Annotated in this window: 52 protein-coding genes (2 of these 52 running past the window's edge); 34 read left to right on the plus strand and 18 right to left on the minus strand. The window is 45.2% G+C overall.

The genetic code is table 11. From position 1 onward, the window contains the following. Window positions 1–92, plus strand: the final stretch of a protein-coding gene (locus M1J35_RS10160; RefSeq protein ID WP_224520513.1) for a YeeE/YedE family protein. The gene continues 1,159 nt to the left of window position 1, outside the view; 92 of the gene's 1,251 nt are visible here — the last part of the coding sequence; its start codon lies off the left edge, out of view; the stop codon is at window positions 90–92. Window positions 93–134: 42 nt separating this feature from the next. Here M1J35_RS10160 and M1J35_RS10165 read toward each other — a convergent pair whose 3' ends face one another. Both M1J35_RS10165 and M1J35_RS10170 read right to left on the minus strand, forming a co-directional pair. After that, window positions 135–1,199 carry a CotH kinase family protein gene (locus M1J35_RS10165; RefSeq protein WP_254653558.1) on the minus strand — a complete coding sequence of 355 codons (1,065 nt, stop codon included), beginning with the start codon at window positions 1,197–1,199 and terminating at the stop codon, window positions 135–137. Between the two features lie 116 nt (window positions 1,200–1,315). Then, the gene (locus M1J35_RS10170; protein WP_224520511.1) at window positions 1,316–1,873 is read right to left on the minus strand and encodes a helix-turn-helix domain-containing protein; all 558 of its coding nucleotides are present in this window, start codon (window positions 1,871–1,873) and stop codon (window positions 1,316–1,318) included. A gap of 102 nt (window positions 1,874–1,975) precedes the next feature. Between M1J35_RS10170 and M1J35_RS10175 the strand changes: the two genes are divergently transcribed. From M1J35_RS10175 to M1J35_RS10190, 4 genes are all read left to right on the plus strand, one after another. Beyond that, complete coding sequence (locus M1J35_RS10175; RefSeq protein ID WP_254653559.1) at window positions 1,976–2,695, plus strand: AzlC family ABC transporter permease; 720 nt, start codon at window positions 1,976–1,978, stop codon at window positions 2,693–2,695. Then, window positions 2,692–3,003 (plus strand): AzlD domain-containing protein, encoded by a 312-nt coding sequence (locus M1J35_RS10180; protein WP_061811201.1) that lies wholly within the window; start codon window positions 2,692–2,694, stop codon window positions 3,001–3,003. The genes M1J35_RS10175 and M1J35_RS10180 overlap by 4 nt, the downstream gene beginning before the upstream one ends. Window positions 3,004–3,258: 255 nt before the next feature. Continuing rightward, window positions 3,259–4,530 (plus strand): M48 family metallopeptidase, encoded by a 1,272-nt coding sequence (locus M1J35_RS10185; RefSeq protein WP_224520508.1) that lies wholly within the window; start codon window positions 3,259–3,261, stop codon window positions 4,528–4,530. Between the two features lie 193 nt (window positions 4,531–4,723). Continuing rightward, on the plus strand, window positions 4,724–5,047 hold the full coding sequence (locus M1J35_RS10190) for a hypothetical protein (protein ID WP_254653560.1): 324 nt from the start codon (window positions 4,724–4,726) through the stop codon (window positions 5,045–5,047). A gap of 37 nt (window positions 5,048–5,084) precedes the next feature. Here M1J35_RS10190 and M1J35_RS10195 read toward each other — a convergent pair whose 3' ends face one another. Further along, the gene (locus tag M1J35_RS10195) at window positions 5,085–5,750 is read right to left on the minus strand and encodes a DUF421 domain-containing protein (RefSeq protein WP_061811527.1); all 666 of its coding nucleotides are present in this window, start codon (window positions 5,748–5,750) and stop codon (window positions 5,085–5,087) included. 136 nt (window positions 5,751–5,886) lie between these two features. After that, entirely contained in the window at window positions 5,887–6,123 is a 237-nt protein-coding gene (locus tag M1J35_RS10200; RefSeq protein WP_034763355.1) for an IDEAL domain-containing protein, read from the minus strand. A gap of 196 nt (window positions 6,124–6,319) precedes the next feature. Here M1J35_RS10200 and M1J35_RS10205 point away from each other — a divergent pair, with 196 nt between their 5' ends. Continuing rightward, on the plus strand, window positions 6,320–6,889 hold the full coding sequence (locus tag M1J35_RS10205; RefSeq protein ID WP_079533760.1) for a competence protein ComK: 570 nt from the start codon (window positions 6,320–6,322) through the stop codon (window positions 6,887–6,889). Window positions 6,890–6,896: 7 nt separating this feature from the next. Here the strand turns inward: M1J35_RS10205 and M1J35_RS10210 are convergent, their stop codons facing one another. Further along, window positions 6,897–7,286, minus strand: coding sequence for a YhjD family protein (locus tag M1J35_RS10210; protein WP_034763359.1), 390 nt, complete (start codon window positions 7,284–7,286; stop codon window positions 6,897–6,899). Window positions 7,287–7,493: 207 nt separating this feature from the next. On the opposite strand from M1J35_RS10210, the gene M1J35_RS10215 reads away from it, so the two are divergent. The 4 genes from M1J35_RS10215 (at window position 7,494) to M1J35_RS10230 (ending at window position 14,299) form a co-directional block, all read left to right on the plus strand. Next, window positions 7,494–9,464, plus strand: a complete 1,971-nt coding sequence (locus tag M1J35_RS10215) for a S9 family peptidase (RefSeq protein WP_224520505.1) — start codon at window positions 7,494–7,496, stop codon at window positions 9,462–9,464. Window positions 9,465–9,749: 285 nt separating this feature from the next. Then, on the plus strand, window positions 9,750–10,391 hold the full coding sequence (locus M1J35_RS10220; protein WP_224520504.1) for a TVP38/TMEM64 family protein: 642 nt from the start codon (window positions 9,750–9,752) through the stop codon (window positions 10,389–10,391). Next, the gene (gene lepB, locus M1J35_RS10225; RefSeq protein ID WP_034763363.1) at window positions 10,388–10,948 is read left to right on the plus strand and encodes a signal peptidase I; all 561 of its coding nucleotides are present in this window, start codon (window positions 10,388–10,390) and stop codon (window positions 10,946–10,948) included. Before M1J35_RS10220 ends, lepB begins: the two co-directional genes overlap by 4 nt. A gap of 210 nt (window positions 10,949–11,158) precedes the next feature. Next, window positions 11,159–14,299: an AfsR/SARP family transcriptional regulator gene (locus M1J35_RS10230; RefSeq protein WP_224520503.1), complete on the plus strand. Its 3,141-nt coding sequence runs from the start codon at window positions 11,159–11,161 to the stop codon at window positions 14,297–14,299. A gap of 60 nt (window positions 14,300–14,359) precedes the next feature. Here M1J35_RS10230 and M1J35_RS10235 read toward each other — a convergent pair whose 3' ends face one another. Continuing rightward, on the minus strand, window positions 14,360–15,874 hold the full coding sequence (locus M1J35_RS10235; RefSeq protein WP_224520502.1) for an HD-GYP domain-containing protein: 1,515 nt from the start codon (window positions 15,872–15,874) through the stop codon (window positions 14,360–14,362). Window positions 15,875–16,091: 217 nt separating this feature from the next. Here M1J35_RS10235 and M1J35_RS10240 point away from each other — a divergent pair, with 217 nt between their 5' ends. From M1J35_RS10240 to M1J35_RS10295, 12 genes are all read left to right on the plus strand, one after another. Further along, window positions 16,092–17,312, plus strand: coding sequence for a substrate-binding domain-containing protein (locus tag M1J35_RS10240; protein WP_224520501.1), 1,221 nt, complete (start codon window positions 16,092–16,094; stop codon window positions 17,310–17,312). Between the two features lie 51 nt (window positions 17,313–17,363). After that, window positions 17,364–18,176 carry an ABC transporter ATP-binding protein gene (locus tag M1J35_RS10245; RefSeq protein WP_224520500.1) on the plus strand — a complete coding sequence of 271 codons (813 nt, stop codon included), beginning with the start codon at window positions 17,364–17,366 and terminating at the stop codon, window positions 18,174–18,176. After that, complete coding sequence (locus M1J35_RS10250; protein ID WP_224521120.1) at window positions 18,160–18,867, plus strand: ABC transporter ATP-binding protein; 708 nt, start codon at window positions 18,160–18,162, stop codon at window positions 18,865–18,867. The genes M1J35_RS10245 and M1J35_RS10250 overlap by 17 nt, the downstream gene beginning before the upstream one ends. Window positions 18,868–18,879: 12 nt before the next feature. Then, a complete protein-coding gene (locus M1J35_RS10255; RefSeq protein WP_224520499.1) occupies window positions 18,880–19,740 on the plus strand; it encodes a branched-chain amino acid ABC transporter permease in 861 nt (286 codons plus the stop codon). A gap of 43 nt (window positions 19,741–19,783) precedes the next feature. Continuing rightward, window positions 19,784–20,740, plus strand: a complete 957-nt coding sequence (locus M1J35_RS10260; protein WP_224521119.1) for a branched-chain amino acid ABC transporter permease — start codon at window positions 19,784–19,786, stop codon at window positions 20,738–20,740. A gap of 14 nt (window positions 20,741–20,754) precedes the next feature. Beyond that, entirely contained in the window at window positions 20,755–21,759 is a 1,005-nt protein-coding gene (locus M1J35_RS10265; RefSeq protein WP_224520498.1) for a 3-oxoacyl-ACP synthase, read from the plus strand. A gap of 16 nt (window positions 21,760–21,775) precedes the next feature. After that, window positions 21,776–22,687, plus strand: a complete 912-nt coding sequence (locus M1J35_RS10270) for an intracellular short-chain-length polyhydroxyalkanoate depolymerase (protein ID WP_224520497.1) — start codon at window positions 21,776–21,778, stop codon at window positions 22,685–22,687. Continuing rightward, a complete protein-coding gene (gene fabG, locus M1J35_RS10275; RefSeq protein ID WP_254653561.1) occupies window positions 22,684–23,427 on the plus strand; it encodes a 3-oxoacyl-ACP reductase FabG in 744 nt (247 codons plus the stop codon). The genes M1J35_RS10270 and fabG overlap by 4 nt, the downstream gene beginning before the upstream one ends. Before the next feature lie 25 nt (window positions 23,428–23,452). Then, a complete protein-coding gene (locus M1J35_RS10280; protein WP_254653562.1) occupies window positions 23,453–24,631 on the plus strand; it encodes a thiolase family protein in 1,179 nt (392 codons plus the stop codon). 267 nt (window positions 24,632–24,898) lie between these two features. Beyond that, complete coding sequence (locus M1J35_RS10285; RefSeq protein ID WP_254653733.1) at window positions 24,899–25,993, plus strand: endonuclease; 1,095 nt, start codon at window positions 24,899–24,901, stop codon at window positions 25,991–25,993. A gap of 120 nt (window positions 25,994–26,113) precedes the next feature. Then, window positions 26,114–27,601, plus strand: a complete 1,488-nt coding sequence (locus tag M1J35_RS10290; protein ID WP_224520495.1) for a class I adenylate-forming enzyme family protein — start codon at window positions 26,114–26,116, stop codon at window positions 27,599–27,601. A 45-nt stretch (window positions 27,602–27,646) separates the two neighbouring features. Beyond that, on the plus strand, window positions 27,647–28,186 hold the full coding sequence (locus M1J35_RS10295; RefSeq protein ID WP_371928724.1) for a GNAT family N-acetyltransferase: 540 nt from the start codon (window positions 27,647–27,649) through the stop codon (window positions 28,184–28,186). A 249-nt stretch (window positions 28,187–28,435) separates the two neighbouring features. Here the strand turns inward: M1J35_RS10295 and M1J35_RS10300 are convergent, their stop codons facing one another. Beyond that, window positions 28,436–29,593 (minus strand): MFS transporter, encoded by a 1,158-nt coding sequence (locus tag M1J35_RS10300; protein ID WP_254653563.1) that lies wholly within the window; start codon window positions 29,591–29,593, stop codon window positions 28,436–28,438. A 163-nt stretch (window positions 29,594–29,756) separates the two neighbouring features. Between M1J35_RS10300 and addB the strand changes: the two genes are divergently transcribed. From addB to M1J35_RS10320, 3 genes are all read left to right on the plus strand, one after another. Beyond that, window positions 29,757–33,239 carry a helicase-exonuclease AddAB subunit AddB gene (gene addB / locus M1J35_RS10305; RefSeq protein WP_254653564.1) on the plus strand — a complete coding sequence of 1,161 codons (3,483 nt, stop codon included), beginning with the start codon at window positions 29,757–29,759 and terminating at the stop codon, window positions 33,237–33,239. Then, on the plus strand, window positions 33,232–36,999 hold the full coding sequence (addA, locus tag M1J35_RS10310; protein ID WP_254653565.1) for a helicase-exonuclease AddAB subunit AddA: 3,768 nt from the start codon (window positions 33,232–33,234) through the stop codon (window positions 36,997–36,999). The genes addB and addA overlap by 8 nt, the downstream gene beginning before the upstream one ends. A gap of 876 nt (window positions 37,000–37,875) precedes the next feature. Next, the gene (locus tag M1J35_RS10320; protein ID WP_034763372.1) at window positions 37,876–38,178 is read left to right on the plus strand and encodes a hypothetical protein; all 303 of its coding nucleotides are present in this window, start codon (window positions 37,876–37,878) and stop codon (window positions 38,176–38,178) included. Window positions 38,179–38,224: 46 nt separating this feature from the next. On the opposite strand, the gene M1J35_RS10325 is transcribed toward M1J35_RS10320, so the two are convergent. The 6 genes from M1J35_RS10325 to M1J35_RS10350 form a co-directional block, all read right to left on the minus strand. Further along, window positions 38,225–38,443 (minus strand): spore germination protein, encoded by a 219-nt coding sequence (locus tag M1J35_RS10325; protein WP_034763373.1) that lies wholly within the window; start codon window positions 38,441–38,443, stop codon window positions 38,225–38,227. Between the two features lie 86 nt (window positions 38,444–38,529). Beyond that, complete coding sequence (locus M1J35_RS10330) at window positions 38,530–38,937, minus strand: spore germination protein GerPE (protein WP_224520490.1); 408 nt, start codon at window positions 38,935–38,937, stop codon at window positions 38,530–38,532. Between the two features lie 3 nt (window positions 38,938–38,940). Next, window positions 38,941–39,120, minus strand: a complete 180-nt coding sequence (locus tag M1J35_RS10335) for a spore gernimation protein GerPD (RefSeq protein WP_224520489.1) — start codon at window positions 39,118–39,120, stop codon at window positions 38,941–38,943. Further along, complete coding sequence (gerPC, locus tag M1J35_RS10340) at window positions 39,095–39,724, minus strand: spore germination protein GerPC (RefSeq protein ID WP_229595796.1); 630 nt, start codon at window positions 39,722–39,724, stop codon at window positions 39,095–39,097. Before gerPC ends, M1J35_RS10335 begins: the two co-directional genes overlap by 26 nt. 32 nt (window positions 39,725–39,756) lie before the next feature. Then, a complete protein-coding gene (locus M1J35_RS10345) occupies window positions 39,757–39,981 on the minus strand; it encodes a spore germination protein GerPB (protein WP_224520487.1) in 225 nt (74 codons plus the stop codon). Window positions 39,982–39,994: 13 nt separating this feature from the next. Beyond that, window positions 39,995–40,216, minus strand: coding sequence for a spore germination protein (locus tag M1J35_RS10350; protein ID WP_224520486.1), 222 nt, complete (start codon window positions 40,214–40,216; stop codon window positions 39,995–39,997). 130 nt (window positions 40,217–40,346) lie between these two features. Here M1J35_RS10350 and M1J35_RS10355 point away from each other — a divergent pair, with 130 nt between their 5' ends. The 3 genes from M1J35_RS10355 (at window position 40,347) to M1J35_RS10365 (ending at window position 42,872) form a co-directional block, all read left to right on the plus strand. Continuing rightward, on the plus strand, window positions 40,347–41,534 hold the full coding sequence (locus M1J35_RS10355; RefSeq protein ID WP_224520485.1) for a DUF418 domain-containing protein: 1,188 nt from the start codon (window positions 40,347–40,349) through the stop codon (window positions 41,532–41,534). Between the two features lie 24 nt (window positions 41,535–41,558). Continuing rightward, entirely contained in the window at window positions 41,559–42,428 is an 870-nt protein-coding gene (locus M1J35_RS10360; protein WP_229595800.1) for a fumarylacetoacetate hydrolase family protein, read from the plus strand. Window positions 42,429–42,500: 72 nt separating this feature from the next. Continuing rightward, a complete protein-coding gene (locus M1J35_RS10365; protein WP_060670344.1) occupies window positions 42,501–42,872 on the plus strand; it encodes a YisL family protein in 372 nt (123 codons plus the stop codon). A gap of 145 nt (window positions 42,873–43,017) precedes the next feature. On the opposite strand, the gene M1J35_RS10370 is transcribed toward M1J35_RS10365, so the two are convergent. Continuing rightward, the gene (locus tag M1J35_RS10370) at window positions 43,018–43,581 is read right to left on the minus strand and encodes a DUF2777 family protein (protein ID WP_060670340.1); all 564 of its coding nucleotides are present in this window, start codon (window positions 43,579–43,581) and stop codon (window positions 43,018–43,020) included. Between the two features lie 158 nt (window positions 43,582–43,739). Between M1J35_RS10370 and asnB the strand changes: the two genes are divergently transcribed. The 4 genes from asnB (at window position 43,740) to M1J35_RS10390 (ending at window position 49,745) form a co-directional block, all read left to right on the plus strand. Beyond that, window positions 43,740–45,587 carry an asparagine synthase (glutamine-hydrolyzing) gene (gene asnB / locus M1J35_RS10375; protein ID WP_254653566.1) on the plus strand — a complete coding sequence of 616 codons (1,848 nt, stop codon included), beginning with the start codon at window positions 43,740–43,742 and terminating at the stop codon, window positions 45,585–45,587. 333 nt (window positions 45,588–45,920) lie between these two features. Next, window positions 45,921–47,444 carry a phytoene desaturase family protein gene (locus M1J35_RS10380; RefSeq protein ID WP_254653735.1) on the plus strand — a complete coding sequence of 508 codons (1,524 nt, stop codon included), beginning with the start codon at window positions 45,921–45,923 and terminating at the stop codon, window positions 47,442–47,444. Then, window positions 47,441–48,943 (plus strand): phytoene desaturase family protein, encoded by a 1,503-nt coding sequence (locus M1J35_RS10385; RefSeq protein WP_254653567.1) that lies wholly within the window; start codon window positions 47,441–47,443, stop codon window positions 48,941–48,943. The genes M1J35_RS10380 and M1J35_RS10385 overlap by 4 nt, the downstream gene beginning before the upstream one ends. Next, window positions 48,909–49,745 (plus strand): phytoene/squalene synthase family protein, encoded by an 837-nt coding sequence (locus M1J35_RS10390; protein WP_254653568.1) that lies wholly within the window; start codon window positions 48,909–48,911, stop codon window positions 49,743–49,745. The genes M1J35_RS10385 and M1J35_RS10390 overlap by 35 nt, the downstream gene beginning before the upstream one ends. 108 nt (window positions 49,746–49,853) lie before the next feature. Here M1J35_RS10390 and M1J35_RS10395 read toward each other — a convergent pair whose 3' ends face one another. The 4 genes from M1J35_RS10395 to M1J35_RS10410 all read right to left on the minus strand — a co-directional run bounded on the left by M1J35_RS10395 (window position 49,854) and on the right by M1J35_RS10410 (window position 55,139). Next, entirely contained in the window at window positions 49,854–51,239 is a 1,386-nt protein-coding gene (locus M1J35_RS10395) for an ammonium transporter (RefSeq protein WP_254653569.1), read from the minus strand. Between the two features lie 62 nt (window positions 51,240–51,301). Further along, a complete protein-coding gene (locus M1J35_RS10400; protein ID WP_224520477.1) occupies window positions 51,302–51,643 on the minus strand; it encodes a P-II family nitrogen regulator in 342 nt (113 codons plus the stop codon). Between the two features lie 267 nt (window positions 51,644–51,910). Beyond that, complete coding sequence (locus tag M1J35_RS10405) at window positions 51,911–53,266, minus strand: MATE family efflux transporter (protein ID WP_224520476.1); 1,356 nt, start codon at window positions 53,264–53,266, stop codon at window positions 51,911–51,913. Between the two features lie 112 nt (window positions 53,267–53,378). Next, window positions 53,379–55,139, minus strand: coding sequence for an alpha-glycosidase (locus tag M1J35_RS10410; RefSeq protein ID WP_224520475.1), 1,761 nt, complete (start codon window positions 55,137–55,139; stop codon window positions 53,379–53,381). Between the two features lie 292 nt (window positions 55,140–55,431). Here M1J35_RS10410 and M1J35_RS10415 point away from each other — a divergent pair, with 292 nt between their 5' ends. Further along, window positions 55,432–56,706, plus strand: a complete 1,275-nt coding sequence (locus tag M1J35_RS10415) for an extracellular solute-binding protein (RefSeq protein WP_254653570.1) — start codon at window positions 55,432–55,434, stop codon at window positions 56,704–56,706. Window positions 56,707–56,855: 149 nt separating this feature from the next. After that, window positions 56,856–57,671, plus strand: partial view of a carbohydrate ABC transporter permease gene (locus M1J35_RS10420; protein ID WP_224520473.1) — the 5' portion only. It continues 471 nt past the right edge of the window; 816 of the gene's 1,287 nt are visible here — the first part of the coding sequence; its start codon is at window positions 56,856–56,858; its stop codon lies off the right edge, out of view.

Here is a 57,671-nt window from a genome sequence, read left to right on the forward strand (position 1 = left end):
GAGTTCTGGCCCTTGCCGGCACATTCCTTGCACTCTATCTTCGTCCTCTGTTCGGCTTGTCCGTTCCAAAACCGAAGGATACGTTCTGTTAATGGAAAGCGTGGGAATTTCTTGTTCCCACGCTTTATTTTTTATTAGAGATACCTTAATTCCTGTCTCAGGTAAGCACCGCGATCTTTAATGAACTGAAGGATGAAGGAAGGTTCCCGGTCATACACATCAATATCCCTCTGAAAATGGGGGTCCATCAGGATATAGGGTCTCAGGGAAGAGTGTAAGCTCATCACTTTGTCTTCAAGGTGTGTCACATTGAACGTCGTTTCAAGAATTTCCTCCAATATATCCTTATATCGTTTTCGGTAGCCCGATCGTTTCATTAGCTGTGTGGTCAGTTTGTTTTTCGTTTTCCCCGTAATCGGTACATAATCCCATTCCATGACCTCCCCGTTTACCCGTCTTCCAAATGTAGCGTCGTAATCCCACGGTATGATGGAAAATTGTTGATCCCTCCGGTTCAGATACAAAGCGTAGTTATGGGTGAATCCATCATTATTCATTGTACAGACAGCCCCGGCAAGCCACCTCAAGTAGTTTTCAATGTGTAAGAGCCGGGGGATTTCATGTTGGAAGGTTGAAGGTGAATTGATTCTCTTGATGAAGTGGATGAGGGTATGATCATCTTCCATATGTCCGAGTTTTCGCTGGTATCCTGATGTCAGGCCGCGTTTTCCCTTTTGTGAGAAGTCAGCTTTGTCGCTGACCGCATAATAGATCGTCCCCGGGGGAAGGTTTCTCTTTTTCAGGTAGATCTCATCCACCGATTCCAGCTGAAGGTATAAACCAAGGGGTTCCCCCTCCAGGGTAATGAATACATGCTGACTCTCCGGTGTGTGGATGCCCAGTTCCCTCATGAAATCGAGGGAGAGTTTATTCCGGAAATGGGAGGGATCAAGGGACTCTGCGTTCAGGTGCAGTTCTGAGGATTCATCCGGGTCTTGTTGTTTGCCAAATTCTATGTGATACGACTTTTTTTCCAGTTCCCGTGTATAGGATCCCCTGTACCGGATATGGATGTCATGTACGGCATCTTCTATTTTCAATTGAGCCGGAACAGAAGTGTTGCTCCATACATCACGTTCCAGCTCCCGTAAATCAGCATGATCGAATTGGAGGTCAAATGAGGGTAGGGAAGAAGTCATGTTCATTATTCTCCTCTCAACTTAAAGATGTAATAGTATATTGGTGGGTTCCAAAGTTTGACACGACGTGAGAAAAAAAAGCAGTCATGAAATGGAGGTTCCATTTCATGACTGCTTTACTCTTCCCCGTAATAAATGACCATTTGGCAGACAGCTTCCTGATTCGCTTCATTGGAGTATTGATGACCGGAGTCAGCGGCAAACCGAATCGAACTTCCTGCCGTCAACTCATACTTTTCCTCTGCAATCTTCAGGGTGATCTCTCCTGATAGAACTGTGATGTATTCTTCTACACCCTTCGTATGTCCTTCATTCCGATAGGTACAACCCGGTTTCATTTCCACCCGATAGCTTTCCCATTTCTTTAAGGGATCGAAAGGGAAGATGGGATACACAATGTAGTTGCCGTCATCTTCAAGCACAGGCTGCACGTCTTCATAATGAATGATGGACACCTGGCTGCTCGGCTTCTCAATGAGGGAAGAAAAGGATACCTTCAAGCCATTGGCAATCTTCCACAGAATGGCGACGGTAGGGTTCGAATCCCCACGTTCGATTTGACCGATCATTGCCTTGCTGACCCCTGTCCGCTCAGCCATTTGTTCAAGGCTGAATCCCCGTTCTCTCCGGATCTTTCTGATATTCTCACCAATTTGTATCGGGAAATTTTCCATGATAAAACTCCTCTTGTTTATTATAACGTCTATATGTATAATATAATAAATTATCAAAAAATTAAAATAGTGAATAACACTTATTATAAAGGATGTGAAGGGATGGAAGCACTTCTTTCTACGAAAAAAGTGAGTGACTTTCGCTATGGCCTGCAGGGTGGCATCAGCATTGCCATTGGATATATGCCTGTGGCCCTGACGTTTGGCTTGTTGGCACGCACAACCGGGCTTACAGTGACGGAGACGATCTTGATGAGCATGCTCGTGTTCGCAGGGGCTGCTCAATACATATCCTTGAGCCTGATTGCGGTGGGTACCGGAATGATTGAAATCATTCTAACAACGTTCATTGTAAACATCCGTCACTTTCTGATGTCTGCTTCGTTAAGTGAGAAACTTGAAGAAGACCGTTTGTTTAAAAAGCTTTTTTATGCGTTTGGCATCACGGATGAAACCTTCACGGTCATCAGTGTCAAAGAGGGGAAAGTGCGGACGGGGTTTGCCGTTGGGGTTATGCTCATTTCATACGGCAGTTGGGTCGTGAATTCCGGTGTGGGATATTTTATCGGAGAAATCCTCCCCGGTTTCCTCCAGGCCAGTATGACCATTGCTTTGTATGCCATGTTTGTCGGACTTCTCGTCCCTTCTTTGAAAAAGAGCGTCAAGGTCACATTTTTAGCCGTTGTCGCAGGGGCTCTGAATAGCACCCTCCTATTTACGACAAACCTTTCAAACGGCTGGTCGATTGTGGCCGCCACGATTGCATCTGCCGTGATCGTTGAGGCAGTCATCATGCTGAAAGAAAGGGGGAAAACCATATGAATCCTGCCATTGTGTGGATGATCATTGGAATGGCCGTAGTGACATACATACCCAGAATGCTCCCTTTCCTCGTATTTAAGGGAAAGGAACTTCCACCTTTTTTTCAAGGAGTGCTGAAGAATGTCCCTTTTGCTGTCTTGGGAGCGTTGATTTTCCCGAGTATTCTTCTGATACAGGAAGGGAACCTCCTGTTTGGGGCAGTGGGGACGGTGGCTGCCTTTGCCATCGCGTTTTTGGGTGCCAACGTGATCCTTGTGGTGATCGGGGCGATCTCCGTTTTGTCTTTGTATTCGGTCTTTTTAATGTAGAGGGCTACGATTTAAATCGTGGCTTTTTTTTATGGAACCTGGACGTACTATATAAATTTGAAAAATGACAGATAAAAATTTATCCTGGCAGATATAATGAAGATATGGCGGATATGTGGTACGTAAATCACCAGAACGTCAGATAAACGATTTTCCCTTCCCGGACGGGACCATTTCATTCACCGTCCGTGTTTAGGTTCTAAAACTTTGGACAGGGTATTACATATAGTAGTGAAGACGAAGGGAGGAAGTATGTTGGCTAGAAAATGGGCGCTCAGGTCAATATTGGCTTACTTGCTATTAGGCTTATTTTTATATGTGTACTTATTTTTCCTGGCGGATTCCACTTTACCTGAAACGTATAAGGGAAGCAGTGCGGACCCGGCCACTTTTATGAATAATAAAGAAATTCTGTTGAGTGAGGACTTTTCCAAAATCAAGAATCTATTATTTTTCTTATCCACTCCGTATGAATGGTTATTCTATTTCCTGATCCTGATTTTCGGAGTATCCCGTGTGTTTGAAAAATGGGCGAGGGGGACCGTGAAGAATGGGTTCCTTCAAACGGCCATTTTCTTATTCTGGTTATCGATCTCTTCATTTGTGGCTATTTTCCCTTTGCAGTATATTTCATATAAGATTTCAAAAAGCTACCACATTTCCACTCAGACGTTTTCCATGTGGATGAAGGACGAAATCACGGATTTCTGGGTGAATTATCTGCTTATGTTCATCATCGTCTCAGTCCTGTATGCCTTGATGAAACGCTTTAAACAGCGCTGGTGGCTTGCCGCCTGGGCTTTGTCTGTGCCATTCACGATTTTCATGATGTTTGTTCAGCCTGTACTGATAGATCCCCTCTACAATGATTTCTATCCATTGAAGGATAAAGCATTGGAAGAGCAGATCCTCTCACTTGCAGACAGGGCCGATATCCCTGCTGATCACGTGTTTGAAGTCGATATGTCAGAGAAGACCAATTCCCTTAACGCATATGTCACCGGGGTAGGGTCCAATTCAAGGATCGTCTTATGGGATACGACCCTTGAAAAGCTGACAGACAAGGAAATCCTCTTCGTCATGGCCCACGAAATGGCCCATTACGTGGAAAAGCATATCTATATCGGAATCGGGATCTATCTCGTTCTGTCCTTCTTCGGACTATTCCTGACGGCTAAGCTGATGAGGGGCATCGTGGCCAATCACAGTGATGATTTGAAAGTTTCGAAAGTCTCGAACTTGAGCTCACTTCCATTGTTTTTAATGATCACATCCATGCTGTTGTTTACGATCAGTCCACTCAGCAATTGGATTTCCAGGTACCAGGAAACGAGGGCGGACCGCTACGCCATCGAAATGACCGGTGATAAGGAGTCGGCCATCTCGTCCTTCCAGAAGTTATCGAAGGTGGGATTATCCCAAGTGAATCCGCCTCTGTTGGTGAAGATCTTCCGTTACGGACATCCTACAATGCTTGAACGCCTGTCGATGCTTGAGGAATACGAAGCGGAGAAGAAAAAAGAGTAAAGAGAAAAAAAACGAGTCAAAGCTATATTGACTCGTTTTTTTTTATTTTTGAATGAACGGGGAAAGGATCAACCAGCTATGATAACAGAAAGATTAAGTAAAAAATGTTTTCTCTAAATTATAACTTTTATGGTAAAATAAGTAATATATCTAAAGGCTGGATCATGAAAATTGGATGGAGAGGTGGTAGGGGATGGAAGGAATCATACACCAAAAACTGTTGTTGTACTTTAGCAAGATTGCTTTTACTATGTTGGTGTTAGTGGGATTGCCATTTTGGAGTTATCTTGAAACTGGCCGCCCAATGATGGAATGGTCATTGATCATTGGGATATTGATCACTTTGATCATCATTTATGCTTACGGTGGTGGTTATCGGTATCAGAGGATCCACAACTTGTTAAAAGGGAAAAAGAAGAAGAGATTCTATCACTCGATATCATTTTGGACAGCCTTGATTTACACTGTAGTCGTATTCTATTTAACAATAAAAGCTTATGGGGACATTTTCCATTGAAATCTTGAAGGCATAAAGAATAAGGCCTGGTCATCCACTAGGCCTTTTCTCTTTTGCTGATAACCAGGTTTTTCGCTTTTTCCGTCATATAGGCGAAGATCACATCTTTATGGTGCAGGTTGGAGTTGGTTAGTTGTGTTTCCAGCCATTCCTTCGATTTTCCCAGGAGCTTCAAGTTCCTGGTTTGGATTTTTCCGTCCACTATGACCGAAATCGGCAGGCCTTCATCGTCGATCTTCAATTTGAGATGTTCCACTGTCACCGGCGTATTTTCTACCTTGGGGATAATGCTCACTTCACCGATGGGCTCGAGCATCGCATAGTCCACATCTGAAATCTTCGGGTATCCTTGAGATCTGAGGATGGATGTTAATTGAATGAGTGAGATCTTTGACTTTTCCAGGTTATCTTCCAATATTTCCCCGTCTTTTATTAACAATGTAGGCTCTCCCAGGAAGAACCGGTTTCCCCATTGACTTAACGTAAGGAATGAAAACAGCACATGGAGTCCGACAAGAAAGACGAGGGCTGTGATGGTCGGCCAGAATTTTGTTGAAATCAATGGTTCAGAGGCAATGGTCCCGACGATGATGATGGCCACCAGGTCATAAGGGGTCATCTGGACGATTGTAGACTTACCCATCAGCCTCATAGCCGCTATGGTGATCAGGTAGAGGACCAGAACTTTTATCAATAGGATCATGATGATTCGCTCCATCGTGTATAGATTCCCCATTAGGATTAGCCAATGGGGAGGAAGTCATGCACGTGAAGGTACCAAAGGCCCGTCCGATAAAAAGGGAATGGCTGACTCGGGAGGTGGAGTCAGCCATTTATGATTATCCGTAACTTACGTTCAATTCATTTAATTCCTTTGATAATTTCATGAACAGTGCTTTATCCTTTGTATCCAGGGCGGCATCAATGTCAATTAAGAGCTTGGATTTCTGTGTCATTAAAATGCTTTCATGCAGGACCATATCGATATAGATTTCCATTACGCTTCTTTCAGCGGCTTTCTTCCGGGTCATGGCAGCGGCTTTCATCATTTCTGTATAGGACTTTTTGCTTTCCATATACGTCACCCCTGAATTCTTTTTATTAGTATATGGGGTAAGTAGTAAAAATTCAACCAAAAAATTAAATATTCTGATAATTTTTTATTCATAAAACAGTAGAAGGGGATAAATATCAGAATTTTTAAAAATATGAGAGACAACCCTCGAAATTTGTGGTATTATTTTGGTGAAAAATGTAAATGGAGGCGATGAAATGAGAGAAAAATCTCGAATTATAGAAGAATATGAAGTGAATCCCCATACGATGATCCTTCAGCCTATGGAATATGGCGCCAGGACATTTACGAAAATAATAGAGGTGGATGACGTATTGATTTCTCCGTTTAAACCCTTTGATATCCTCAAGAAAAGTTGTGAATTCTTTGGCTGTTCTTATGAAGGCAGGAAAGAAGGTACGAAGAAACTTACGGGTATCATCTACAAAGCCCCCATCATGGTCAACCCTGATATGTCCATTTATCTATTCCCGACATCCTCTCCAGTAAAGCAGGAATGTGCATGGATTTCCCACTCCCATGTCCGGGGATATGAACGGTTGACAAATGGATCAACACGAATCTTCCTGCAAAACAATGAATCCTGTACGGTTCCCATTTCTTACAGTTCTTTTGAAAACCAAATGCTCCGCACCTCGGATCTACGCATTGCCTATACACAGCGGATCGCTGAAATGGAAAGTAAATATAATACGAAGGTCCAGAGTGAAATGAATAATGTAAAAACGTTCTATTTGAATCGACATATACACAAAACCGATGCGTGAGCCACTGTCACGCTTCTTTTGTTGTATCTGTCTTTGTTTCCGTGAAACGGCGGAACAGATAATGTCTCATTAAATCCTCCACCCGGTTCCGGAGGCGTGGATTGAAGTAATTATGGTGCTCTTCATATCCCTTATACAAAAACATGTACATCGTGAAAGCATCATCCGATTGAATCCGTTCCACCTTCATCTTATTCGTCCTCATATACTTTTTAACGTGGGCCAGTTCTCCCTGAATGACCTTCATCGTCTCCTCGATCATCTCTAAATACGGTCTCTTTAATTTAAATGGGCTGCTGTCGACGACTTGCAGGTCGCGATTCAATATCGTCAGCACCATGGGCAGATAGATTGCCTGCTCCAAAATATTCCGATCGGTCTCCGGTATCCTTGTCATATGAAAAGACTCCTTTTCACTTTGGTATAGAACGTGTGTTCGTATTTCATATTTTACGTTGATTTCAATTTACTTTCAATAGGGAAAATTGTAGAATTTGAATTTGTTTCTATTATGAAGGGGATCGCAGGTTTTTATCCGTGAAGGGATTCGCATTTTCAATGTCGAAAATATATAGGGTACAGAATGAAAGGAAGGTGCCGTAGCATGAAGAAAAGCATGGCCATAAAAGACCTTTATGAAATAAAGGCTGTATCGGATCCAAGGCTCTCACCGGGTGGAGATGAAGCTGTATTCGTTCAAACGGTGATGTGTAAAGAAAAAGATGAATATTTCTCAACCTTACATAGTATCGACCTAAAAGAAAAATCCATTCGTCAATGGACGTTTGGGGAACAGAGGATTTCGTCACCAAGATGGTCACCTGATGGAAGGAGGATTGCTTTCATCTCCAACCGGTCCGGTGTCAATCAGCTCTATCTCATCCGACGGGATGGAGGGGAAGCAGAGCGGGTCACGGACTGTCCGGTTGCGGTCTCGAATCCTGTGTGGTCCCCATGCGGTGAAAAGATTGCCTTAACCATTCGCTTAGAGAAAGGCGGAACGTTTGATCACAAAGACGAAAAAGAGGAAAAGCCAAAGCCTTTTGTAACAACAAGCATGAAATATAAAAGTGATGATCGCGGCTTCCATGATGATTCATATTCACAGATAGCATATGTGAATGTAGAAACGAAGGAAATGAAAAGGCTCACGGATGATGAACATGACTACACGCTTCATTCATGGTCCCCGGATGGAAAGTACCTTGCCGTATCGACAGACAGGAAAGAAGACAGGGACTTTTCATTCCAGTCCGATTTATATCTTTTTCACCTTGACACTGGAGAGATGAAACAAGTGAACGGGGAGCCGGGATACTACGGGGAAGCAAGCTGGTCTCCGGATGGCACGCACCTTGCCTATATTGGCCATAATCGTGAATTTGAAAACGCAACTCATAATAAGATATATATTCACGGACTTGAGACCGGATACTCCGTTTGCCTGACTGAAGGGATGGATGTGCCGGTAGGGGATTACCTTAACAGCGACAGCATCCAGGGCTCGTCACGGACGGGGATACAATGGTCTAAGGACAATGAAAGTTTTTACTTTCTGGCATCGGACTCGGGGAACACGGTCCTCTATTATGCTCACATCGAGGGGGCCATTTATCCTGCACTTTTACAGGAAGAGCAGCATGTCTACGGATTCGACCTGGATTCGGACCGCCAAACCATCCTGTTGGCAATGAGCAGACCGACAGAACCAGGGGAATTGTATACACTGCATGTCCCGACCGGAGAACTCACCACCATCACCCGTTTAAACGGGGATCTGCTTGCCGCGAGGGAACTGTCCTGTCCGGAATCGTTCATGTACAACGGGGCGAAAGATATGCCGGTCCAAGGCTGGATCATGAAACCTGCGGGATTTGAGGAAGGAAAGAAGTATCCCCTTATCGTGGAAATTCATGGGGGTCCTCATACGATGTACGGTAACACATTCTTTCATGAGTTCCAGGTCATCACAAACTCCGGCTATGCTGTCTTATACGTCAATCCCCGAGGAAGTCACGGCTACGGTCAGGAGTTCGTCGATGCCGTACGGGGTGATTATGGCGGAGGGGATTACGAAGATATCATGAAGGCAGTGGATTACGCACTGAAGAAATTTCCTTTCATCGATGAATCCCGCCTTGGTGTGACCGGTGGAAGCTATGGAGGCTTCATGACCAACTGGATCATCGGCCACAGCGACAGGTTCAAAGCAGCTGTGACCCAGCGATCGATCAGTAACTGGATCAGCTTTTATGGAGTGAGTGATATCGGCTACTATTTCTCCGAGTGGCAGATTCAAAGCGACCTTGGGGACGTTGAAACTTTGTGGAAGCACTCTCCCCTCGCCTATGTGAAGGATATGGACACTCCGTTATTGATCCTTCACAGTGAAAAGGATTACCGCTGTCCGATCGAGCAGGCAGAACAGTTATTCATCGCATTAAAACGGGAGAATAAAGAGACGAAGTTCGTCCGCTTCCCGGAATCCAACCATAACCTCTCCCGTACAGGAAAGCCATCCATGCGGGAAGCCCGTTTGCAGGAAATACTCGACTGGTTCGGGGAGCATTTATAGAGGATTGGGAGAACTGTCATTCCGGTGGGGATGGCAGTTTTTTTGAGGGAAACGGAATAGGGAGAGGGGGAACGGCCATCCTTAGACGTTCGACAGGTGGGCAAGGACCCGTCATGAAAAAAATTACCCTGCCGGATGAGGTTTACAATCCCCCGCTTTAGGAAAACGTGTATTAATAAAAACGACACGTCAAATTGCAATATGGAAATCCTGTTCCGGTGTGATATGATGAGAGAGTAAGAAGTGAAGGCGAAGTTCATGGTCGTTTAAGGGGAAACATATAATATGAATATCAATACGATAAAAAATTGGTTTACGCTTGAAAATATGATGGAATTGATTCAGCAATATCGTTCATTTGGACCGATTCCCGGAATCCTCCTCCCATTGCTGGAGGCATTTCTTCCGTTCCTGCCCCTGGTGGTGTTTGTGACGGCCAATGCGAATGCATTCGGTTTATGGTGGGGCTTTTTGTTCTCATGGATCGGTGCGACGCTTGGTGCCCTGATCGTCTTTCTTTTGGTAAGAAGATACGGGGAGACAAGGGTCTTTCGCTTCTTGAGGAAGAATAAGCAAGTGAATCGATTGACAAAATGGGTAGACAGGCATGGGTTTGGACCGCTGTTCATCCTTTTGTGTTTCCCGTTTACTCCGTCTGCGGTTGTAAATGTGGTGGCAGGATTATCCTCCATCAGCATTGCTCAATATATGCTGGCAGTGGTAACGGGGAAAATGGTGATGATATTCACCATTAGTTTTATAGGATATGATATTATATCATTAGTTAAACAACCAATTCGTACTGTAATCGTTGTGGCTATTATTTTTGTGTTATGGTTTATCGGAAAAAGAATTGAGATACATCTGAATAAGAAAATGGAATTAGACCAACGAATCGAACGGAAAAAGCAGGAGGAATCAAATTGAGAGAAGAGGTAAAAAGAGAAGGACTTGAATGGATCAAAGCCTTGGGAATTGGATTAATCATATTCATCATCATTCGGACCTTTCTCTTCTCCAACTATGTGGTGGAAGGCGAATCGATGATGCCGACACTGCAGGATGGAAATAAACTGGTTGTCAATAAAATCGGCTATCATATAGGAGAACTGGACCGCTTTGATGTAGTGGTGTTCCATGCAAATGAAAAAGAAGATTATGTGAAGAGGATCATTGGTTTGCCTGGTGATAAAATCGTGTACAAAGATGACAAACTTTATGTGAATGGGAAGTACTATCCAGAACCCTATTTAGAGAAATTCAAGCAGGAGTACATCGGCAGTAAGCTGACGGGTGATTTTACCCTGCAGGAAATCACAGGAGAAAAAACAGTCCCTAAAGGTAAGATCTTCGTTCTCGGGGATAATCGCAGGGGAAGTATGGATAGCCGCTATTTCGGATTTGTGGATCGTGAGCAGATTGTCGGGAAAGTGGACCTTCGCTATTGGCCGATCAATGAATGGGATGTACAGTTTAGAAAATAGAACGAAAAAGAAGGCGTCTCATGATGGGGACGCCTTCTTTTTTTGCCGATTATGTACTAGTTATCCACCTTTGACCAATATAAATATGATAGAATAGTAAGAAAATTCGTTCGTTTTGAGGGTGGTTATGTGACAGCGGAAATTCCAATCATTGAAACCAAATTTGTGCCGCCTGTTGTCAAGGATTCCTACATTAGGCGTCCAAGCTTAATGAAAAAGATGAGAACGGTTACAGATTACAAATTAGTGATCGTCCATTCGGGAGCAGGCTATGGGAAAAGTACGGCCATCAGCCAATTTTTACAGGATGTACAACCAGAATATTGCTGGTACTCCATCACTCAGACCGATGATGGACTGATCCCTTTTGTCACCAATATCGTCTATGGAATCCAAAAGCAGATGCCACATTTTGGAGAAGAACTAAGAGAGATGCTCCGGTCTATGGGACAATATATGAAGGAAGATGATATCCATCGGTTAAGTGCCCTGTTTATTAATGAATGTATGAAAATCCCCCACTCCTTCACCATCATTGTAGATGACTATCATCTTGTGGATCATTCCTTTCTCATCAATCAATGGATGGAGAAAGTCATCGAACATTTACCCGGTAATATTCATTTCTTTCTTTCTACACGCACCAAACCTGCCTGGTCCTCATTTATACAGCTTAAGATATCCGGTCAACTGATGGAGATATCAGAAAGTGATTTGTGCCTCAAGAAAGAAGAGGTGGAGTTGCTTTTAACGGGGTTTCATGAAACCCTCATCCCTGTATCCCAGCTCGATGCCATTTATGATTTGACCGAAGGCTGGGTCATCGCAGTCAGTATGATCCACTCGCAGCTTAAGGAGAATCCGGATATCCTTACGGTGGAAAAACAGCATTCCTCCCTGGAAGAACTCTTTCATTACCTGGCCCAGGAAGTGCTCTCCAAACAAACACCCATCGTGCAACAGTTCCTTAAGCAGATTTCGATCCTGGATGAAATCAACGGAAGTACGTGCGAAGTGATCTTTGAACTGCCGGGATCCGAACAGATGCTGAAGCAGCTATCCGAAAAGAATGCTCTCCTACAGGAAATGAAAGGCTCTCATCATTTTCGTCTGCATGCCTTGTTCCAAACATTTTTAGAACGAAGATTAAAAGAAGAAAGCCCAGCGCTCTATCAGGAACTTCATTTGAAGTGCGCCCGATTCTTCGAAGGGAACGGGAATTGGGAGAAAGCCATATTCCATTATTTGAAAATGGGGAATATCGAGGCAGTGTCCACGATCCTCGTCAAAGAAGCTGAAGGGATGATGAAGGGCGGGCAGCTCGAGACATTGGGGGATTACTTAAGAGGGATACCTGATCATGTAAAGGATCACCATCATTCCCTATGGTTTTATCAAGGAGAATTTTTTCGCTATCGTTCATTTTATGAAAAAGCAGAAAAAGCCTATACGAGGGGAGTGCAGCTGACAGAAAATGACCCGATTATGTTGAGTAAAGCATATGAAGGAATTGGACGGATTTATTTAGATACGATTCAGCCGGGAAAAGCACAGCGGTTTTTACTTAAGGCCATTGAATGCCTTGAAGCCGGGGAGCAAGAATATGTGGAAGAAAAGAATCACCTGTACGTGTTAACAGCCGAGAACCTTGTAAACTCAGGAAAGGCGATACAGGCAAAACTTTGGTATGACAAAGGAAAAAGGAACGGATTCATGAAAGAAGAAGGCAACCTCGAAGCAAGGATGCTGCTCAGGACAGGCAAGCTTCAAGAAGCCAAGCAGGTCCTGCTATACAAAGAAGGGGAAAATCAGCTTCCTCAATCACACCGTGAGAAAGAATTGCTACTGTCTCTCATTCAATCGTTCATGGGGAACGGGAAGGAAGCCAAATCATTGGCACAGCATGGAATCAGTCAGGGGATAAAAGGGAAATCTCCATTTGTGGAAGCCTGCGGGTGGATCAGGATGGGACATGCGGTCCAGCTGATCAGCGACTATGATACATCCCTGGCAAAAAACTGTTATGAAACCTCGCTAGAATTAATGAGTCAAATCAATGTCTCCAGGGGAAAAGCAGAACCGTATATGGGATTGAGCATTCTTTTTGCCCGGATGGGTGAGTTTCAAAGGGCGAAGGAACTGGCCGAAGAAGCGCTGCATGAAACGGAAAAGGTGGAGGACATGTGGCTCTATTCCCTTATCCTGCTCAGTATGGGAATGACGGATTTCTACCGTGAAGAATGGGAAGAGGCAAGAACATGCTTTGACCGGGCGGAGAGGCAATTTGATTCCTGCGGTGACCGATACGGCAAAACGATGACAAAGCTGTGGAAAAGCGCAGTCGCTTATAAAACCGGTGATACTGCCTTGTTTATGGAGAGCATGATCTCCTGTTTGAATGAAGTACAGACAGGGGAATATGAATTTATCTTTTTTAAGCCGACGACATTCGGGCCAAAAGACCTGCAAAGCCTGGTTCCGTTAATCGTGAAAGCTTATCAGGAAGGAATCCATGCTCCATACTGTCATCAACTGCTAACAAGGTTGGGGTATGATTCGATCCCCTCTCACCCGGGTTATTCCATAAAGGTTCAAACCCTTGGCCGATTTGAAATCCAGTTAGGGGATCAAAGGGTCATTGAGAAGCAGTGGCAAAGGGAGAAGGCAAAGGAATTATTTCAATATCTGCTGATCCATGGAAAGCAATTAAAGAGGAAGGAAGAAATCATCGAAGAGCTGTGGCCAGAAGGGAGTGGTTCCGACCGTGATTTCAAAGTGGCACTCAATGCCTTGAACAATGTATTGGAGCCGAATCGACAAGCAAGGGGAAAAGCTTTCTTTATCGGGAGGCACCAGGAAGGCTACGGATTGAATTCATCAGCAAATATTGAATACGATGCCGAACAATTTACGGATTGGATTATGGAAGGGTTAAAGGAGAATGATATGGAAAAGTCCATACAATATCTTGAAAGGGGCTTTCACTACTATAAAGGTGAGTTCCTGCCCGACCGAAAAGGCATGTGGTGGACCGGAAAGGAAAGGGAAAGATTACAGCTGCTGTACTTGAGGGGATTGGAAAAACGGGCACAGCTTGCTGTCAGAGAGGAAAAGGTAGACGAAGCTCTCGATTACTGCTTCACCATCATCGACCATGATCCCCTCTGGGAGGAAGCTTACAGAATCCTTATGTACGGCTATTATCAAAAAAATAACCGCCCACAGGCCGTTAAATGGTTCAGGCGGTGCAAATCCCTCCTTCAGTCTGAACTTGGTGTAGAACCGATGACGGCGACCATTCAAATGTATGAAATGGTGATGGGAATAGAGAGTGGCGGAAAAGCACTTTAGATAGGAAAAGGATCCGGGCGGTTTGCGATTGGATCCTTTTTTGGCGTGGAGAGGCATGTATCACCCTGTCTGCCTTTTATTCCCGGCATCAAATTCCATCCTCTTCAGGAAAGCATCCACAAATTCCTTGTCCCACTGTGTCCCCCTTCCTTCTTTCAAGATGGAAAATGCCTTCTCATAAGGCATCCCTTTACGGTAAGGGCGATCAGACGTCATGGCGTCAAAGGCATCGGCGACAGCGATCAATCGTCCGAATACGGGTATTTCGTCCCCTTTTAACCGGTCCGGATAACCGAAGCCATCGATCCTCTCGTGGTGATGCTTAATCCCGGGTAAGATGGGCTGGAGTTCTTCCGTCAACTGGACCCCTTTGACGATTTCTTCACCGATTGCAGGGTGACGTTTGATCTGATCAAATTCTTCATCGGTCAATCGACCTTCTTTTAAAAGCACGTCATCCCTGATCCCGATCTTTCCGATGTCATGAAGCAGTGCCGACTTATTGAGTAAATCGATTTCCTCCAGGGACCATTTACACTGTCTGGCAATCAGAACGGAATATTCCGCCACACGTTTACTATGACCTGCGGTATAAGGATCTCGTGCGTCCAATGTGCCTGCCACCACTGCGAAAAATTGGTCGAGAAGCTGCTGGTTCTTCTGGTCCCGGAGATTGATGGCTTCCACCATATGGTTAAATCCCGAAAAGAGGTGAGAGAACTCGTCCGTATACGTATTGAGAGAGGGTGCAACATGCCCCTGTTCCACCTTTTCAAAACGGTTGACCAATTCCATTACGGGTCCTTCAATATTTTTAAAAATAAGGATCGCCCCGTAGAAGGCAAGAATCGTAATGATGAGGACAAGGATGCCAGCCCATTTCCAGTAGTCCACTAAAAGAGCAGAGTCCGCGATGGATAAGCGGATCTGTGACGCGAGTGAAAACAGCAGGATCGGGAACAGGGCAAGGAATAGCGATGCGGCCAGGATCTTTTGTTTTAAACTGATAAATAAAGTGGACTCATTGGAAGGATCCACTCCATACCGTACCCTCGCCTTCCGGATCAGATCTACTTGCAGATGGTGACAAGCTTTGAATGTTAAGAAAAATTCAATCAGCGCATGAAGGATCGCCACTAGAAAAGCCCCACACCATGCGTAAAGGATATACGAGTACGGAATGGAAAGAGTGCCTTCATGGATGAACACGACTGTCAGCAAAGTCGAAGGCACTGAAAGCCCCAGGAAGTGGGGCAACAGGATCCGTTTAACGGTTAATAGCGGAAATCTTTCTGCTTGTTTATAAGCGGTAACGAGGAATTCCAAATCGATGGAATGGTCTTTCCCGATATAAACGTCTTTCATTGGACGAATATGCTTCCTGTAGACGAGAAATTCAAATCCGAACATGGTGACAATCGAAAGGAAGATGATGCTGCCCATTGCAATGAACTCATCCTCCTTAAGAGAAAGGGTTTGAAAAATGAACACAGAGCCGACACCGAACACGGCTATGAAACTGCCTAAAAGATAATTTTTGATGATGGTACGCTGAAATCGCTGAAATATCTCCAAGGATGAATCCTCCAATTTCACTAACATTTAGTAGATTCATTATATAGGAAAAAGGGAGGGGGGAACATGGTTTTTATCATCCCAACATAAACAACCACAACCATCACGCACTACTAGACAGCCTCCCTGTCTACCCTGTAACTCATTTGTAACTCCCCTCCACTAAGATGAAATCAAAGCTATTATCGCTTTAGTTCAATCTTAAGGGGGAAAAAGAATGAAACGATCATTTAGATGGACGGCTTTCATCCTGATGTTGTCCTGCCTGTTGGTAACGGCAAGTGCCTGCAGTTCGGAAAGCAGCAGTGGATCAGGGGACGGGGATGGGAAGGAACAGGAGACGGTGAAAATCGGGGTGCTTGCTTCCTTGACAGGGGCGCTGGAGTCATACGGTAAGCAGACGAAGCAGGGATTTGAATTGGGTCTTGAGTATGCGACGGATGGAAAGATGGAGGTGGCTGGAAAGAAGATAGAAGTAGTCTATGAAGATACAGAAACAAAGCCGGAGGTAGCGGTTCAGAAAGCAACGAAACTATTAGAAGAGGATGAAGTCGATTTCCTGGTGGGATCTTCAAGCTCAGGTGACACCCTGGCCGTGCTCCCTCTTGCAGAGGAATATGAAAAAATCATGATTGTCGAACCTGCCGTTGCGGACAGCATCACAGGATCGGAGTTTAATCCATATATCTTCCGGACCGCACGTAACTCTTCACAGGATGCTGTTGCAGGTGCTGCGGCGATCGCGAAGGATGGGGTGAAGATTGCCACTCTGGCACCGGATTACTCTTTTGGACGCGACGGGGTGGCCGCCTTTAAGGAAGCAGCCGAAAAACTCGGAGCGGACATCGTCCTGGAAGAATATGCCGACCCGGCAGCGACAGATTTCACCTCCAACATCCAGAAGGTCATCGATAGTAAACCGGACTATCTTTTTGTCATCTGGGCGGGAGCCAATTCTCCATGGAATCAGATAGCGGATATGAAGCTTCAGGAAAAAGGGATCAAAATATCAACGGGAGCACCCGATATTGCCGCCCTTTCCGCTATGGAACCCCTTGTCGGGATGGAAGGCTTCAGTGTTTATTACCATGAACTGCCTGACAATAAGATCAATGACTGGCTAGTGGAAGAGCATCAGAAGAAATATGATGAAGTACCGGATCTCTTCACTCCTGGAGGGATGAGCTCGGCAATTTCCATTGTCGAGGCGATCAAGAAAACGGAAGGGGATCTGGATGCCGATACACTTATCGACACGATGGAAGGCATGAGCTTTGAGACGCCGAAAGGGACGATGACGTTCCGTGAAGAAGATCATCAGGCCCTTCAAACACTGTACGCCATTAAGCTTGAAAAGAAGGAAGGAGTTCCATATCCTGTACCGGTATTGATCAGGGAACTTTCTCCTGAAGAAACAGCGCCGCCAATCCGAAACTAAATTGAACGTAAACGAATGAATGGGGGGTGACTGACATGGTGTTATGGCACTTTGTTTACAGTCAGCCCCTTTCATGAAAATCCAAGCGGGGTGAAAGAGTTGAGTATTTTAGAAACCAAGAACTTAAGTATCACATTCGGTGGCCATACAGCCGTGGACAATGTGACATTTTCTGTACCGGAAAAGGAATTCAAATCCATCATAGGGCCGAATGGTGCCGGTAAAACGACACTTTTCAATCTATTAAGCGGACAATTAAAGCCGTCGAGTGGTGATGTGTATCTGAAAGGGCAGAAAATCACCAGGCTGTCCCCGACAAAACGTGCCCGTCTCGGCATCGGCCGTTCCTTTCAAATGACGAATGTGTTTCCAAACTTAACGGTGCTGGAGAATGTGAGATTGGCCGTACAGTCCAAACAAGGAATCCGGTATGTGATGCACAGAAATATAGCCTCATTCAGGGACGTGATGAGCGAATCCCATGAATTACTGAAACTCGTCATGCTTTCAAATAAAGCCGACTCCCTTGCCGTAAATCTTGCTCATGGGGAAAAAAGAAAGCTTGAAATTGCCATGCTCCTTGCACTGGATACGGAAATCTTATTATTGGATGAACCGACGGCAGGGATGTCACTGGAGGAGGTACCACAGATTCTGGAAGTGATTCGTGCCATCAAATCCCAGGGAACAAAAACGATTGTCCTCATCGAGCACAAAATGGATATGATCATGGATTTATCAGACAGCATCATGGTGTTATTCAATGGGAGGTTGCTTGCTGATGATCATCCGAAGGAAATCATGAAAAATGAGCAGGTGCAATCAGCCTATTTAGGGGGCTTATATGATGAGCACACTGCTTAAAGTAGATCATATTGAAACGTATATCGGGCAGTACCATATCCTCCAGGGAGTGTCTTTTGAAGTGAAGCAGGGTGAAGTAACGGTGCTTCTTGGACGAAACGGTGCGGGGAAAACGACCAGTCTCAGGAGCATCATGGGGCTTACACCACCGTCACAGGGAAAAATCATCTATAAAGGAAAAGAAATCCAGGGGCTCCCAACCTTTAAAGTGGCGGGTAGAGGCATCGGTTATGTACCTGAGGATCAAGGGATATTCGGAGACCTGACAGTGGAAGAAAATATGAAGGTGGCGATGAAAGTCCAGGACCAGGAGACGGAGGATCGCATGAATTGGATCATTGATCTGTTTCCGGATTTAAAGACATTCTGGAAGAAAGCCGGAGGGAATTTAAGCGGCGGTCAGAAGCAGATGCTTTCCATCGCAAGGGCGTACCTAAATAATAATGACCTCATTTTAATTGATGAACCGAGTAAGGGGCTCGCTCCGATCGTTGTAGAGAAAGTCATGCGTTCCATTGAAGAAATGAAGGAAAGAACGACGATCCTCCTTGTAGAACAGAATTTTTTGATGGCGAGCGGGATTGGGGACCGTTTCTATATTATCGACGATGGAACCACTGTCCATCATGGGCAGATGAAGTCATTGGTGAAAGATGAAGAAATGAAACGGAAATACTTAGGAATCGCGTGAGGAGTGAATAGGATGGACCTCATCATTACCCTGGCACTGAATGGGTTGGCGACAGGGATGCTGATCTTTTTGCTTGCAGCAGGATTGACACTCATATTCGGGTTGATGGATGTATTGAATTTTGCCCACGGCGGATTGTTCGCGTGGGGTGCTTATAGCGGAGTATGGATTTACACCGTGACAGGGAGCTTTGTGATCGGTATCATCGGAGCGGTTGCAACGGGATTGGTACTAGGTTTTGTGACGGAGAAATTCATCATACAGCCTGTGTATGGAAACCATGTGCAGCAAATCCTCATTACTCTGGGCTTCATGCTCGTCCTGTCAGAATTATTGAAAGTGGTATGGGGACCGAATCAGCTATCGGCCACAGCGCCTGACTATTTAGCGGGAAGCTTTTCGATCGGGGATATTATTGTCATTAAATACCGTGTCTTTATTATCCTCATCGGCCTCTTCATTTTCACGATTGTGCAACTGGTTTTGAATAAAACAAGAATCGGTTTGATCGTCCGGGCAGGGGTCATGAATAAAGAAATGGTTGAAGCGTTCGGGATCAATATCAAGAGAGTGTTTATGTATGTATTCATGGTCGGGTCTGCGCTTGCTGCCCTCGGCGGGATTCTCCTTGCGCCCTATTCGGGTGTCATTTATGCCGAAATGGGCATGGAATTCGCGATCCTCGCCTTCATCGTCGTGGTGATTGGAGGGATGGGGAGCTTTCCGGGTTCATTGTTCGCAGCCATCTTAGTTGGATTGTCAGGCTCGTTCATGACCTATTATGTCCCGGAACTATCCCTCGCCGTCAATATGATCTTAATGGCTCTCGTACTCATATTCCGACCACAAGGGTTATTTACAGTAAAGGGGTGAGGAAGTGAAGATTCTCAAAGACAGATCGAACGCATTTTTAGGGATGGCATTGATCATCTTGATCGTTTACCCATTTTTCAACGATTCAAGAAGTATGATGATTCTTCTGACGCAGGTATTCATATTCGGCATTTTCGCCATGAGTTACGATCTCCTGCTTGGCTATACAGGAATCGTCTCCTTTGGGCACGCCATGTTCTTCGGAATCGGCGCGTATTCCACAGGGATCTTTCTCGACCGGATGGAGCCGACCATGTTTTGGCTCGTAGTCTCTATCCTTACTGCGTCCGTCATTGCAGGAATCGTCAGCTATGTCGTTGGACTCCTGACGTTACGCCTTAAGAGTCATTTCTATGCCATGCTGACCCTGGCCTTCGCAGGTTTGTTCCTCGTCGGTGCGGAAAAGTGGAGAAGCCTGACCTTCGGGAATGACGGATTTACGTTCCGGACACCGGAAGTATTGAAGGATCGTCTTGTCTTTTACTTCGTTTGTCTCGGTGTCATGGTCATCATTTTTCTGTTATTAAAAAGGTTCACCCACTCTCCGGCGGGCTCCGTTCTCCAGGCGATCCGTGAAAATGAGCAGAGAGCGGAATCGATCGGCTTCCAGGTTCTTCATTACAAGATTTTAGCCAGTGTGATAGCCGGGGTGGTAGCTTGCTTTGCGGGTTCTTTGTACAGCTTGTCCTTACGCTTCGTGAATACGAGCGTATTCACCATGGATGTGACCCTCGATGCATTATTGATGACCATCATCGGCGGGGTGGGGACTTTGATCGGACCGATGGTCGGTGCAGGGTTGATTGAATTTGCCCATCACTATCTGACTGAGCTCGCGAAAACGTATCCGATCTTTGAACGATGGATCATTTTCTTCGGTATCCTTTATATCCTGGCCGTGATGTTCTTCCCGGCGGGCATTGTGGGATCATTCAAGAAAATCAAGAAGAGAAAACGGACAAAAGAAAAAGACAGAGAAGAGAAAAACATCGCAAGCTAAAAGGGAGGATCTTCATGACAGTCGGTATGCTCAGTACAGGGATGTATTTGCCCTCATCCACTATGACAAGTAAAGAAATCGCAGAAAAAGCAGGACTTCCGATAGAGGTTGTAGAAAGCAAAATGGGGATTAAAAAGAAAACGGTTCCACATCCTGAAGACCATACATGTGCCATGGGGATTCAAGCGGCAAGAGAAGCCATTTCAAAGGCCGCCATCGATGCCAAGGATATAGATGTAGTCATATACGTTGGGGAAGAGCATAAAGAGTATCCCCTCTGGACCGCGGGTATCAAGCTTCAGGAAGAAATCGGGGCGTACCATGCCTGGGCATTCGATGTTGCACTGAGATGCGGAACCACCATCATGGCCATGAAACTTGCAAAAAGCTTACTGGAAACGGACCCTGCCATTAGAACGGTCCTATTGGCAGGGGGCTACCGCAACAGCGACTTCATAGATTACGAGAATGACAGGACCCGCTTTATGTTCAACCTGGCAGCAGGAGGCGGGGCGATGATTCTACAAAAAAACCTGAAGAAAAACCGGGTATTGGAGACATCCATCATCACCGACGGCTCGTTTTCAGAAGACGTCATTGTCCCCGTGGGAGGAACGAAGGAGCCTTTGACAGGAGAGTCCCTCCACCGTTATAAGCTCGAAGTGACCGATCCTGATGGAATGAAAAAAAGATTGGAACAGAAGTCCATGGATCACTTCCTGAAGGTCATACGTGAATCTGTATATAAGAGTGGTTACGAAGAAAAGGATATCTCTTATGTCGCCATGCTGCACATGAAGAGGTCCGCCCACCTCTATGTATTAAAGGAATTGGGGCTCACGGAAGAGCAATCCATCTATCTTGAGGAATACGGCCATATCGGGCAATTCGATCAAATTCTATCACTGCGATTGGCGGAAGAAAGAGGCAAGCTGAAGGATGGCGATGTGGTCGTCCTCGTCAGTGCAGGTATTGGATACGCATGGGGGGCGACCACCATCGTCTGGGGGAATTCTTAAAAGGGGGATCAGCGTTATGACAACGGTTCAATTAAAGAAAGTATTGCTTGGAAATGGAGAAACTCTCTCTTATCGGGAGCGAAGCGGGGGACATATTCCCCTCGTTCTCGTCCATGGGAATATGACGTCATCCAAACACTGGGATATCGTCCTGGAAAATATGGATGGGCGTTATAAGATTTATGCGGTTGATATGAGAGGATTTGGAGAATCCAGCTATCATCGGGAGATTGCAAGTATCAAAGATTTGTCTGATGATCTGAAGGATTGGGTGGACGTGCTTGGTCTCAACGGATTTTCAATGATGGGATGGTCCACAGGAGGGGCGGTCGCGATGCAATATGTCATTGATCATCCCGATGATTGCAAGAATCTAATCTTACTCGCGTCTGCATCTACCAGAGGTTATCCATTTATGGGGACGAAAGAAGATGGCACACCTGATTTGGGAAAACGCCTTCGTACGATGGAAGAAGTGAAATCGGACACAGGAAAGACGATTCCCGTTCAAGCCGCATATGACGGAAATGACAGGGATTTCCTCCGTGGTCTTTGGAATGCCCTGATCTATTCCCATAACCAGCCTGAGGCAAGACGCTATGAAGAATATATCGATGACATGAGAACCCAACGGAATCTCGCTCATATTTATCAAGCGCTTAATACGTTCAATATAAGTGGTGTATACAATGGTCTGGTGGAAGGAACAGGTAAGGCAGGCGCGATTTTCATACCCGTCCTTGTCATCAGGGGAGAGCGGGATTATGTCATCACGAAGGAAATGACAGAGGAAATCATCGAGGATATAGGAGAAAACGCTATATTTGTCGAATTAAAGAATAGTGGGCATTCACCGCTCATAGACGATTTGGATCAATTGCTCGACACGATCCATTCGTTTTTGCATACGAAGGAGGAAATGGCATGAGGCTTCTCGGGAAAGTCGCAATCATCACTGGTGCAGCCAACGGGATCGGATTTGCTGCAGCTGAAACATTTGTAAACGAAGGATGTCATGTGGCCCTGGTGGACTTCAATCAGGAAAGCGGGGAAGAAAAAGCTCGCCAGCTGAACGAATTGGGGAAGGGAAAAGCCGTCTTCTTCCAAGGGGATGTGGCCGACCGCTCTTCGGTGGATTCATTCGTGCAAGGGGTAAAAGAGCAATTCGGAAAGATCGATATTTTAATCAATAACGCGGGAATCACGAGGGACGCTATGGTTCATAAGCTTTCATCAGAAGATTTCCAGAAGGTCCTGGATGTCAATTTAACAGGTGTATTCAACTGCACTCAGGCAGTCCTGCCGCATCTGATCGAAAATGGCAAAGGGAAAATCATCAATACGTCTTCTGTCAGCGGGGTTTACGGAAACGTCGGTCAGACCAACTATGCTGCAACGAAGGCCGCGGTCGTTGGGATGACGAAAACATGGGCAAAGGAGTTAGGTCGCAAAGGGATCAACGTCAATGCCGTCGCACCGGGCTTTACCGAGACGAACATGGTGGCTGCCGTACCGGAAAAGGTCATCGATCAAATGAAAGCGATGATTCCACTTGGCAGATTGGGAAAGCCGGAAGATATCGCAAAGGCCTATTTGTACCTTGCATCGGACGATAGTGACTATGTGAATGGCACCGTCCTCTATGTTGATGGCGGGATCATGATGTAATCAGACACGAAAGGGAAGTGACAAAATGAGAAACGTAGTAATCACATCGGCTCTTCGTACGCCGGTTGGCGCATTTGGAGGAGCGTTCAAGGACCTGCTTCCGACAGACTTGATCGTACCCGTAATGAAAGAAGCCGCAAAGGAAAGCGGGTTATCGGCAAGCGACATTGATGAAGTGATCCTTGGGCATTGCATCCAACGGACCGATCAGCCGAATACGGCCAGAACGGCTTCCCTGCTCGCCGGTTTTGATGACACAACGACGGGCTTTACGATTCAACGTCAATGCGCAAGCGGCATGCAGGCCATCATATCGGCAGCCATGCAAATCCAAACGGGCTTATCCGATATCGTCATGGCTGGCGGAGTGGAAGCGATGAGCTCGAGCCCCTATATATTAAAGCAGCACCGCTTCGGTCAAAGACTCCAACACGGTGAAATCCGTGATTCGGTGTGGGAGGTGCTTGAAGATCCCATTCATGGCATCATGATGGGGGAAACCGCTGAAAACCTTGCGGAGATCCATTCCATTTCCCGCGAAGAGCAGGATCAATATGCTGTGATGAGCCATGAGCGGGCAGTGAACGCAATGGAAATGGGGTACTTCGATAGGCAGATCGTGCCGATTACGGTGAAGGAGCGAAGAGGGGAGAAAATCATTGAAAAAGATGAAAGTCCCCGTGCAGGACTGGAACTCGGTAAACTCGAGAAATTGAAGCCGGCGTTCCGTGAAGGGGGATCTGTTACAGCAGGGAACTCGTCCAGCCTGAATGATGGTGGTGCGGCTTTGATCTTAATGAGTGAAGAAGAAGCCGTCAGGAGAGGATTACAGCCACTTGGAAGAATCGTCGGTTATTCAGTGGCGGGAGTCGATCCCAAAGTGATGGGAATCGGTCCGGTACCTGCCATTCAAAAAGGATTACATACAACAAAAAACTGGTCCCTGGATGAAGTCGATCTATTCGAAATCAACGAGGCGTTTGCTGCTCAGTATTTAGCGGTGGAGAAAGAACTTGGACTGGACCGGGAAAAGGTGAATGTGAATGGAAGCGGGATCAGCATCGGTCATCCCGTCGGTTGCACAGGCGCCCGACTAGTCGTATCATTGCTCCATGAAATGAAGCGCCGTGAATTGAAAAAAGGAATTGCGTCACTATGCGTGGGCGGAGGCATGGGTGCTTCGGTTTTCGTGGAAGGAATGTAGCAGGGAAAGAGCCGGTCCATGAGTGGGCCGGCACTTTTTACGTTGCTGAAATGTAACAAAATCACCATCTGAACCTTGTGAAATTTGACTCATTTTCCCTTTTTTACATAAAATTTACCCCATAATGACAATCGATATTGTACGCTAAATGTGTAATGCATTCAAAGGAGGCGAAGCAATTTGAAGTCTATACACAAAAAAGTCATCGGTATTTTTGCCATTGTATTTATTTTTACGATTGCGTGCAGTCAGGTATCCCCCAGTCAAATGAGTGCTGCAGGAAATGGGACGTGGAATTCCCCTTATACGGTGGACCAGGCCGTCTCAAATCAAAATGGATCCACACAGTCCGTAGAAGGATATGTGGTCGGACAGCCGACTTCAGAATCATCGGTTGTCACAAATCAATTTCCGAACGATTATGCATTGGCATTAGCGGATTCCCCGTCAGAAGCCAATACTGATCAAATGGTGTATGTCCAAATTCCATCTTCTTACCGTTCAAGCTTCGGCCTTCAAAGTAACCCGGGACTGATGGGTGAAAAAATCAAGGTGACGGGAAGCTTGACAGCCTATTTTTCCCACCCGGGAGTGAAGTCGACATCGGCGTTTGAATCGTTGGAAGGCGGGGAAACCGATCCGACCGATCCTCCAACGGAACCAACCGACCCACCGGCTGATGAAGAATATTACAACACAGCTGAAGGGAAAACGGGTGAAGCACTGAAAACCGCACTACATAACATCATCGATGACCATCAAACCCTTTCGTACGATGCTGTGTGGGGGGCGTTGCGGAATACGGATGAAGACCCCAACAATCCCAATAATGTCATTCTCCTTTACTCAGGACGTTCACAATCGAAAACGACAAACGGCGGCGGAGTGAACGACTGGAACCGTGAACACGTGTGGGCTAAATCCCATGGTGATTTCGGAACGGCTCAGGGCCCGGGGACGGACCTTCATCATTTAAGACCGACGGATGTGACGGTCAACTCAACAAGAGGAAACCTTGACTTCGATAATGGTGGAAACGAGCAGAGTGAAGCCCCTGGAAACTATTATGATAGCGATTCATGGGAGCCTCGTGATGAAGTGAAAGGCGACGTGGCACGGATGATTTTCTACATGGATGTCCGCTATGAAGGGGACAGTGGTGAAGTGGATTTGGAAATGAACAATAACGTCAACAACGGAAGTGCCCCTTATATGGGCAAAATGTCTGTACTCCTTGAATGGAACGAAGAAGATCCCGTTGATGAAAGGGAAATCCGCAGGAATAACATTATCTATGAACAGTATCAAGGAAATCGAAATCCATTCATCGATCACCCCGAGTGGGCAGAAATGATCTGGTAAAGCGTTTGGGCCCGGAGTCTTCCGGGTCTTTTTTTTTTCGTTGAAGGAGGCACGGCCTGTAACTCATTTGTAACCTCTGATCCTTATGATGGATACAACTACCAAAAGGAGGAGATGAGTATGGAAGGAGTCACAGATTGGTTGCATAAGCGATCAATGATCTCTCCTGACCGGATTGCGTTACTGAATGCTGCCACGGACGATAGGATTGATTACCGTACTTTAGATGACAGGGCGTCTAAGTGGGCTAGATATATGTGTGATCATGGGATTGTGAAAGGGGACCGTGTAGTTTTTATATCCACGAATCATACGATCTGCTTTGAGATTTTGTTTGCTTGTGGAAAGATTGGGGCTGTGTTTGTTCCACTCAATTGGAGGTTAGCGCCAGCTGAGATTGAATCGATTACAAAGAATTGTACCCCGAGTCTCCTATTTTATAAAAAAGAACTTCAACTCCTCGTTTCTTCAATTTCTACATGTTGCCCGCAACTCTGTATAGATGATGTTGCAGGGGAAGTTTACTCAGTGGACAAAGGTATGTCATACACTCCTATTCTCTCACTCTCTGATCCCTGGCTGATGATTTATACAGGGGGCACAACGGGGAGTCCAAAGGGGGTCGTCCTTTCACACAAATCAGTGACGTCAAATGCCCTGAATACAGTGGTGAGCTGGAATTTAATCGAAGAAGATTGCACCGTGACGTATTTGCCTACTTTTCATACAGGTGGATTAAATGCTTTATCGATTCCCCTTTTAATGATAGGGGGAAAGGTCGTGGTCGCTGAGAGGTTCGATCCGGAACAGGTGATACTGGCTTTAAATGAATATGGATGCAGCATTGTTCTCCTTGTACCGACCATGTATCATCTGCTGATGGAAAAGGAGGGATTCAAGTCTACCCTTTTCCCGAAGATGAAGGTGTTTTTATCCGGAGGAGCCCCTTGTCCAGGGAAAGTATATGAATTTTTTAAAGAAAAAGGGATTCCCTTTAAGGAAGGGTATGGTTTGACAGAAGCCGGGCCGAATAATTTCTACATTGACCCTTCCCGTATGAAAAAGGGTTCGGTGGGGAAAGCGATGATGTTGAACCGGGTGAAGGTCATCGATGACGAGGGGAATCCTGTCGGCCAGGGGGAAGTCGGGGAGCTTTTATTAGGAGGGGATCATTTATTCAAAGAATATTGGAAGAACCCTGAACAAACACAAAAGGTGATACAAGACGGATGGCTTCATACCGGGGACCTGGCGAAATTCGATGAGGATGAAGATTACTACATTGTCGGCCGGAAAAAAGACATGATCATTTCAGGCGGTGAGAATATTTACCCTCAGGAGCTCGAACACTGGATAAGCGAACACCCTGACGTTTCCGAGTGTGCGGTGATCGGTTTGCCGCATGAAAAATGGGGGGAAGTCGTCACAGCCTTTATTTCGTTACAAAGAGGTGCTGGTATATCAACGGAGGATGTGAAGTCATTTTGCTTGCAGAAGTTCGGCAAGTATAAGATCCCCAAGGACTATCACTTTGTGAAAGAATTACCAAAAACCGATGTGGGCAAAGTCAATAAACAGGCGTTGACAAAGCTTTTACAAGGGCAATAAAGGAAAAATGACGGAACATCTCGAATGACATAGGACGAGGTGAAAATGATGAAACGGTTATTATCCGGTACAAGAATATATCTCTCAGGATTTCAGGAAGAAGACGTTTCGGCAATAAGGGAATGGAATGCAAATGAAGAAGTGCAAAGACTATTGGATGCCCTCCCCCATAAACCGAAATCAGAAGAGGAAATCAAGAAATGGATGGGCGATCCCGGTGACAATGCCTATCGTTTTGCCGTCCGTCTGAAGGATGACGGCAGGATCATCGGATTTGTTGAGTTGGACGGAATTCTGTGGACACATCGAGTGGGATGGGTCTCGATTTCCATCGGTGACGAGCAGTCATGGGGAAATGGATACGGCAGGGAAGCCATGCAGTGTCTCCTGGCATACGCCTTTCATGAGTTGAATTTACATCGTCTTCAGTTAACGGTATTTTCGTATAATGAGAGAGCGATCCGTTTATATGAATCATTGGGGTTCGTGAAAGAAGGAAGCTTCCGTCAGTTCCTGCAGAGAGACGGGAAACGATATGACATGATCCTGTATGGGTTATTGGTGGATGAATGGAAAGAAGGATGAGGGTGTCCTTCTTTTTTTGATGGGGTGAGGGGGAGCGAGGGTTCGATCAATCCCTTTATTTGTCAAATGACGCAATAACCAACCAGAATGACGCAATAAAATTTTAAATGACGCAATTAATCAAAAAACGACGCAATCCCGGCCCAAAATGACGCAATTAACCCCAGGAGTGTCAATTTCCTTGCTACAGACACTCTCCAAATTCGGGCTCCACACCTCAAATCTGCTGGAACGAATGGATGAGTGGCGCTAATCACCCGTCCCCCACCTCTTCCGCCCCGCATATAACAAGCCCCCCATCCATGCATGAAATAAAAAACAGCCCACCAACAGAAACAACGATTGTACAAAAGTCAGATGCATAATGACCAACGGTGCCACGCTGGTTCCTCCTAATAATAGAAAGGAGTAGAGGCTGAGTGCCTGGCTTCGTCCCTTTCCGCTCATATTTCCGATCAGGGTGATGACGGTCGGGATCAATAAGGAGATCGCCGAGACAAAAAGAATGGAAGAAAGAATGATGATGAAGGGTTCGTGATCATATGCAAACATGAAAGCAGCCCCCACACTTATCAGCGATAAAGCGACTCCGATAAACAGAGTTTTGTAGATTCCGAGTGCCTCCATAAGACGGCCGGTGAAAAGGGATAAACCGGCTCCGATCAGTCCTACTGACCTGGTGAGGAAAAGCAGGCCGGGATCGTCTGACATGTAGCGAGTCAAGCTGTCATAATAGGCGATGAATGTAGCGAGAAGGGTGAAGACGATTCCGTAACAGTAAAGGAGTTCTTTTCTCTTAAGCAGCTTTACGATGGTGGCGAGTTGTTGTGAGGGTGAAACAGATACAACGTTTGTTGATGGAAGAGTCTGGTTTCCGATTAAGAAAAGGGAAGCGTACACCACCGCGAAAAAGAAGAACACTGCAGACCAGCCGGAGAAGCGTGTGATTCCTTCGCTGAGCAACTGACCGAGGATACCGGCAAAGAGAAATCCTGAATTGATGAAGGCCAGAAGCAGGGTCCGTTGCTTTCCTGAAAACAAATCATACGTATAGGCAAATGCGACAGGTGCAAAGCTCCCCAGACAAAATCCCTGTAATCCCCTCGTGATAAATAAACTCCAAAAGTCTGCAGATAGTCCAACGAGTCCTGAAGAAACGGCAGATGCAAGCATCCCCCAGACGAGGATCTTTTTTTTGCCGAAATGATCTGCGGCATTGGCAAAGGTTAATAATCCGCATGCGTAGAGAAAGATAAATGAAGTTCCGGCCATGACGACTTCACTTTGCGGAATGGAAAGAGTGGCAGAGATGCTTCCATAAATGGGGATGAAGGTGTAAATATTACAAGCCACCATCACGGCCATCACAACCAGGACAGCAGCAATTCTGTTGAAATTTGGATTCATGATGATATCACCTACCTATCTTTACTGTATGCGGATGTTCCAAATATTTTCAATCAAAATTGAGACGGGAAAGATTCGTGGTTGTGTACTATAATGAACCTATACAAAAATTCATAAACCCTCTTGGGTAGAATAGATAGAATATAAGAAAAGGAGTGAGAGGATGTCTGTACGTTTTATTCTCGGACGCTCCGGTACGGGGAAAACCCATCACATATTGGATGAGATGAAGAAGAGTTTGTTGGAAGCCCCGAATGGAGATCCAATCATCTATATCGTACCGGATCAAATGTCCTTTATATCTGAATACGAGCTCGTAAACACGCCTGGATTGAATGGTATGATCCGCGGACAGGTGTTCAGCTTCACCCGCCTTGCGTGGAAGATCCTCCAGGAAACCGGTGGAATGAGCCGTTATCACCTATCTGATGTCGGTTTGAATATGATGATCCGGAAGATCATAGACGAAAACAAGGAGAATCTCCATATTTTCACAAAGGCATCGGACAAGCCGGGATTCATTCATCATGTGGAAGCGATTGTCAAGGAGTTCAAACGCTACTGCATAACGCCAGCGGACCTGCTGGGATTCGAGGGAGAAAGTGATCGCTCCAAGGTATTGAAGGATAAGCTTCATGACCTTGAACTGATTTATGAAAATTTTGAGGAAAAGCTTTTTGGAAAGTACATTGATTCGGAAGATTATTTTCAACTGCTGGCTGATCATGTGAAAAACTCCGACCTCCTGAAAAAGGCAGAGATCTACATAGACGGCTTTCATAGTTTCACTCCACAGGAATACCTGATTATCGATCAGCTCATACAACATACGAAAAAAGTGACGGTTGCCCTTACAACGGATCCTGAGCAGCCAATCGACGCCATGAACGAGTTGAGCCTGTATCGGATGACAAACGAAACCTATCATACCCTTCAGGATATATGCAGGGTGTCAGAGGTATCGGTGAATGAAGAGGTACTCACTAAACCGATTCGCTACCAGAGTGAAACGATGCTTCATTTAGAGCGTCATTTTGAAGAGCGTCCAACGATTCCCTATGAGGGAGGAAAGGACACCATTGAATTCCTCGAAGCGTCCAACCGTCGGGCTGAGGTAGAAGGAATCGCCAGGGAGATCAGAAAGCTTGCCCGGGAAGAAGGATACCGCTACAAGGATATCGCCGTATTGGTTCGGAACAGCCAGGATTATCGTGATAAGGTCGAAACGATTTTCCAGGATTATGCGATCCCCTTTTTCCTTGATCAGAAGCGGACGATGCTGAACCATCCTCTCATCGAACTCATTCGCTCCACACTTGAGATCATGAACACGAACTTGAGGTATGAGCCGGTCTTCCGGGCAGTGAAGACAGACCTTTTATTTCCATATCAGAAGAATCCAACCGATTTGCGTGAAAAGATGGACCGGCTGGAGAACTATGTGCTCGCTTATGGAATAAAGGGAGACCGGTGGACGAAGAAAGACCGCTGGAAATACCGTCGCTTCAGGGGTCTTGAACATGTGGACGCACCTCAGACCGACCGGGAGAGGGAGCTTGAGCACGAGATCAATGAATTGCGGTTATTTATCTCGGCTCCGATCATCCGACTGGGAAAACGATTAAAGAAGCGCGCCACGGGACGGGAATACTGTGAGGCCCTTTATCTTTATCTTGAAGAGCTGGATATACCGGCAAAGCTTGAACGGATGCGCATCGAAGCAGAGGAAAAAGGAAATTTGATCGCAGCAAGGGAACATGACCAGGCGTGGTCGGCGGTGATGGATCTCCTTGATCAATATGTAGAGATGCTTGGTGATGAAGAAACGACCATGAAGAAATTCTCATCCATCCTTGATGCAGGGATTGAAACGATGGAATTCTCCTTAGTCCCTCCTGCCATTGATCAGGTCATTATTGCAGATCTCGAGAAATCAAGGCTTGGCGATATCAAAGCCGCGTTCATCATTGGAGTGAATGACGGGGTTCTCCCTGCGAAAATGAATGAAGACGGAGTCCTGTCCGATGAAGATCGTGAGTCATTGATCACAAGGGGATTCAAGATCGCCCCGAGTAACAGGACGAAGCTGTTGGATGAAGAGTTTGTGGCGTATAAAGCGTTCACGACTCCGGCCGAACGCCTTTTCATCAGCTATCCTATCGCCAATGAAGAAGGAAAGGCGCTCTTGCCTTCCTCGTTCATTAAGAGATTGAATGAAATGTTCCCGGATTCACATACAAAGCTTCTCATCAATGAACCGTCGGAACTATCCGAAGAAGATCAGCTTCATTACGTCTGTCATCCGAATGTGACGATTTCCCATCTGACGTCGCAGCTTCAGTTAAAGAAGAGGGAGTATCCGATCCATGACTTCTGGTGGGATGTGTATAATTTTTATACTGAGTCCAATGATTGGAAATGGCATTCCGGGCATATCCTGTCGAGCCTTTTTTATGAAAATCGCGGAAATCAATTGTCAGAAGATACGAGCAAAGATTTGTACGGGGACCATATCCTTGCCAGTGTTTCCCGGATGGAGCTCTTTCACAGTTGCCCATTCTCACATTTTGCGAGTCACGGACTGAAGCTCAGGGAACGGGATTTCTTCAAATTAGAGGCACCGGATATCGGTGAAATGTTCCACTCGGCTTTAAAATGGATCTCAGAAGAAGTGGATCGACATGGACTGACATGGGCATCACTCTCGAAATCCCAGTGTTTGCAGTTGGCGAAAGAAGCGGTCATGATGCTAGCACCAAAGCTGCAGCATCAGATCCTATTAAGCTCGAACCGGCACTATTATATCGCTCAGAAGCTTGAGCAAATCATAGGCAGGGCAAGCCTCATTCTAAGTGAACATGCAAAGGCCAGCGGGTTTGTGCCTGTCGGGGTGGAGCTTGGATTCGGTCCACAGGCGACTCTGCCGCCGTTCCAGTTCCAATTGAGAAATGGGACGAAGATGGAGCTGCAGGGAAGGATTGACCGGGTGGATAAAGCGGAGGATGCAAACGGGGTGTATCTCAGAATCGTCGATTACAAATCGAGCGCCAGGGATTTGGATATGACGGAAGTCTATTACGGTTTGGCCCTGCAAATGCTGACGTATTTGGACATTGTGTTAACCAATTCAAAACAGTTCGTCGGAAAGGAAGCGAAGCCTGCCGGTGTCCTCTATTTCCACGTTCACAACCCGATGATCAACAGCAAGAAGATCCTGACAATGGATCAAATCGAGAACGAAATTTTCAAGAGCTTTAAGATGAAGGGCCTCGTCCTTGGGGATTCCGACATTGTCAGATTGATGGACCAGACGCTCGATACGGGGAACTCCGATATCATTTCAGCAGGGATCAAGAAGGACGGTACGTTATCTTCCCGTTCGAAGGCGGCATCAGGTGAAGACTTTCATTATATGCGACAACATGTCAGAAAGCTCTATGAAGCCTCAGGGAACCGGATCATTTCAGGAGAGACGGATATAGCTCCTTATAAGCTGAAGGACCGGACCCCGTGTCAATTTTGTTCGTACCGTTCCGTCTGTCAATTTGATCAGTCTTTGGAGGAAAACGAGTACAGAGTGCTGCCGACAGCGAAACCGGAAGATTTATTACGGAAAGTGAGAGAGGAGGCAGAATCCAATGAATAATGGCAGTATTCCAGTCAAGCCGGATCATGTTACATGGACGGATGATCAGTGGAAGGCGATCTGGGCAAAAGGGCAGGACATCCTTGTCGCTGCAGCGGCAGGGTCGGGTAAGACAGCTGTCCTGGTAGAGAGGATCATTCAGAAGATCCTCTCAGAAGAAGACAGGATGGACGTGGATGAGTTATTGGTTGTTACCTTTACCAATGCTTCAGCGGCTGAAATGAGACATCGGATCGGCGTGGCGCTGGAGAAGGCAATCGATGAGGATCCCCATTCCCGCCATTTAAGGAAGCAGCTCAGTTTACTGAACCGGGCGTCCATTTCGACCCTGCACTCCTTTTGTCTCGAAGTGATACGAAAATATTATTATCTCATTGATATCGATCCTGGATTCAGGATCGCAGATGAGACCGAAGGAGACCTGCTTCGGGATGAGGTCCTTGATGATCTTTTTGAAGAGGAATACGGCAAGGAAGATAATCAGGACTTCTTTAGGCTCGTCGATACATTTACGAATGACAGGAGTGACGGGGCCCTGCAGGATATGATCAGGAAGCTGTATGATTTTTCCCGCTCCCATCCGAACCCCGATGAGTGGTTGAGAAGACTCAAGGATCTGTATGAGGTGGAAGAGGGGAAGGAAATCGATCAACTTTCCTTTATTGAGCCTCTTCTGACAGATATCCGATTACAGCTTCATGGTGCAAAAAGCTTATTTCAGCGTGCGCTGGATCTCACCCGTGTGCCGGGGGGGCCTGGTCCGAGAGCGGAGAATTTCTTAAGCGATATCGAGATCGTCGAGAGCCTGGAGGAAAGTCTCGCAACTTCCTGGAACACTTTATATGAAACGATACAAACCCTGCCCTTTACGAAGCTGAAAGCATGCAGGGGGGACGATTATGATAAAGAAATAGTGGATGAAGCGAAGAAACTCCGGGATCAAGGAAAGAAGACACTGGAAAAGATTCAGGAGGATTTCTTTTCAAGAAGACCCGGTTCATTCCTTGAAGATATGCGGAAGATGAAGGACGTGATCCACACCCTGGCGGAAGTGGTGATCGAATTCGGTACCCGTTTCAGGCTAGTGAAAGAAGAAAAGGGACTCGTCGATTTTGCTGATTTGGAACATTTTTGTCTCGACATATTAAGGGACCCTTCATCTGAAGCATTGGTTCCTTCAGAAGCAGCGAATCTTTACAAAAATAAGTTCAAAGAAGTACTGGTGGATGAATACCAGGATACGAATATGGTTCAGGAATCCATCCTCCTCCTCATTACTGAGGAACGTGAAGAAATTGGAAACCGGTTCATGGTGGGGGATGTAAAGCAATCCATTTACCGATTCAGATTAGCGGAACCGAATCTGTTTTTAGGAAAGTATACCCGTTTTCTTCCCGAGAGAGGGGAAGCCGGATTGAAGATCGATCTTTCCCAAAACTTCCGAAGCCGGAAAGAAGTGCTAGAAGGGACGAACTTCTTATTTAAACAGATCATGGGTCCATCGGTCGGTGAAATGGAATACAACAGGGAAGCCGAACTTGTAAAAGGTGCTCCGTATCCGGAAGAAACGGAATATCCGATTGAAGTGGCCATCATCGATCAGGAATCGGAGGAACCGTCTGGCGGTGGTGATGAAGAGGGGCTGTCCATCTTTGATGAAGGGGATATCGAGAAATCAGTCCTTGAAGCCCGTTATATGGCTAACAAAGTGAAAAGGATGATCGAAGAGCGGACACCGGTCTATGATGCCAAAACGAAGACCGAGCGTCCGATACAGTACCGTGACGTCGTCATCCTGCTTCGCTCCATGCCTTGGGCGGCAGAAATCATGGAAGAATTCAAGCGCCAGGGAATACCGATTTATGCAAATTTATCTACAGGATATTTCGAGGCGACCGAGATTGCCATTATGCTTTCCCTGCTGAAAGTGATCGATAATCCATACCAGGATATCCCCCTTGCGTCCGTTCTAAGATCTCCGATTGTCGGACTCGATGAGCAGGGTCTTGCCAGTATCCGGATCCATTCCAGGGCAGGGACGTATTACGAAGCGTTGAAGACATTTGCCAGTGAAAAGCCGGGCAATCCCCGTGAAGAAGAAACATTCGAAAAGGTCAAAGTGTTCCTTTATCATCTTGGGAACTGGCGGACGAAGGCAAGGCAGGGCTCTGTGACAGAATTGATCTGGCAATTGTACCGGGATACCCGATTCTATGACTATGTAGGAGGGATGGCCGGTGGGAAGCAGCGTCAGGCTAATCTCAGGGCTCTTTATGACCGTGCCCGGCAATACGAAGAAACTTCCTTCCGGGGATTATTCCGATTCCTGCGATTCATTGACAGGATGAGGGAAAGGGGAGATGACCTCGGAGTGGCGAGAGCCCTGAGTGAACAGGAAGATGTGGTACGGTTAATGACGATCCACTCCAGTAAAGGCCTTGAGTTCCCCGTCGTATTTGTCGCCGGGACCTCTAAACAATTCAACCTGATGGATCTGAATGCAGCATACTTATTAGATAAAGACCTGGGATTGGCCGTGAAATACACTGATGCAGCTAAACGAATCAGCTACCCGTCCCTTCCCCAATTGGCGTTCAAGCGGAAGAAGCGAATGGAAGCAATCTCGGAGGAAATGCGGGTGCTGTATGTGGCATTGACCCGGGCCAAGGAGAAGTTATATCTGGTCGGCACAGTGAAAAGCCTGGAGAAATCGCTGAAGAAATGGCGAGGGGCTTTAAGCCAGACAGATTGGTTATTATCTGATTATGACCGGGCCGGGGCGAGTTCTTATCTTGATTGGATAGGTCCGTCCCTCATGCGTCATCCACAGTGTGGGGAGCTTGGCTCGTCAGGAGCGTCAGGAGTCGGCTTGATGAATGAAGAGATTCTCAAACACCCTTCCTGCTTTCAGATCACGAAAATTCATAAATCCGAGTTGATCGCGGACGAGGATGAGAAAATGAATGAAGAAAAAACGTGGCAGGAGAAAGTGAAGAATGGTGAAGTGGTGGATATTGTGTCATCCCATCAAGAAGAGGTATTAGAACGTCTGTCGTGGGAATACCCTCATATACGTGCTACAAACCTACGTTCAAAACAATCGGTTTCAGAGCTGAAACGGATGGTTGAAGTACGGGATGAAGCCTCAAGTATTGATATCCTGAGGCAGCACCAGAAGCCTGTGTATAATCGACCTCAGTTCATGCAATCGAAGGAACTGTCCCCTGCGGAAAAGGGAACAGCCATGCACACAGTCATGCAGCATATTTCTTTTGACGATGGTGTGCCGACAGAGGAAAAGGTTGAAGATCTTTTGTCAAGGCTTGTCCAGAAAGAAATCCTGACGGAAGAACAGAAACTGGCGGTGTCAGTCGAACACATCGCAGGCTTCTTCAAGAGTGGACTCGGTCAGAGGATGGCAAACGCCCGGAATATAGAGCGGGAAATCCCATTCAGTATGAGCGTCCCCCTTAGTGAAATATCGGAAACGGGTGAAGAAGCACCTGAAGAAACCATACTTGTTCAAGGGGTCATCGACTGTGTATTCAGGGATGAGTCGGGGATCGTCCTATTGGATTACAAGACAGACGGTATCCATGACCGCTATCAGGGCGGGTTCACTGAAGCGAGGCCAGTCCTTGAAGAAAGGTATAAAGTACAAATCGAATTATACACCCGGGCACTGGAATCCATTTGGAAGGAACCGGTAGCAGAAAAGTATCTGTATTTCTTCGATGGAGGACATGTGTTGGAGTTATAAAAGGAAACACTTCGGGGCATTAGCTTCGAAGTGTTTTGTTAAATGAATATCTGAACGATCACTCGAAATCGTTCGGATTAATCATTTAGCTGTTTACATAAATACTTTCACTTTTAGATGTAGCGAGTAGTGGTTGATTTCCGCTGCAGGTGCTCGCTTTCCGCGGGGCGTGAGTTGAGCCTCCTCGGGCTTTTGACCTGCGGGGTCTCAAGATCCAGCTCCGGTGGCTAGCCCCTCGAGGTCATAAGCTAAATGGTCCAAGAAGGCACAAAACGCCTTCTTAGCCCATTCATCTTATGCTTGTCGGGGCTGAGCAAGCCACCTCCGCTTTTCAGGCTTTCCCGCTATTCCCGTCGGAGTCGAGCACCTTCCGCTCCAATCAACTTTCCAAGTGTAAGTTTTCACTATCACAATATAATGTAAAGATTGCTTTACCCTCACATTCACCAACTCTTACCGATTACTGTCCAACCTGACGTGAATGACTCATTTTACTCCAACACATCTAAAATGAGGGAAGATTCGAAACCTGCAGTCTGTGTATGTATAACATTCTGGTGAAATGTTCCTTTTATAATTATTGCTAAAGCACGTTCAGTGTATAAAGCAGGTTCTAGCTATTGATTGGAGTGCAAGACGAAGACTCCTACGGGAAAAGCGGAATAGGTAAGACCCCGCAGGAGCGTTAGCGACGAGGAGGCTTGCCTTCCGCCCGAGGAAAGCGAAGTCTTGCACGGAAATCAATAGCGGTGTAACACAAGTGATCCCAACTTTTATTGTTCCTTTAGAGCAAATGGATTTAGTTATCTCCCAGCCCATTTTTTTGCTACTACAGGGGAATACCTATACTAAACACTTATTGAGGGATGGTGAAAGATGAGTAAAAGAGCAATTGGTGCATGTGAGTTATGTGCCAGGAGAAATGTAGAGATCACGATTCATCACCTCACACCTAAGGAGGTCGGGGGAACATTCCTCCCCACGGCACAACTATGCATCCCTTGTCACAAACAGATTCATTCCCTTTACACAAATGACGAGCTTGGCGCTAGATTGAATTCAATTGAAGAGTTAAGAAAAGATGAGAAGATTCATGCATTCATAAAATGGATCCGTAAGCAGCCGCCTACGAAGTTAATCAAAACAAAGAAAAGTCACGAGCGAAGAAAGAAGAGATAGTCGATACAAAAAAACCAAAAAGCCTGCTGGTGGGCTTTTTGGTTTTTTAGTTATTTCCGGTAATTGGCTGGTCTACCACGTTGCAATCAAATGTTGTATTAACACTAAATACATTGTAGCTCAGTTGAAATGGTCCGGTATTGAATCCACCAGAACCACTGAACGTTTTCGATGCGGACTTAGGGGAGATGATACCTGTATCCCCAAACTGTACACTTCCTCCGCCTACATTAAGAATAGCGACAGGACCTACTAAAGCGGGCATATTCAACATCCTCTTCAAAAAATATCTATACAATTAACCTATGTGGAATAGGTTAGAATGTTCATGTTCCCCGTTTCTACGGGTTTCTAGTCCGGCTGGTCTATGGTTTCAAAGTTTTCCAGCTCTTCATGTTTTTTAGGCTCAAGTTGTCGGATATGTTTTACCCTTGCTTCCATGGCAACATTTGACGTATTTCCAATATGGATAATGGAAGAGAACGCTGTAGCCTTTACAAATATTTGATCCACTTTGATCGGACAAAGGTTCAGTCTGTTGACTCTCACTGTTGGATCGATGGGAGGTTTTTTCAGTGGACCTTGAAAAACATCAGAATCAAAACTTCCTTCACTCGTCAAGAAAAATTCTTTCTCTCGTTGGACCGCATAGGCAAAGGATAGAGCATTTATATTTTCGGAATCGCCTAGTTGATAGAGAGAGCTAAAGGATAACGTTATGCCATCTAATTTGTTTACAATCGAATAACGCTTAAACATCAATCATCCTTTCGGTGTCAGTGGAACGAATGGACCGACGATCAATGACTCTGGCGGTGTATCGAATGCAGAAGTCAGCTGAATGATATCGGCGTCCCCGATCAGGACGAGAGACGAGCTCGCCACCCCTGCAATCTCGATATTACCGACTGACAATTCACGATTGATTACTTGGAGGTTCATTGTTATTCATCCCTTCCATATTCTCCGGCATCTGGGACATAAAGGAGAAGAGTGCCGTTTGAATATCCTGTTTGATTTTTGAAATGATTTTTCTTTCCCATTCCCCTTCAGATTGTTTGGACTCGACATGAGGTATGTTCTCCAGATAGAAATCGATTCTCTGCGGCATCTGATTCAGAAGGTCTTGCTGCACCATTTCATAATAGGAAGGATCGAGGGATCGTTGGAATTGCATTTCATTGTCTTGAATCAGGGCAGGTACTTCGTTTTGAATGTACGCTTGTATTTCTTTCGTTATTCTTTCTTTATAAGGAGTCAGGTCTTTAATCGAATCGACATTCACATTCTGATCCACGGCCAAATCTTCTATCGTATCCTTTAAATTACTTGGATTAAGGCCGATGTTCAATGTGCCGTCCAGAGACTCGACTTTAAGCTGATCGAACTTATATTCAATTTTTTCAACATTGATCTTGGGGGTATCTTTGATCGTCGTCAATTCCTGTGAGAGCTCATCTACTTTCTTTTCTAACGCGACAATTCTCGAATTCAACATGTCGATATACTGATACAGTTGTTGGGGTGTCATATAGTAATTAGTCATCCTGCCACCTCTTTTCTTGTCGCGGACTCTTTTTAAGGCCTTTGAAGAGGAACTAAAGGAGATGCTGATGGTCCCTGTGACACACTCCCGTTCTTTTCTGCTTCAGGAGCAGGTTCTGTGAAACCACCGGTATTATACAGATAGTCATTTGTATTTATTTGTCCACATGTACCAATCTGCAATACAGAAGAATTGGACATTCCCCCGATTTTAATGAAATGTATCTGTATGGATTGTTGAACATAATAATTCGTCATTTTCGCATCACACTCATAGGGTAAAGTTTATTCCTTGATCCATTCCATCGTCGTCAACCGTGTAGGTCAAGGAACTTTCATTATAGACGGAAATCCCTCTACCTGTAATAAATGAACCTGCACCGGCAAAGGTTTTGGCTGTTGATATCGGACTGATGTTAAAGACGTCCCCAATGTGAAAGACGGCACTGGAACCGACGTTTATGACTTGTGCTATTCCTACAATTGCAGGCATTCTGACTCACACCTTTAAGACTAAGTTAATTATTGTTATTCTATGTTAAGAACATGAATAGGTGATAATCGCCTAAATGACCGTTTCAGGTTAGAATAGAAATTAGATCAATGATTTCGGAGGAAAATGAATGAACAACTTGTCGCCAATTGAACAATCAGAACGTATTGTAACTCTCGATGTGATCAGGGGATTCTCTCTGCTTGGCATCTTTATCATCAACATGATTTCCTTCCATTCACCGTTTCTGTACCTTGATCCGTATACCTGGTGGAAAACGCCTGAAGATACGGCATTATTTCCTTGGATTGATGTTTTGGTCCAAGCGAGTTTCTATCCCTTATTCGCCATGATGTTTGGCTATGGGCTGGGGATTCAGCAGCAAAGGGCAACGATGAAAGGAACGTCCTTCTACCTGTTTGGGGTAAGAAGACTCCTTATTTTATTGGGTATCGGCTGTATTCATGCCTTCCTGATCTGGTCAGGGGACATTCTGATAAATTACGCCGTTTTCGGTCTGATCCTTCTTGGTTTCATGCGGCTTTCCGGGAAGGGCTTAATGTGGCTTGGAGGAATTCTATTTCTCATGCCGCAGTTGTTCTTTAGTATTTTACTAGTGTTGATGACATTCTCTGATCCCACGGGTGTGACCAATTATACGAACATTGCCGCATTGCAGGATTCGGTCGCCGCCTATGCGTCAGGAAGCTTCAGCAGTATCATGGAACAGCGCTTTCAGGACTGGTATATAGTGAACTCACCTGACAATCTTTTATTCTTGTTACTTTCGATTCTTCCTATGATGATGATCGGGGCAGGCGCAAGTAAACTTCAGCTATTGAGCAAAGTCAGAAAGCATAAGAAGGTTTGGATGATAACGGGTGGATGTACGTTACTCGTTGGAATCATCATTAAATCGCTGCCGTTACTCATTGAGTCCAACTTCGCTTACAGCTATATACAGGACTTTTTAGGAGGTCCGTTCTTATCAGTATCTTATGCAATAATCCTTTCATTATTATTGTTGAATGAAAAAATGATGAAATGGAGCAAGCCATTCGCTTCAGTAGGGAAGATGTCCCTTTCAAATTACCTGATGCAATCCATCATTGGCACCCTGATTTTCTATTCCTATGGGTTTGGACTTTACGGAGAAGTGACGTTAACGACAGGGACGATGCTCGCAGTGGGGATTTATGTCATACAGGTGATTCTTTCTGAAATTTGGTTATCCAAGTTTCAATATGGACCTGTTGAAAAGCTTTGGCGAGTATTAAGTTATGGGAGACGCAATGTTGTGAAAAAGGGAGAAGTGTAAAACTGGAAAAGGGGATGAAGAAGGATGAAATTCGTTAGCTATGCAGTTGAGGGGAACGAAACATATGGAGTGGAAGTGGAAGGAAGGATCATTGATTTAGCGGGGGTGGATGAATTACCCGGGGATTTACTTCAGGGAATCGAAGCCGGGGAAGATTTTCTTAAACGTGCGGAAGCGGTTCTTAGGGAAAAGGGAGGAGCTCTTCCATCATTCCGAAAAGATGAAGTGCAGTGGCTTTCCCCGATTCCGAGAGTGAAGAGAAACATCATGTGTGTAGGAAAGAACTATCGTGAACATGCCATTGAAATGGGCGGTGAACAGGATATCCCGAAGAATATCATGATTTTCACGAAAGCAACCCACACGGTCATCGGTCACGGGGAAACGGTGCTTCATCATGATGACATCACGGAGGAGCTTGATTATGAAGGGGAACTGGCCGTCATCATAGGAAGGAAAGGGAGAGGGATTTCTCCTGAAGAAGCGATGGACCATGTGTTTGGTTATTCGATCCTGAATGATATCACAGCCCGAGACCTCCAAAAAAAGCATGGCCAATTTTTCATCGGGAAAAGCCTGGATACAACCTGCCCCGTGGGTCCATCCCTTGTGACAAAGGATGAAGTGGATGACCCTCAGAATCTGTCCATCACCACGAAGGTCAATGGCGAAATCCGCCAGTCTTCCAATACGGGACAAATGATTTTCTCCATTCCGACGATTATTTCCACCCTGTCTAAAGGAATGACGTTGTTGCCGGGGGATGTCATTGCGACAGGAACACCTTCTGGAGTCGGAAAAGGCTTCAATCCCCCACGCTTTTTAAGAAAGGGAGATGTAGTGGAAATCGAAATAGAAGGATTGGGAATTTTGACAAATCGGTTACAGGCTTAGTTAAAATTTCTGTTGATGTACAGACTGTGGTAATATTATGAGCGTAAACTATCTACCTGTAGGAGGTTCAATATGTTTGATAATACACATGCCCATATTACAACATGGGTCGTTGCCATCATTCTTTTCTTTGTAGCGGTCGGACTGCATAACGCAGGAAAGAAAAAAGGCATGAAAGTTGTACATATGATCTTACGATTATTTTACTTGCTCATTATTCTCACCGGTGCCCTTTTATTCTGGAAGCATCAGGGAATCAATCCGGCTCTTTATGGCATTAAAGGATTGGTGGGAATATGGGTGATCGGGATGTTTGAGATGATCCTGGTCCGCATGAATAAAGGGAAAAGCACGAATGTATTGTGGATTGTCATGGTGATCGCGCTACTCATTGTTCTATACTTGGGACTGCGTTTACCACTTGGGTTACATCCATTTGCATAGGCTGGAAAGTCTGCTCATTTATGGAGCAGGCTTTTTTATTTTGGTCTTTTCGTCAGATATCTCGCACTACTATCGATTGATGATAGACAAACGCCTGTCGGGTATCTTACCTGACAGGCGCTTGTCTTTTGTATGTGGGGAACGATTAAATATTGAAGCTTTCAATGACAATTCGTCTACCCGTACTTAAAGTGAATTCAAAGCGGTCGCGTTTCTTCTTGTAGTAGGTGAAGTGATGCTGGACGGCACATACTTCCACACCGTTATCAAACGTAATGAAGTTTACGCCTTCCTTGATTTTTTGGTTTCCGAGGAAGACAAGGTGGTTATGGCAAAAAATACTGTCATAAATCGAATAGCCAAGGTTATTTAAGGCTGTTGTAAACTGATGAAAGGCATCATCCGAAATCTCTTCTAATAAATTCTCCAATGAATACAATATATTCTTCTTTATTTGAATTCGATCGCCATTCTCGATTCTTATTCGCTCATAGGGGGTTACGATGATACCGTCTTCCAAGAGAACGCCAGAAAGCCACTCTCCATCTCTATACACTTTCAGTTCATGATTGAGGTAAAATTCGAGCTCAGATTCTTCCTCGGCGTCGATCTCGAAGAAGAACCATGTATCTTCTTCGAATAAAGCAGTGCCTTCGGAAAAAGATCTTTTTTGGGATTTTAAAATGTTTGATCGAAATATGTTGCTCAAGTGAATATCCCTCCTTAACTACATTTCTTGTCATAATTATCATATTTCATTCATGTAAAGATTGATTGAGACAATTAACCATTTCTCTCAAAGGGGCATAGAATAATTTATGTGTCAGTGAGCCCAGTTTGTTTGACTAGAAAGTGAGGATGATCACTATGTGCGGAATTACAGGTTGGATCGATTATAAACAAGATATGTCGAATGAAAAAGAAGTTGTTGAAAAAATGGCGGAAACCCTTTCTAAAAGGGGACCTGACGAAACGAATGTATGGGTCGACCAGCATGCTGCGTTCGGTCATAAGCGATTGATCGTAGTCGATCCGGCAGGAGGAAGGCAGCCTATGAGCCTCCAACATGACGGACACCTTTTCACCATTTGCTATAACGGAGAGCTATACAATACAGAAGATCTTAGACAAGTACTTATAGAGAAGGGATATACCTTCAAAGGGCATTCTGATACCGAGGTCCTGTTAACCTCTTATATTGAGTGGAGGGAAGAATGTGTCGAGCACCTGAACGGGATATTCGCCTTTGCCGTATGGGACAGTGAGAAGGGGCATGCCTTTATAGGCAGGGACAGAATGGGCGTAAAGCCTTTATTTTATTTTGAAAAGGATGACGGGATCCTGTTTGCATCAGAAATCAAGGCTTTACTTGCTCATCCCGATGTTTTGCCACAGGTGGACCTGCAGGGGCTTTCAGAAGTGCTCGGCCTCGGTCCATCCCGCACTCCAGGGAATGGGGTGTTCAAAGGGGTGAAGGAACTGCGTCCCGCCCATAGCATGATCTTCTCCAAGGGAGGCTTGGCTATTTGGAGATACTGGAATGTGAAAAGTGAGGAGCATACGGATTCGTTCATCGAGACGGTCTCGAAAGTGCGCTTTCTGCTTACGGATGCCATAGAGAGGCAGCTGGTTTCCGATGTACCTCTGTGCACATTCTTATCGGGAGGACTGGATTCCAGTGCGATTACGGCGGTGGCAGCAAATTCATATAAGGAAGAAGGGAAAGGGAAACTTCATACGTATTCCATTGATTATGAAGAAAATGATCAATACTTTAAAGCGAATGATTTCCAACCGAACTCCGATGCCCCATGGATTGAAAAGATGACTGCTGAATTTGATACGGTTCATCACAAATGTGAGATCAGTCAACAAGAGTTAAAGGACTATCTGATCGAAGCCGTGCATGTAAGGGACCTTCCGGGTATGGCCGATGTGGATTCATCTCTCTTATGGTTCTGCAGGGAAATCAAAGAGGACTTTACCGTAGGGCTATCAGGTGAATGTGCGGATGAAATCTTCGGGGGGTATCCGTGGTTTCACCGCCCGGAAGATTTCAACCGCAGAGGATTCCCATGGATGCGCTCCACAGCGGAACGACAGGGGCTACTCAAAGAAGAGTGGAGTAAGAAATTAAACCTCGAGGAATATGTTCTGGAGCAGTATGATCGTACGGTTGCCGAAACCCCGTTGTTGGATGGGGAAAATGAACTGGAGACCAAAAGGAGACAATTATTCTATTTAAACTTATTATGGTTCATGACGACTTTACTGGATAGAAAGGACCGCATGAGTATGGGAGCTAGCCTCGAAGTCCGTGTGCCGTTTGCAGACCATAGACTTGTAGAGTACGTGTGGAATATCCCGTGGGAGATGAAAATGCATGATGGCAGGGAAAAGGGCATCCTGAGGAAGGCGCTTGAAGGCGTACTTCCCCATGAAGTCCTTTACCGAAAGAAAAGCCCATACCCGAAAACCCATCACCCGGAGTATACAAAACTGGTCAGTGACTGGCTCAATGAAATCCTGGAAGACAAGTCAAGCATTCTCTATGAATTATTTGACGAGGCGAAACTCAAAGAAATCGTCGCTAGCGGGGGAGCTGCCTTTGAAGTCCCCTGGTACGGCCAACTCATGACCGGTCCCCAACTACTTGCCCACCTTGCCCAGATCCATGTGTGGTTCAAGGATTATAATATTGAAATTGTGGAGTAAAGCAATCAAAGCGACAAAGAATGTAGAGACAGGTACAAACATAGAATGAAAGTATGAATGATTGAAATGGAGGCATAGTAAAAGGATAAGAATCCTTTTACTATGCCTCCTATTTGCTCTGGCTTTGAATTTTGTTGCTATGTAGCAACAAAATGATGGGAAAGAGATCCGATTGCGGTTTTAAAGGGTTTATTGGGTATAGGACAAGTCCAATGGAGAGGGAAAAACAAATTTAGTTGGAAAAATAAAGTTTATTGTTTTTTCAGAGTGGAAAACAGTTGTATAAGTGTTGTATAATAATTGTACAAATAAAAGACATTGGAGGCTATAATGATGGCCGAAAAGATAATCGTCATTGGTGCAGGTCCCGGGGGCCTGGCCGCGGCAATGCTTCTTGCCAGCAAAGGGTACAAAGTAGAAATCTATGAGAAGCAATCATTTGTGGGAGGAAGAAATGGTTCGGTCACGATGGATGGCTATACATTCGATATTGGGCCGACATTCCTCAGCATGCCGGAGATAGCAGAAGAATTATTCGAGGCGTCAGGAAGGGATCTTCATGATTATGTTGACCTGCGGGAGCTTTCCATGATGTATGAACTCAATTTTAAAGATAAGAAAGTCAAAATGTATAAAGATCCCGAAGCGTTATCGGAGGAAATCGAACGACATTATCCAGGGAATTCAGAAGGATATACACGTTTCATGAATGATACCCGTAAAAAAATGGAACGTTTGAAACCGATTTTACAGAGCCCGATGGATCGATATTATCAATATATCAGTTGGAAGGTATTGAGGGCACTTCCTCAATTATCCTTGGGTAAATCCCTATACAGCGTGTTGAGTGATTACTTTACAGAACATGAACTGCGACTCGCGTTCACCTTCCAGTCGAAGTATTTAGGCATGTCCCCCTGGGAGTGTCCGGGCGCCTTTTCCATATTGTCTTTCATGGAGCACGAATACGGCATCTTTCACCCAATCGGCGGATTGAATCAATTATCGAAAGCCATGGCAAGAGTGGTGAAGGAGCATGGGGGCTCAATCCATCTCGGGTCTGGTGTCAAGAAATTGTGGATTGAAGACGGAAATGACGTAAAAGGGATCATAACTGAAAATGGGGAGAGAGTTGCTGCGGATGAAGTGATCATCAACGGGGACTTTGCTCATGTCATGACCAACCTGGTGGAAGAGGGGGTTTTGAAAAAATACAGCAAAGAAAAGCTGAAAAAGAAAAAATACTCCTGTTCCACATTTATGATTTACCTGGGGCTTGATAAACAATATGATCTCCCTCATCACAGTATCGTGTTCGCGGAGGATTACAGGCGAAATGTAGAGGAGATAACAAAGACATACACCCTTTCAGAGGACCCTTCGATTTATATCCAAAATGCATCAGTGACAGATCCAACGCTGGCGCCGCCGGGGCATTCAACATTATACATCCTTGCACCGGTCCCTAATAATGTAAGCGGGATCGATTGGACAGAAAATGAACAAACGTTCCGGGATCTGGTATTGGATGCAGTGGAGAGCAAGACAGGTTTAGAGAATATCCGGGATCACATCAAGGTAGAAAAGGTCATCTCCCCCCATCATTGGGAGACCGACTTCAACATATATGAAGGTGCCACCTTTAATCTTGGCCACCAATTAACGCAAATGATGGCACTCCGCCCACATAATAAATTTGAAGAACTCGAACACTGCTGGTTAGTCGGAGGAGGCACGCATCCTGGGAGTGGATTGCCTACAATCTTGGAATCTGCGAGGATCACGACCAATATGTTGATGAATGAAGACCCTTCACACTCGTTCACGAAAGAACAAACGATGGAGGAAGCTCTATGAAAACAGCAGTCGTAGGATCAGGTATCGGTGGATTGATTTCGGCATTGTTACTTGCTAAAGACGGTCACGACGTTACGGTCTATGAGAAAGAGCCGATCATCGGTGGACGTCTTGCCTTTGTTCAGGATGGTGATTACAAGATTGATAAGGGACCTACCATTGTCCTCCTGCCAGACATGCTCATGTCCATCCTTTCGGAAGCGGGCATAGATACGAATGAAATAGAATTCGTTCGCTGCGACCCCCTCTATGATGTTCATTTTGCTGATGGGCAAACGTATACGAAATATGCCGATATCCATAAGCAATATGAAGAGATCAAGAAGAAGTTTCCCGGGGATGAAGAAGGCTTCATTCAATTTATGAGCGATATGGATGAACGATTTGCAATAGGGAAGCCCCAATTTCTTGAAACGTCTTTTCTGCAAAAGAGGGATTATCTCAATCCCCGAACACTAGGGTCATTGTTTAAGCTGAAGGCATACCGCAATGTGATGGGGAACTTAAAGCATTATTTTCAACATGTGAAGTTGCAGACAGCCTATGGATTGCAAACACTATATATCGGCGGCAATCCCTACACGACCCCGGCGATTTACAGCCTGGTGTCCTTCAGTGAACATAAGCACGGCATCTACTATATAAAAGGGGGATATGCTGGGCTATTGGACCATGTGAAGGAAGCGTGCAACCTGCATGGTGTGAAGATCAAGACCTCCTCACCCGTCTCGGAAATCGAAACGAAAGGAGGCAAAGCGACGCATATTATCCTTGGAGATCAGAGGGAGCCGGTCGATTCGGTTATCATTAATGGGGATTTTCCTACAGCATCCAAATTAGTAAGGAAGAAAGCGCCCAAACCGTATAAGCCTTCATCAGGCTGTGTGCTTTTATATATGGGAGTCGACGGGAAGTATGATGATAAGGAAATGCATCAATTTTATTTAAATGAAGATTTCTCTGGGAATATGGAGGATATTTTCGAGAATAAGAGAATTCCTAAAGAACCTTCCTTTTATGTATTCAATCCTTCCAAGGTCGATTCTTCACTTGCCCCTGAAGGTAAGAGTGTCCTTTATGTCCTCATACCGGTTCCTGTGTCGGAGAAATTGGATTGGAAAGAAGCTTCAGAATACCTTTCCGACCTTATATTGGATACAATGGAAGAAAGGGGATTCGAAGAACTGAGAAAACGGATAACATGGATGAAAATCAGGACGCCTGAAGAGGCGATGCAAGAAGGGTTATATTCAGGGGGGAGCTTTGGAATTGCGCCAAGCTTGGGTCAATCCGGTCCCTTCAGACCCCAGGTACAACCCTTTCCGGAGAAGAACATCTTTGCTGTGGGGGCATCCATCCACCCTGGAGGAGGAGTACCGATTGTCATGCAGGGTGCTAAGCTCGTAGCCCAAGCCTTTAAGGAACATTGCGAAACAGAATCAGAAAGGAAGGATGTGTCCTTACATGAACAAGATCTTGGAAGCATACGACCACTGTGAAAATATCATAAAAGTTCATTCCAAAACTTTTTACAGAGCTTTTTCATTACTGCCGAAAGACCAAAAGAAGGCTGTGTGGGCTGTGTATGCCTTTTGCCGCAAAGTAGACGATATCGTTGACGAGGGCACGAATCCTTCAGAGGAATTGCGCAGGTTCGAAATGGAATTCGAATCGTATCTGAACGGTTTTTATCCCCCGGATGAGCCTATGTGGGTAGCGTTGGATGATGTGTTTAAACGGTTCAACATGGATATTCAAGCTTTCCGGGACATGATAAAGGGGCAAAGGATGGACCTTGGTGAAAAGGTCTACATCAAGATGGACGATGTCCTTGACTATTCCTATCACGTGGCGAGTACTGTAGGATTAATGCTCCTGCCCATCCTTGCCCCCGGGAAAGAACAGTCATTGAGAGAAGATGGGATCTACCTTGGTTATGCCATGCAGCTGACCAATATATTAAGAGATATCGGCGAGGATCTTGAAAGGGGTCGATTATATATCCCTCAGGATCTATTAGTGAAATATGAGTATACCGTAACGGATTTAAAAGAACACAGAATCAATGAAGCCTTTCAGTCTATATGGGAAGAAATGGCCCAACTTGCAGAAGATTATTATGAAAAAGCGTTTCGTACCATGAATCTTTATCCTATGTATTCGAGGACCCCGGTAAAAGGTGCTGCCCTATTGTACCGTGCGATTCTGAACGAAGTCAGAACGAATGACTATAATGTTTTTTCCAAGAAGCACTATGTATCAAAAGATGCGAAAGAAAAGATCATTTCATCCATTTCATAAATAAGCTCGTATGGAGGCTGTACGGATGCCTTCCATATGAGCTTATTGTTGTCCTGTGTCCATTTTGAAAAAGAAAAAAGAGCCGCATAAAGCAGCTCTTACTCAAAATCAGATTGTGTTCCGTTGATTCATATCATTCACATTTCCCGTTCCGATCGAGTTCAATCGCTCGACTAAGTCAGATCCGAATGGGGAAGCGGAAGAAACGTTCGATTCCAATACTGTATCCTTTAATTCATAGGCATTGGAACCATGCTCCGTAAAATCGAGCCCTGAAAGTTCTTCTTCACGGGAGACACGGATACTTGATAGTCTCGTTACGATGAATAGGAATCCACCAACGGTAACGGACGTCCAGACAATGACGGCTAACACCCCAAGGGCTTGAGTGGCGACCAGGGCAGCGCCTCCACCATATAAAAGTCCGTTCTGAACGTCGAACAGTCCCACAGCCACTGTACCCCATATTCCACAAATTCCATGAACGGCAATGGCCCCAACAGGATCATCGACTTTCAATTTCGAATCGATGAAGGTGACAGCCTCTACCAGAACAACTCCAGCGATCAGACCGATCACGAGAGAACCGGCCAGTGATACATTTGCACAACCGGCGGTGATACCCACTAGTCCGCCGAGGGCGCCATTTAATGTAAGGGATGGATCGATTCGCTTAAATCGGATCAACGTGTAAAAAGCGGATGAAAGAATGGCGGCGGAAGCTGAAAATAAAGTCGTCGTGATGACGTGCGGGACAAGGGTGGGATCTGCGGCCAGACTGCTTCCTCCATTAAACCCGAACCAGCCGAACCAAAGGATGAACACACCGAGGGCACCGATGGGAATATTATGGCCCGGGATGACATTCACTTTTCCTTTGCTGTATTTCCCAACTCGGGATCCAAGGAATAAGACTGTGATGAATGCGCCAACTGCACCAGTTAAATGGACGACAGTAGATCCGGCGAAATCTACGAACCCAAGCTCAGAAAGCCAGCCGCCGCCCCACACCCAATGTCCGACGATCGGATAGATGATTCCTGTCATGGCAATGGTCAAAAGGATATAGCTTTTAAGTTTCATGCGTTCAGCCACAGCACCGGAAATAATCGTGGCACAGGTAGCGGCAAATACGGATTGAAATAAGAAGAAACCGATGTCTTCCCGTCCTGATAGGAAAAAGCTGTCCGTGCCGATGAGGCCGCCTGATGACCCGCCGAACATGAATCCGAACCCTACGATGAAATAAAGAACAGAGGCAATGGCGACAGTTAAGAAGTTTTTCATGAGGATATTAAGAGAGTTCTTGGCGCGGGTGAATCCGGTCTCCACCATGGCAAATCCGGCATGCATGAAGAACACAAGGACTGCAGCGATCATCACCCACAGGGAGTCGACGGATGCTTGAACAGACTCTGCGGTAGGGGCTGCTGCGAATGCTGTAGTGCTAACAAAAAGCGACAGGAACATAAGAGACGTAATTTTTTTAATCAATGGAATCCCTCCAGTATTGGTTTGGTAAAGCAGCTAAATGACTGTGTGAAGAAAGAAGTGATTTACAAAACGGCTTTTTTTCCTCGTTCGCCTGTACGGATGCGGATGACATCTTCGACGGGATAGATGAAAATCTTACCGTCGCCAACGGTGCCTGTACTGCAATGTTCAACGATGAGATCAATGATGTCTTCCACCTGTCCATCGTCGATGATCATTTCCACCTTTACGCGGGGGACTAACTGCAGTTCAAATTTATTCCCCCTGAATATCCCCTGTTTCCCTTTTTGTTTTCCACACCCAGCTGCCTCTGATACTGTCAGGCCGCTGAATCCACGAAGACATAGTGCTTCTCTCAGAGACAGAAACGCTTCCGCACGGATAATGGCTTCCACTTTTTTCATTATGATTTCCTCCTTTTATAAAATTGGTGTTTCTTCATGTTAGGTTTTATGACATGAATAAGTTATATCATTTATCATATTCAGAAAATAACAAAAGTTCAAGTATTAATTTGTAATGAAAGCGTTTTTATGTAAAAAAACATAACATTTATTAATGATGGCGTTTTCATTTGAAGGAAAAAAGAGTCAGCTCGACTGGAGAGCTGACTCTTTTTTAATGATGGGAGGGGTGTTAGTTCGAAACCGCTTAAAGGAAGGTCCGTCCCTCTAAACGGCGTTTTTATCATGTTGGATAAATCGTTTATGGATCCATTTTTTGGATCTCCAGCGTTTGAGCATGATGATTCCACGCAGCCATTCATCGGCAATGAAGGAGATCCAGATTCCAATAAGTCCGAGTCCGAACGAGATTCCGAGAATGTAGGAAAGCGTGACGCTTACTCCCCACATGGATAAGATCCCCATATAGACTGGGAAGCGTACATCACCTGTTGCCCTAAGCGCATTAATGACCACTAAGTTAAAGCTTCTTCCCGGCTCGAGAATGATGGTCAGATAGATCAATGTTTTACCAAGGGAAATGATTTCTTCGTTGCTCGTAAATATGCGGAGGAGAGGTTCTGCTGCAACGGAAAAAACTCCGGCCATGATGAGCGAGATGATGATTGCGATCTTTAAGCTTTTCAGGCATCGTTCGTAAGCACTGTCAAAATCCCTGGCGCCGATCATGTGTCCGATGATGATCTGTGTTCCCTGGCTGATGGCGACGCTGAATAAGAAAATGAACATCATCAGATTTTGGGCATATACCTTCGTCGTAAGAGCATTGGTCCCGATACTCGCAATGAAGTAGGTAATGACCATTTGTGACCCGTTATAGGAAAGATGCTCCCCTGCAGAGGGGATGCCGATCCGCAGTAAATTTTTAACGTGAGAGAGAGGCAGATTCAATAATCTTCTGAATGGAAGAGCAGTGGGTATCCGTTTCTTTATCACGATGATACTTACGATGAATCCGATCAGTCTTGAAGTGATGGTGGAAATCGCCACACCCTCTACGCCTAATACAGGGACACCGAACGGTCCAAAAATAAATAGGTAGTTTCCGATCACGTTGATAATATTCATGCCGATTGTGATATACATGGCGTCTTTTGTATAGCCGTAGCTCCTCATGATGGCTCCTGCAGTCATGATCAATGCCTGGATGAAAGCGAAGCCTCCCACGATTCTTAAATAGGAAGAAGCTTCATCCATCAGTGAACGGGGGAGATCCATAGATGATAAGATTGGCTTACTGAAAAATACAAGGGCGATACTCAATAAGAGTCCGAATAGTAGATTGACAGCAATGGAAACGATCGACACTTCCCCTGCCATGCGATTCTCATCCGCCCCGAGATGCTGGGCCACTAGGATGGCTGTACCCGTCGCGACAAATCCAAACATCACAATGATGAGAGAAAGGATCTGATTGGAGACCCCTACCGCTGCTACTGAATCATCGGAGTACTGACTCAGCATTAACGTATCCGCATTTCCCATCAGCATGTGAAGGAAAATTTCAATGAAGATCGGCCAGGTCAAGGCAAAGAGGGTCATGTTTCTTTGGTTATTGCTCATAGTTTTTCTCCTTTTGCTTACCGGGGGCATAAACCGGCATTCATTACATATGAAATAGATAAGGGGACTAACCGTTAAGGTGTAGTCCCTCTTGTTTAGGAAATAAGCATCATTAGAATTTCAAAATGGCAAATCCATACCCTTCGAGTGCCACCTCGATGGACTCTGCTTCTGCGGCAAAATCTTCCCCATTCCACAGATTGGTGATCTTCTTTCCTTTCAACTCAAAAGGAAGGGAGTAGGTGGTCGATTCTTCACTGCAATTTAATAAAACAAAGATTGTTTCTTCTCCGTTTGACTTGGTGAATGAAAGGCAATGCTCATGAAGATCACCGGGTAAGAATGTCAGATTTCCTTCATTGCTTAACAGTGAGTATTTCTTCCGGAGGGCGATATGTTTCTGTATATGCCCGAAGAGCTCCTCGTTATGATGTTCCTGGTCCCATGGGAAGCATTTACGGCATCCTGGATCCTGTTCACCTGTCAGACCGATTTCATCACCATAATAAATACAAGGTGTGCCGGTAAATGAGAGCATGAACGTGTAGATTTGTTTAGCACGTCGGATATCTTCGCCGCACTCTGTTAATACTCGTGGTGTATCATGACTACCGACAAGGTTGAAATTCACTTCGTTTACATTCTTAGGGTACATATGAACGACAGACGTCATGTTTTCTGCAAATTGAGAAGCAGAAATGGTCTGGTGGGCAAACAGATTCAATAGATTGGTCGTAAAAGGATAATTCATGACAGCATCGAATTGATCTCCACGTAGCCAGGGCATGGAATCGTGCCAGATTTCCCCTAAGATATACAGCTCCGGCTTGATCCCTTTTACTTCTTTTCGGAATTCACGCCAGAAGTGGTGATCGACTTCATTGGCTACATCGAGACGCCATCCATCGATATCAAATTCCTTTATCCAGTAGCGGCCCACTTCCAATAGATAATTGCGCACCTCTTCATTCTCAGTATTTAACTTTGGCATGGAAGGTTCGAATGCAAAGGTATCATAATTGGGAGGCGAACTTTCGATATCCAATGGGAATTCATGTACATGAAACCACTCTTTATAAGGAGAATCCTCGCCCTTTTCCAGCACATCCTGAAACTGATCAAAGTAAAAGCCGCTATGATTAAAGACGGCATCGAGCATGACTTTGATATCATGCTCGTGACAGACCTTGATTAATTCCTTCAATGTTTCTTTCGTCCCAAACTGGGGATCGATTTCGAAATAATCGATTGTGTCGTATTTATGATTGGAATGCGCTTTAAAAATCGGGGTAAAGTAAATCCCGGAGATTCCAAGCGTTTTTAAATAAGGAATGTTCTGGATCACGCCTTCTAAGTCCCCTCCGAAAAAATTGGTCGGTGTGGGCTCTGTACTATTCCAATCCAGTGTCCCTTCTGGATCATTCTCCGTATTCCCATTTGCGAAGCGCTCAGGAAAAATTTGATACCAGACCGTATCCTTCACCCAGCCAGGTGCTTCGAAGACATCGATGGTATTCAGGAACGGGAAGCAGAAATAGTCCCCTATATCAGTGGAAGGTGCATCATTAAATCCCTTTTCTCCATAAAAGACTTCATCCGTTGTGTCATCGAGGAGAAAACCATAGCGAAGCCGTCTGAATGGAGGGGAGACGGAAGCAAACCAATAATCGAACAACTTATCCGTTCCGGTTAAAACCATTTCCTTGCGATCATATTGCCATTTTCCATTTTCCCATTGATAGGGATCTCCGTGGAGGAGAGTGACGGTTTCGACGTCTTTTTTCTTCGTGCGAATCCGTATGTGTAATTCATTATTTGTGCAAGCGTATGCATAATTATCTTTCGGTCTATGATAGATGGCTTCCAGTAGCATCGTATATCCTCCTCTTATTCATTCCATTAAAGAGTATTCCAAACCAACAATGTTGTCAATGATAGGCAGTCAAACTAGTAAAGCGTTTTCTTTTCTTTTAGGTCATACGCAAAAATTTTCAAAAAAAGTATTGTCAAAGGAGATTTAGTTTGTATAATAAGAAGTAGGTTGTGCAATCGTTTTCACAAGAGAATGTAAGCGATATCTTTAGAGATTAAGTCATAGTATGTGCAAGCGTTTGTTCAATCTAAAACATGAATTAATAGTTTCACCATACTTAGGAGGGGTCGAAATGAAGAAAGCGTTATCATTGCTTATGGTAATCATGCTTGTACTAGGGGCGCTCGCTGCTTGTGGTCCAAACCGTGAGGAAGGATCCGGTGACAGCGGAGAGAAGAAAACAGACGATGCGAACAAACCTGAAAAACTGGTTGTCTGGGAAGACCAAGAGAAAACTGGATGGCTGGATGAAGTAGGTGCCAAGTTCGAAGAAGAAACTGGTATCAAGGTTGAAGTGAAAGAAGTAGAAATGGCTACTAAGATGAAAGAACAATTACGTTTAGACGGTCCAGCAGGAACGGGCCCGGACGTTTTAACATTACCGCATGACCAAATTGGTGAGCTTGCTCTTGCAGGGCATATCGCTCCTTTAGAAGTGGACGGGGACATTGAAAAGCGTTTCACCGAGTCTTCTATGACAGCTGAAAGTTATGACGGAAAGTTATATGGACTGCCAAAATCTTCTGAAACGCCTGTATTTGTATACAACAAGGCGTTAATGGAAGAAGCTCCAAAAACAATGGATGAAGTTTACACTTTCTCTAAAGATTTCACAAAAGACGGAAAATATGGTTTCTTAGCTCTTTGGGATAACTTCTATTTCGCACATGCACCGATCGGTGGATTCGGCGGATATGTATTTGCTGAAAAAGATGGTGCTTTAGATGCGAAAGATCTTGGGTTAAATAATGAAGGTGCTGTTGAAGGTACTGAATATATTCAAAAATGGTACACAGAAGGATTATTCCCTAAAGGAATCATCGGGGAAAATGGCGGATCTGCACTTGACGGTCTTTTCGGAGAAGGAAAAGTAGCATCTGTCATGAACGGACCTTGGTCTTTCCAAGGGTATAAAGATGCCGGTATCGACATCGGTATCTCTGCAATGCCTAAGCTTCCAAACGGTGAGCCGATGAAAACATTCATGGGTGTTAAAGGATGGCATGTGTCAGGCTACTCTAAAAACAAAGAGTGGGCTCAAAAATTCATCGAATTCATCACTCAAGACGAGTATGCGAAATTACGTTTCGAACAAACTCAGGAAGTTCCAACAAACCAAGGTCTGATCGACGATCCTGCGATCGCTGACAATCCTGGTGCAAAAGCGGTTGCTGAGCAATCTCAATACGCGGTTCCAATGCCGAACATCCCTGAGATGGGAGAAGTTTGGGGACCAATGGCTGATTCACTTCAAACGGTTGTAACAGGTAAGCAGGAACCGAAAGCGGCTCTTGATGCTGCAGTTAAGCAAATTGAGCAGAACATTGATGCGAATCACTCCAACTAATCATTGAACATAGCGGTACCTTCTCATCTTGAGAGGTACTGCTATCCTTTTAAAGACCTATTCAAGGGCTTTTTAAGGAAAAAAGCTTTCTTTTCTTAAAAAGCTCTTGAAGCTTATCAAAACTGTGAACGTAGAAAGGGGAATATAGGATGGAGCAACAATCCTATCAAACAAATCATAGAAAAACAGCGCTGGCCCTTTCCCTAATCCCTGGTTTAGGTCAGATGTATCATAGGCAGTTTCTAAAAGGCGGATTCTTCCTGATCATGACTGCCGCCTTTATTCTTGTCTTCAGAGACTTGATCGGCTACGGATTATGGGGGATTACGACCCTTGGGACAGATGTATCATACGGAGATCATTCCATTTTCTTAATGGTATACGGTATCTTGGCAATCATAGTATCTATTTTTGGAATCGGTTTTTATCTGTTTAATCTCCGGGATGCATTTAAGAATGGAGAGAAGCGCGACAGGGGAGAGAAGCTTAGCACGATCCGCGAGCAGTACAGAAATCTGATTGATAATGGTTTTCCATATCTCATTATGTCTCCAGGGTTCTTACTACTCGTGTTCGTCGTCATTTTCCCGATCATCTTTGTCGTTTTACTGGCGTTTACAAACTATGATCTGTATCACTCACCACCAGCTAAACTGGTCGACTGGGTAGGGATTCAAAACTTTGTTGATATCTTCAAGATTGATATATGGAGAGAAACATTCATCACAGTACTTGCCTGGACACTCGTTTGGACGTTCGGAGCGACAACCCTTCAAGTGGCACTTGGTGTATTCCTTGCCATCCTTGTGAATCAAAAGGATTTAAAAGGGAAAGCCATCATCCGTACGGTATTCATCCTGCCATGGGCAATCCCGGCTTTCGTTTCGATCTTGGTTTTCGCCGGAATGTTCAATGAATCATTCGGAACGATCAACCGGGACATCCTGGGCTTCTTCGGCATTGAA

This window comes from Rossellomorea sp. KS-H15a, from assembly GCF_024195245.1.
GTDB lineage: Bacteria > Bacillota > Bacilli > Bacillales > Bacillaceae_B > Rossellomorea > Rossellomorea vietnamensis.

What these genes read in the sequence shown, in the direction of transcription:
- asnB (WP_254653566.1), top strand. Translation starts at nt 43,740, where the DNA reads ATGTGCGGAATTACAGGTTGGATCGATTATAAACAAGATATGTCGAAT.
- M1J35_RS10175 (WP_254653559.1), top strand. Translation starts at nt 1,976, where the DNA reads ATGGAAGCACTTCTTTCTACGAAAAAAGTGAGTGACTTTCGCTATGGC.
- fabG (WP_254653561.1), top strand. Translation starts at nt 22,684, where the DNA reads ATGAGGCTTCTCGGGAAAGTCGCAATCATCACTGGTGCAGCCAACGGG.
- M1J35_RS10355 (WP_224520485.1), top strand. Translation starts at nt 40,347, where the DNA reads ATGAACAACTTGTCGCCAATTGAACAATCAGAACGTATTGTAACTCTC.
- M1J35_RS10215 (WP_224520505.1), top strand. Translation starts at nt 7,494, where the DNA reads ATGAAGAAAAGCATGGCCATAAAAGACCTTTATGAAATAAAGGCTGTA.
- M1J35_RS10290 (WP_224520495.1), top strand. Translation starts at nt 26,114, where the DNA reads ATGGAAGGAGTCACAGATTGGTTGCATAAGCGATCAATGATCTCTCCT.
- M1J35_RS10345 (WP_224520487.1), bottom strand. Translation starts at nt 39,981, where the DNA reads ATGACGAATTATTATGTTCAACAATCCATACAGATACATTTCATTAAA.
- M1J35_RS10240 (WP_224520501.1), top strand. Translation starts at nt 16,092, where the DNA reads ATGAAACGATCATTTAGATGGACGGCTTTCATCCTGATGTTGTCCTGC.
- M1J35_RS10350 (WP_224520486.1), bottom strand. Translation starts at nt 40,216, where the DNA reads ATGCCTGCAATTGTAGGAATAGCACAAGTCATAAACGTCGGTTCCAGT.
- M1J35_RS10410 (WP_224520475.1), bottom strand. Translation starts at nt 55,139, where the DNA reads ATGCTACTGGAAGCCATCTATCATAGACCGAAAGATAATTATGCATAC.
- M1J35_RS10250 (WP_224521120.1), top strand. Translation starts at nt 18,160, where the DNA reads ATGAGCACACTGCTTAAAGTAGATCATATTGAAACGTATATCGGGCAG.
- addA (WP_254653565.1), top strand. Translation starts at nt 33,232, where the DNA reads ATGAATAATGGCAGTATTCCAGTCAAGCCGGATCATGTTACATGGACG.
- M1J35_RS10400 (WP_224520477.1), bottom strand. Translation starts at nt 51,643, where the DNA reads ATGAAAAAAGTGGAAGCCATTATCCGTGCGGAAGCGTTTCTGTCTCTG.
- M1J35_RS10415 (WP_254653570.1), top strand. Translation starts at nt 55,432, where the DNA reads ATGAAGAAAGCGTTATCATTGCTTATGGTAATCATGCTTGTACTAGGG.
- M1J35_RS10390 (WP_254653568.1), top strand. Translation starts at nt 48,909, where the DNA reads ATGAACAAGATCTTGGAAGCATACGACCACTGTGAAAATATCATAAAA.
- M1J35_RS10360 (WP_229595800.1), top strand. Translation starts at nt 41,559, where the DNA reads ATGAAATTCGTTAGCTATGCAGTTGAGGGGAACGAAACATATGGAGTG.
- gerPC (WP_229595796.1), bottom strand. Translation starts at nt 39,724, where the DNA reads ATGACTAATTACTATATGACACCCCAACAACTGTATCAGTATATCGAC.
- M1J35_RS10195 (WP_061811527.1), bottom strand. Translation starts at nt 5,750, where the DNA reads ATGATCCTATTGATAAAAGTTCTGGTCCTCTACCTGATCACCATAGCG.
- M1J35_RS10285 (WP_254653733.1), top strand. Translation starts at nt 24,899, where the DNA reads ATGAGTGCTGCAGGAAATGGGACGTGGAATTCCCCTTATACGGTGGAC.
- M1J35_RS10230 (WP_224520503.1), top strand. Translation starts at nt 11,159, where the DNA reads ATGAAAAAGATGAGAACGGTTACAGATTACAAATTAGTGATCGTCCAT.
- M1J35_RS10365 (WP_060670344.1), top strand. Translation starts at nt 42,501, where the DNA reads ATGTTTGATAATACACATGCCCATATTACAACATGGGTCGTTGCCATC.
- M1J35_RS10320 (WP_034763372.1), top strand. Translation starts at nt 37,876, where the DNA reads ATGAGTAAAAGAGCAATTGGTGCATGTGAGTTATGTGCCAGGAGAAAT.
- M1J35_RS10200 (WP_034763355.1), bottom strand. Translation starts at nt 6,123, where the DNA reads ATGGAAAGCAAAAAGTCCTATACAGAAATGATGAAAGCCGCTGCCATG.
- M1J35_RS10210 (WP_034763359.1), bottom strand. Translation starts at nt 7,286, where the DNA reads ATGACAAGGATACCGGAGACCGATCGGAATATTTTGGAGCAGGCAATC.
- M1J35_RS10325 (WP_034763373.1), bottom strand. Translation starts at nt 38,443, where the DNA reads ATGCCCGCTTTAGTAGGTCCTGTCGCTATTCTTAATGTAGGCGGAGGA.
- M1J35_RS10205 (WP_079533760.1), top strand. Translation starts at nt 6,320, where the DNA reads ATGAGAGAAAAATCTCGAATTATAGAAGAATATGAAGTGAATCCCCAT.
- M1J35_RS10260 (WP_224521119.1), top strand. Translation starts at nt 19,784, where the DNA reads ATGGCATTGATCATCTTGATCGTTTACCCATTTTTCAACGATTCAAGA.
- M1J35_RS10165 (WP_254653558.1), bottom strand. Translation starts at nt 1,199, where the DNA reads ATGACTTCTTCCCTACCCTCATTTGACCTCCAATTCGATCATGCTGAT.
- M1J35_RS10380 (WP_254653735.1), top strand. Translation starts at nt 45,921, where the DNA reads ATGGCCGAAAAGATAATCGTCATTGGTGCAGGTCCCGGGGGCCTGGCC.
- M1J35_RS10295 (WP_371928724.1), top strand. Translation starts at nt 27,647, where the DNA reads ATGATGAAACGGTTATTATCCGGTACAAGAATATATCTCTCAGGATTT.
- M1J35_RS10300 (WP_254653563.1), bottom strand. Translation starts at nt 29,593, where the DNA reads ATGAATCCAAATTTCAACAGAATTGCTGCTGTCCTGGTTGTGATGGCC.
- M1J35_RS10265 (WP_224520498.1), top strand. Translation starts at nt 20,755, where the DNA reads ATGACAGTCGGTATGCTCAGTACAGGGATGTATTTGCCCTCATCCACT.
- M1J35_RS10220 (WP_224520504.1), top strand. Translation starts at nt 9,750, where the DNA reads ATGAATATCAATACGATAAAAAATTGGTTTACGCTTGAAAATATGATG.
- M1J35_RS10190 (WP_254653560.1), top strand. Translation starts at nt 4,724, where the DNA reads ATGGAAGGAATCATACACCAAAAACTGTTGTTGTACTTTAGCAAGATT.
- M1J35_RS10335 (WP_224520489.1), bottom strand. Translation starts at nt 39,120, where the DNA reads ATGAACCTCCAAGTAATCAATCGTGAATTGTCAGTCGGTAATATCGAG.
- addB (WP_254653564.1), top strand. Translation starts at nt 29,757, where the DNA reads ATGTCTGTACGTTTTATTCTCGGACGCTCCGGTACGGGGAAAACCCAT.
- M1J35_RS10170 (WP_224520511.1), bottom strand. Translation starts at nt 1,873, where the DNA reads ATGGAAAATTTCCCGATACAAATTGGTGAGAATATCAGAAAGATCCGG.
- M1J35_RS10255 (WP_224520499.1), top strand. Translation starts at nt 18,880, where the DNA reads ATGGACCTCATCATTACCCTGGCACTGAATGGGTTGGCGACAGGGATG.
- M1J35_RS10180 (WP_061811201.1), top strand. Translation starts at nt 2,692, where the DNA reads ATGAATCCTGCCATTGTGTGGATGATCATTGGAATGGCCGTAGTGACA.
- M1J35_RS10270 (WP_224520497.1), top strand. Translation starts at nt 21,776, where the DNA reads ATGACAACGGTTCAATTAAAGAAAGTATTGCTTGGAAATGGAGAAACT.
- M1J35_RS10405 (WP_224520476.1), bottom strand. Translation starts at nt 53,266, where the DNA reads ATGAGCAATAACCAAAGAAACATGACCCTCTTTGCCTTGACCTGGCCG.
- M1J35_RS10280 (WP_254653562.1), top strand. Translation starts at nt 23,453, where the DNA reads ATGAGAAACGTAGTAATCACATCGGCTCTTCGTACGCCGGTTGGCGCA.
- M1J35_RS10330 (WP_224520490.1), bottom strand. Translation starts at nt 38,937, where the DNA reads ATGTTTAAGCGTTATTCGATTGTAAACAAATTAGATGGCATAACGTTA.
- M1J35_RS10385 (WP_254653567.1), top strand. Translation starts at nt 47,441, where the DNA reads ATGAAAACAGCAGTCGTAGGATCAGGTATCGGTGGATTGATTTCGGCA.